Genomic DNA, 57671 nt, shown 5'->3' with positions numbered 1-57671 from the left:
AAAAAATGATGCTAAATTAGAATTAGGTTTAGAGTATAGAAACAACATATCTAAAAACTTTTACAACACTACCAGTACATCTTTATACAATTCCGATTATGTATATGAAAGAAGTATTTACTCCTTTTATGCAACCTTCGGAAAAACACTTAATAAGTGGTCATACCAAGTAGGCGCGAGAATAGAACAATATGATGTAAATGCAGATTTTGAGCAAGACACGCAAGCTGATGCAACCTTTACCGACGAAAAATTCAGCATTTATCCATCCACCTTTTTAAGCTATAAAACCTCCGAAAAAGGCACTATTCAAGCAAGCTTTAGCCGACGCGTAGATCGCCCGGGATTAGAACAAATAAACCCGATTAGAGAATGGAGTACTCCTAGAATTACCTCGGTTGGAAACCCCGAATTAGTACAGCAATTTACCAATTCTTACGAATTAAATTACACCAAACAAATTAAAGGAGGAAGCATCACTGCAGCTGGCTTTTACAGAACTATAGAAGATGAAATTAGTAGAGCGGTATATTACGACCCGCAAGACCCCAACGGAGACAGGTTTATACTCACCTACGACAATTTCGACAACAATGCTGCTTACGGATTTGAAGCATCGAGTAATTACAAACCTCTTAAATGGTGGAGCTTTAACGCCAGTGCCGAATATTTTTTTAAAACCGTAAAAGGCGTTGTTGATAATGAAAACATCGAAGTAGATAATGCTGTTTTTAATCTAAGGATGAGCAATAATTTTACCGTGACTGATAAGTTGAGCCTTTCACTATTTGGCATGTTTAGAGGTCCAGATGAAGGCTTACAATTTAAAAGAAAAACAATGACCATGGTTAACACTGGTTTACGATACACCTTTTTAAACGAACAAGCCACTTTTAGCTTTAGTTACAACGACATATTAAATACCATGAAGTTTGCATTCGATGGAAACAGACCATACCCATCGGTTGGCGAGTTTAATTGGGAAAGCAACCAATGGCGCATTGGATTTAACTATAGATTTGGAGGTAATAAATACCGCGCCTTAAGCAGAAAACAGCGTGATGATAACGAAAAAAGTGGTAGTGGTGGCTTCCTATAAAAACGTATTTTAACAGCCTCATAATATTTGATGGTTAGTATTATTCTAAGTCTGTTAATAAAGAAACCCAAAATTGAATAATTTTGGGTTTTTTATTTTTATCAAGGCTGTTTTTTTATAAAAAATTAAATTTTAAAAAATATATTATGTTTTCCACAATAAAAACTCAATTAATACGTTACCAACATATATACAATCTAGTCATAACGAAAGAATAATTATTTAGAGTTAGTCACCTACGCACATTAAACTTCGTAAAAAAAGATTCGTATAAAAATAAAGTCTCGAACTTTAATAAGTTCGAGACTTTTCTTATAAACTGTTAAAAATGAGTTAAATAACAAAAGTAATGCAATATATTTTAATTAATTACGTCTAATATAAAGATTCTTCACAATAGTAAAGTGTTAGTTGAAGTTGATTAATAGCTAGAAAAACCCGAAACTTAAAGTTACGGGTTTTTCGTTTTATTACATTTCAACAAAAATTTATGCCCATTTAATTATAGCACTTGCCCAAGTAAATCCGCTACCAAATGCTGCAAGTACCACGGTATCGCCTTCTTTAATTTTACCTTCTTCCCAAGCTTCGGTTAAAGCAATAATTACAGAAGCCGCAGTCGTATTACCGTACTTAGTAATGTTATTTAAAACTTTATCATCCGCTAAACCAAATTTCTTTTGAATAAATTGTGCAATACGCAAGTTAGCTTGGTGCGGAATTAACATATCAATAGCTTCCTTTTGCAATCCATTTTTCTGTAAACCTTCAACAATAACTTCACTAAATCTTACAACGGCATGTTTAAACACAAACGTTCCATCCATATACGGGTAATACGATATATCTTCTTCGCCGGCTTCAATTATTTCTGGCACCCAATGTTTAATACTTGGTGAGGCAACAATTAATTTATCGGCATATTTACCTTCACTATGCAAATGGGTTGATAAAATTCCTTTGGTATTATCTTCTTCTCTTGAAAGTACACAAGCTCCTGCCCCATCTCCAAAAATAACAGTGACGCCCCTACCTCGGGTTGATTTATCTAGTCCGTTGCTATGAAACTCAGACCCAATAACTAAAATGTTTTTATACATACCCGTTTTTATAAACTGGTCGGCTACAGAAATGGCATAAACAAAACCCGAACATTGGTTTCTAACATCTAAGGCACCAACAGTTCTCATGTCTAATAAATCTTGAATTTGAACACCACAACCAGGAAAATAATAATCTGGACTTAAGGTAGCGAACACAATAAAATCGATATCGTCTTTTGTTAATCCCGCACGTTCAATCGCAATTTTAGCCGCTTTTGCCCCCATGGTTGCAGAAGTTTCATCTGATCCTTCTTTTATCCAACGGCGTTCTTGAATTCCTGTGCGTTCTTGAATCCATTCATCACTTGTATCCATCATTTTAGATAAATCATCATTAGTTACCACATTTTCTGGCAGATACTTTCCTAATCCTATAATTTTTGAGTTGTACATATAAATGTTTTAAAGAGTATCACAAAGTACAAAATTTAAAAGAGAATATCCAATTATAAAAACATGCAATTATTAGACTTTTCAGTATTTATAAAACCCTTCACTTTTAACGTTCCTTTCACAAAACTTTCAAACGATTTAATTATTTTCACAAAAAACTTAAAATACCTAACAATAATGAAAAAACTCCTGCTTTATTGCTTCTTAATTCTTGGAATGTCTTTAACGGCTCAAGAAAACTTAACCTATCAAAAACCATCAAAAGAAATTTTAGAATTGGCTGAAGCACCATTAGCGCCTTCCATTAGAATGGATACTAAGGGCGAAAATATTGTGTTTTTAAACCGAAGCAATTATAAATCCATTGAAGAACTTTCTGAAGAAGAATTGCGTTTAGGTGGTTTAAGAATAAATCCGGTAACTAATATTGGTAGCCGCACAAGATATTATACGGGCATTGCTATTAAGAATGGGAAAAAAGGCAGTATTAAAAATGTAACTGGTTTGCCTGCTGTGGTGCGTTTAGCAAATTTTACTTGGTCTCCCGATGAAAAACTCATGGCTTTTACAAACACAGTAAGCAAGGGTGTTGAATTATGGATACTGGATATTGCAACAGGTAAAGCTTCAAAAATAAGTGCAGCAAATTTAAACGCGAATGCCGATGACGCATTTACATGGTTTAAAGACAGCAAAGCACTGTTGGTAAAAACAATACCAAGCACAAGGCAAACACTTATTAATACAAAAGAAGCGGTACCAACTGGCCCTACCATATCTACAAGTGAATCAGGTGTTGAAGCTCAAAACAGAACCTATCAAGATTTACTAAAGAACAAAAACGACGAGTTTAATTTTGAGCAATTAGTCTTAGCAGATTTATATAAAATAGACCTTAACGGTACATCTGTGCTCTGGAAAAGTAGCGACATGTATTTAAACACGAGCTTTTCGCCAGACGGCAACTATGTCATGGTTACTACCATAAACAAACCGTTTTCGTATTTAGTGCCATATTCAAGGTTTCCTTCAACCACAACCATTTACAAATCTAATGGTGATTTTGTAAAAACTGTTTTAGAAGTTCCGCTAATAGAAGATTTGCCTAAAGGATTTATGGCCGAACGTAAAGGAAAAAGAGATTTAAACTGGCGAAACGACAAACCTGCAACGCTTTTTTGGGCAGAAGCATTAGATGAAGGCAACCCAGAAAACAATGTGCCATTTAGAGATGAAGTATTTCAACAAGAAGCACCTTTTAACGGTCCGGTTACGTCCCTTATAAAAACAAAAGACCGATTTAGAAGAATCATCTGGGGCAATGATGCCACCGCTATTGCAACCGATTATTGGTGGAATACACGTAACACGAGAACCTATGTTTTTAATCCGTCGGATGCTTCACAAACACCTAGCATTCTTTTCGATAGAAATTATCAAGATGTGTACAGCGACCCAGGAAATTTTGTAACCACTAAAAACAATTTTAACGAATCGGTATTAGATTTAAATAACAAAAAGGCATTTTTACTTGGTGATGGATTTAGTGCCAATGGAAAATTCCCGTTTGTTGATGAAATAAACTTAGAAACAAAAGAGACCAAGCGCTTGTATCATTCTAAATTAACAGACAAACTAGAAAACATTGTTTTTGCCTTAAACATAAAAGCTGGTGAAATTATAGTTCAAATAGAATCTAAAAGCGAATATCCTAATTACTATTTGCGAAACATCAAAAAACGTATCGCTCCAATTCCCCTTACACAATTCGAAAATCCGTTTAAAAGCATTCAAAATGTTAGTAAACAAGTTATCAAATACAATCGTGAAGACGGTCTAGAATTAACAGGCACTTTATACCTCCCAACTAATTTTGAAAAAGGAAAAAAGTACCCAATGATTATGTGGGCATATCCAAGAGAATACAAAGACAAAAGTAGCGCCGGACAAAACACGTCTAGCCCTAACGAGTTTACATTTCCTAGCTACGGCTCGCCAATTTTTTGGGTTACCAAAGGATATGTGGTTTTAGACGATGCATCGTTCCCGATAGTTGGAGAAGGCAATGAAGAACCTAACGATACCTTTATTAAACAATTAGTGGCGAACGCCAAAGCAGCTATTGATGCCGTTGATAAAATGGGCGTTATAGATAGAAATAAAGTAGCTGTTGGCGGACATTCTTATGGGGCGTTTATGACAGCCAATTTACTGTCGCATTCCAACTTATTTGCTGCAGGTATTGCTCGTAGCGGTGCTTATAATAGAACGCTTACCCCTTTTGGATTTCAAAGTGAGGAACGAAATTACTGGGAAGCGCCAGAAATTTATAATACCATGTCGCCATTTATGCACGCCAACACCATGAAAACGCCATTACTTTTAATACATGGTGAGGCGGACAACAACTCAGGCACTTACCCACTGCAAAGCGAGCGTTATTTTAATGCTTTAAAAGGACTTGGCGCGCCTGTTCGCTTAGTAATGCTACCTAAAGAAAGCCATGGTTATGCTGCTAAAGAATCTATTTTACACATGCTTTGGGAACAAGACCAATGGCTCGAAAAACATTTAAAAAATAAATAATTAGACATATTCAACTAAAAATTAAAAACCCATCACTTCTGATGGGTTTTTAATTTTTAAATGTCAGTTTGTCACCTTTTCACTCTTGGTATTTTTTTTGACTATATGCAATCATATCATTTAAAATTAAAAATTAATCAGATTCCACCCGTCCCGATAGGTATCAGGATCAGGAATGACAATTAAAACTATTATATTATGACAAAAGGAAATATTAATGTATCAGTAGAAAACATTTTCCCACTCATTAAAAAATTCTTGTATAGCGACCACGAAATATTTTTACGTGAGCTAATTAGTAATGGTACCGATGCCACGCTAAAACTAAAACATCTTACAAGTATTGGCGAATCGAAATCAGAATACGGCAATCCGCAGATTGAAGTTAAAATAGATAAAGAAGGCAAAAAACTTCATGTGATTGACCAAGGATTAGGTATGACTGCCGAAGAAGTAGAAAAATACATTAACCAAGTAGCATTTTCTGGTGCCGAAGAGTTTTTAGATAAATACAAAGACTCTGCGAAAGATTCTGGTATTATTGGTCATTTTGGGCTAGGTTTTTATTCAGCATTCATGGTTGCTGAAAAAGTGGAAATTATTACCAAATCGCACACCGATGCACCTGCTGCACACTGGACTTGCGATGGCTCTCCAGAATTTACTTTAGAACCTTCAGACAGAACAGAAAGAGGTACTGAAATTATTCTTCATATTGCTGAAGATTCTACCGAATTTCTTGATGAAGGTAGAATTCGCGGGTTACTTTTAAAGTACAACAAGTTTATGCCGGTGCCAATTAAATTTGGAACTAAAGAAATTAACGATCCAGAGCACGAACCTGCAACCATTAAAGATAAAGACGGTAAAGAAACTAAAGAACCGCATCGTAAAATTACCGTTGATAATATCGTTAACAATCCAAATCCTGCATGGACAAAACAGCCAACAGAGTTAGAAGATAAAGACTATAAAGATTTTTATCATGAATTGTACCCAATGCAATTTGAAGAACCATTATTCAACATTCATTTAAATGTAGATTATCCGTTCAACTTAACTGGTATTTTGTATTTCCCAAAACTGTCTAACGACATGCAAATACAAAAAGATAAAATTCAGTTATACCAAAATCAAGTATTTGTAACCGATAATGTTGAAGGTATTGTTCCTGAATTCTTAACCATGCTACGTGGTGTTATCGATTCTCCAGACATTCCACTTAACGTATCGCGTAGTTATTTACAAGCTGATGGTGCCGTTAAAAAGATTTCATCTTATATAACGCGTAAAGTTGCCGATAAATTAAAATCGCTATTCAACAATAACCGTGAAGATTTTGAATCTAAATGGAATGATATTAAAATTGTGATTGAATACGGTATGCTTTCTGAAGAAAAATTCTTTGAAAAAGCTGATGATTTTGCTTTATACCCAACGGTAGACGGTAAATACTATACCTATGAAGAATTATTCAACAAAATAAAAGCGAATCAAACCGATAAAGATAACAAACTAGTTATTTTATATGCTTCAGACACCGATGCACAACATGCCTATATTGAAACTGCCAAAGCAAAAGGTTATGAAGTATTGTTGTTAGATTCTCCTATTGTATCGCATTTAATTCAGAAATTAGAAAGCTCGAAAGAGAACATCACTTTTGCACGTGTAGATGGCGACCATATTGATAATTTAATTAAGAAAGAAGACACCAAAATCTCTAAGCTTACAGACGAGCAAAAAACATCGTTAGAAACACTTTTAAAAGAAGTGATTCCTTCAGAAAAATTCATGGTTCAATTAGAAGCCATGGATAGTGATGCTTCTCCATTTATTATTACGCAACCAGAATTTATGCGCCGTATGAAAGAAATGCAACGCACTGGCGGTGGCGGTATGTTTGGCATGGGTAATATGCCAGAAATGTACAACTTAGTGGTAAATACAAACTCTAATTTAGTTGGTGAGATTTTAGAAACCAAAACGAAAGCTAAACAAGAACGCTTAATTAATCAGAGTTTAGATTTAGCACGTTTATCGCAAGGTTTATTAAAAGGCGAAGAACTTACCAAGTTTATTAAACGCAGTTATGAGATGATTAAGTAACCTTGTCATTCCTGCAAAAGCAGGAATCTCATGTTATTATTTCAAAATAAACCATAAAACCACTTCAAAAACGAAGTGGTTTTTTTATTACTTTTAATCCATGCAAATCGTATCCACAAACATAGCAAAACCAACCGCCATTAATTTTAATGGTCAAGAAGTCATTACAGGCATTTACAAAACTCCAACTAAGCAACCCATTTATTTAGGAAAAGAAAACGTAAAAGACGACGAAGTCACCGACCGAAAACACCATGGTGGCGAATTTAAAGCTTGTTATTTATTTTCAGAAAACCATTACCCATACTGGAAAAACCTATACCCGAATTTAGATTGGAATTATGGCATGTTTGGAGAAAACCTAACCGTAAAAGATTTAGACGAAACCAAAATTCACATTGGTGATCTTTATAAAATAGGCACTTCAATGGTACAAATTACACAACCCAGAGAACCTTGCTTTAAATTCGGAGTGAAATTTGGTACACAGGAGGTTTTAAAACAATTTATTGACCATGGATTCCCAGGAACTTATGTGCGTATTTTAGAAGAAGGATTGGTTAAAACTGGCGACCGTCTAGAACTTGTAGAGCCATCGAAAAGCAGTTTAACTACCTCACAATTTTATAAGCTACTCTTTTCAAAAGATAAAAACCAAGAGCACTTACAATTGGCCATAAAAAATGAGGCACTACCGCAATCAAAAAGAGACAAATTAAGCGCATTTATCAAATATTGATTAAAACCGCATTCGTAATCCATAATTCTCAATTCTACCTATATTTGCACAACTTAATTTTTAAATGGCAGTAACTTTACTTTCTTCCCCGTTGCAGGGTTTCACCGACTTTAGATTTCGCAACGCCTTCCATCATTTTTTTGGTGGCATCGACACGTTTTATGCGCCATACATTCGGTTAGATGGTAAAATGATTATAAAGTCGTCGTACCAACGCGATTTAAACCCCGAAAACAATACCACATTAGAAGTTATTCCGCAAGTCATGACCAACGATGCTGACGAATTCTTGTTCGTGGTTAAATATATTCAGGCATTAGGATATAAAGAACTTAACTGGAATTTGGGCTGTCCCTACCCCATGGTTACCAAACAAGGCATGGGTTCCGGACTTATATGCAACCCCGAAAAAATAAACCACATCTTGGAGCGCGTTCATAATGAAACCGATGTGATTGTGTCCATGAAAATGCGCATGGGTTACGAAACTCCCAAAGAAATTTTAGATGTATTTCCTATTTTAGACAACTATCCGCTTAAAAACATCGCCATACATGCACGCATTGGCAAGCAACTGTACAAAGGCGGTGTAAATTTAGAAGCCTTTCAAAAATGTGTAGACAGCACCAAACACAAACTATATTATAATGGCGACATCACCTCGGTTGCCAAGTTTCAGGAGATGCAAAACCGTTTCCCAAGCATCGACCATTTCATGATTGGTCGCGGACTCATAGCAGACCCGTTTTTACCCAGCATGATTAAAAATAATACTACCGAATATCCTTCAAACAGATGGGACACTTTTAGAGAGTTTCACGATACCATTTACCAACAATATGATGCTGCACTTTCCGGTCCAACGCCCATTAAAATGAAAATGTTGGGCTTCTGGGAATATTTTTCGCAGTCCTTTTCCAATCCTCAAAAAACCTATAAAAAAATCAAAAAAGCAGGCAATCAAAAAGCATACTTGCAAGCAGTTGCTGAGATTTTAAACAACGAGAGAACAATTAACAATTAACAATTAACAATTAACAATTAACAATTAACAATTAACAATTAACAATTAACAATTAACAAAACTAAAAAACCAATCTCAACCTAAACTGTAACTCCAAGAGTATTTACTATAACTTTTCAACTTTGAAACTTTGCACCTTTGCAACTTTGTAACAAGTACAAGTTTTCAATTATATTTGCTATATATTTTAATTGAACATTTTGAAAGACCTTTTACTCATCACGCCACCGTTTACGCAATTAAACACACCGTATCCTGCAACGGCATACCTAAAAGGTTTTTTAAATACCAAAAACATCGGCGCATTTCAATCCGATTTGGGTATTGAAGTCATTTTAGAACTTTTTAAAAAGGACACTTTTCAAGACCTATTTGACATTGCTTTGGAACACCACAGCATCCAATCGGAAAATTGTCAACGCATTTATGCTTTAAAACATGCCTATTTACAACCTTTAGAAGATATTATTACTTTCCTACAAGGCAAAAAACCAACCTTTGCCAGACAAATTTGCACCGATAATTTTTTGCCCCGAGCCTCCCGTTTTAATCAGTTAGACGATTTAGACTGGGCTTTCGGTTCGATGGGAATGCAAGATAAAGCAAAGCATTTGGCAACTTTATATCTTGAAGATTTATCCGATTTCATCATTGAATGCATCGACCCCAATTTTGGCTTCAGTCGCTATGCCGAACGTTTGGGGCAAAGTGCTAATACGTTTGATGAACTCTATACACATTTACAAGACGAGCCCACTTTTATAGATGATATCACCTTAAAAATCCTAGACGAAAAACTAAAAAACATTCAACCCAAACTGGTATGTTTTTCAGTACCATTTCCCGGGAATTTATATAGTGCCTTTCGTTGTGCGCAATACATAAAAACCAACTACCCCAACATAAAAGTGGCCATGGGTGGCGGTTTCCCAAACACCGAATTACGCTCGGTAACCGACGTTCGAGTATTCGAATTTTTCGATTTCATCACGTTGGATGATGGCGAACTACCTATCGAGCTTTTAATATCACACGTTTTTAACTCCCCTCCTTCGGAGGGGTTGGGGGAGGCTAAACGTACTTTTATTTTAGAAAATGGTGCAGTCGTTTACAAAAACAACAGCACCAAAGCAGACTACAAACAAGCAGACATTGGCACACCCGATTATTCAGATTTACTTTTATCTGAGTATATTTCCGTAATTGAAATCGCCAACCCTATGCACAGCCTTTGGAGCGATGGCCGCTGGAATAAACTTACTATGGCACATGGTTGCTACTGGGGAAAATGCACCTTTTGCGATATTTCTTTAGATTACATTAAACTTTACGAACCCATTGCTGCCAAACTTTTGGTAGACAGGATGGAACAAATTATTGAGCAAACGGGCGAAACTGGTTTTCATTTTGTGGACGAAGCGGCGCCTCCTGCCCTAATGAAAGCCCTTGCTTTAGAAATATTAAAACGCCAACTGACTGTAACGTGGTGGACAAACATCCGGTTTGAAAAAAACTTTACCAAAGATTTGTGTTTATTACTAAAAGCATCAGGTTGTATTGCGGTTTCTGGTGGCTTGGAAGTGGCTTCAGATAGGCTATTAGCACTGATCGATAAAGGTGTTACAGTGCAACAAGTAGCCCAAGTTACCCGCAATTTTACCGAAGCCAACATTATGGTGCATTCCTATTTAATGTATGGTTACCCTACGCAAACCGTTCAAGAAACCATCGATAGTTTAGAAATGGTGCGTCAATTATTCGAAATCGGCGTGTTACAATCAGGGTTCTGGCATCAGTTCGCTTTAACGACGCATAGCCCGATTGGATTAAATCCGTCTGAATATCACATTATTCCGAACAAAAAAACAATCACATTTGCGAATAACGATATCGAATTTACCGACTCTACGGGTATTGATCATAATCAATTTAGCTTCGGACTTAAAAAATCGCTTTTTAACTTTATGCACGGCATTGGGTTCGAACTTCCATTACAAGAATGGTTCGATTTTAAAATCCCAAAAACGAGTATAAAACCTAACTTTATATATAATTGCTTAGAAACGGAAACACATTTTAATATAAAAGCAACAGCGAAAATAGTTTGGTTAGGAACAAAACCTTTTATTCAAGAACTTTCTAAAACTAAAAAAGGCGAAACTTACCATTCCTTAAAGCTAACATTTCATAATACCACAGATTCGTTTTCGATTACTTTAGATAAGGATAAAGGCTCCTGGTTTTTAGGCAAATTAGTTGATTTACAGCCAACAAACAACCGCTTACTGTCCTTTTTAGAATTAAAAACCGACTTTGAAACTCATTTTGAAGACTTTGAATTGTTTTGGTATTCAAAACCTATCTCCGTTCTTAGAGATAATGGCCTGTTGGTTTTATAACACATGGAAATAAACTAAAATAAGAGAACGATGCTTACAGCTATTAATCCGAAACTTCCCATGCGGAATAAGGCTATCACAAAAAACTTTTATATAAACCAATTAGGGTTTCAGGAGTTTGGTAGTGCCGACTTCGACGCGTACTTAATGATTGAAAAAGACGCCATTCAAATTCACTTTTTTCAATTTACAGACCTCAACCCTCAGGAAAATTACGGTCAGGTTTATATTAGAACCAATGACATTGATGGTCTTTATAAATCATTTTTAGATAGAAATTTGCCCATTCACCCAAACGGAAGCTTGCAGATAAAACCATGGGGACAAAAAGAATTTTCGATGCTCGATCCCGATAACAATTTGCTGACATTCGGACAAAGTGTTTAGCCAAATCTACTACAACTTATCCAATTGATTACTCTTTTTATCTTCACTAATCGTCCAGAAGAAACCCACGAAAAAGAATTGATCTGCCGCTGGTAGTAATGCTCTACGATTAAAATTACCATTCACATCGGGCGTATTCGCATATTGGTAGCCGTTAATGTTTTTAAAACCTAACACATTATTTACAGAAGCATACAGTATTTTTTGCGGACTGATCAAATAGGCCCAATTTACACTTAAACTGTTATACGCCTTTGTTTTATTGTTTAAAAAACCAGCTTCATTTGGGTTTGTAAACGTTCTTCCTGAGGCTAAGGCGTAACTAAAACCTACCTGACTGCGCCAATCGTTAATCCAGTATTTTCCAACTACCGATACATTATGGGTGTTCGCAAAATTAGGTTGTGCTTCCATGGTGTAATTTTTATAATCGCGTTTGGTATCCAACAACGAATAACTCACCCAATAATCGACATTTTTAATGGTTTTGCTATCGCGGTAAAAGAAGTCAATTCCTTTAGCAAAACCATAACCGTTGTTATTGTAGTTACTATTAAAATCGGCAAACTCTGTATCATATTTCACCAAGTTATTGTACTTTTTATAATAGCCTTCGGCTCTAAAAAGTTTCCGGTCACCATTGTATTGGTAATTCACTATATAATGCGAGGTGTTTTGCGCTTTTAAATCCTGATTGAACTTCAAAATAGCACTCGATGGATTCTGATAAAAGTTTCCATAGGCTAATGACAACTGACTTTTACCAGACACTTTATAAGCCAGCGACATACGAGGCGCCATCGAAAAATCATTAAACAAGCTGCTATATTCGCCACGTAAACCGGTTTTAAATGCTAGGTTTTTCGAAATAAATATGTCGGCTTCACTGAATACTGCAACAATATTATCATCATAACCATATTTGGCATCAATTAACGCATCATCGCTATAGTTTTCCTTAAAATTAGTAGTGAAATATTCAGCACCAAAATAAAGTTTAAAGCGATTGCTTATCCTATTTCTAAATTTAAGCTTCGCATGCATTGAGTTTTCGACATTTTCAATAGCACTATCAATAATATTTAAATCGTTATTGCCGTTAGTAAAACTTAAACCACCAAAAATTGTCCAGGTATCATTTAATTCACCTTCATAAGAACTATTCAAATAAAGATTTTTATTGTTCAATTTAAAATGTACCCCGTTTTCATAATTAATATCTTCTTGCGTTAATTCAAAATTAGTGGCATCAAAAGCACCATACAATTTAAACAAGCCTTTACTCGTTTTTTTACGAAAAACGGTTTCACCCGAAACAGTTTCAAAAGGTTTTATCCAGTTATTCCTATTTGGAAAAACCGCATTATAAGGTGCCAAATTAATATACGACACGTTAAAACTCAACGAACTTTTATCCCATTTTTGGGTATTTCCAATGCCCCCACCAAGACTCATAATAGCAATATCTATTTTTTCCTGATCGGGTTCGTCGATTGTGTTTAATAATAAAACACTGGATAAAGCTTGACCATATTCGGCAGAATATCCACCTGTTGAAAAGGTTATACCATCGAACAAAAATGGCGAATAGCGCCCACGTGTTGGCGTGTTATTGGTGGTAGGTGAATAAGGCGTAAAAACCCGAATGCCATCAATAAAAATCTGAGTTTCTTCGGCATCACCACCACGTACAAACAATCGGCCATCTTCGGCAACTGTTGTAGTTCCGGGCAATGTTTGTAGCGCGCCAACAAAATCGCCCAAGGCACTTGCGGTAGTTACCACATCTAATGGTTTTAATACATTTACCTTAGAATTATCGCCAGCTGAAAAGGTGCCGGCAGATAACACCACGGCGTCTAGAGTGTTTACGTCTTCTCGAAGTTTTACCTTCAAATTTTTCATAAAAGACACATCGCCCAACATGGTAAAAGTTTCAAAAGACATGTAAGATACGATCAGGTTTTGTGATCCAGATTTATTTGTTTTAAAAGAAAATGTACCCATCTCATCGGTAGTACTTCCATCATAAGTACCGGCTAAATACACGTTAGCTCCAGCAATAGGCATTCCTTTTTCGTCGGTAACTTTACCGTTAATGATTGATTGTGCAAGCAATTGGTTTGAAAATATAAAGCTAAAAATTAAGATTAATAATTTCATTGTATGTTGATTAGTTCGTTTTTGATGATGGAACAAAATTGAACATAAACACTCAATATACAAATTACAATTACCCGAACTGTAGAATATAAATGATGAATTGTGTTTTAGGATTTAACAATAAAAAAGATCTTGTAAATAAAAACACCGCAATTAAAACCCTTGAAGTCAGGTATTAATAACGGTGCTTAATAATATTATTTTTAGCTAATCAATTACATCTCAAATCGCTTTCGTTTAAGGAGTATTTTAGCATAATCACGACTTAATTTATCGCCATAGTTTCTATATGCCGTTTGTGCCCATTCTAATGCCAAATTGGTATCGCCCAGAACTTCATAAGACACCGCAATATTTAAAGCAGCCATACCTGCCGATTTACCACCTTTATCAACGACCTCTTTCCACACAGCAATTGCATCATGCCATTTAGCAACTTCCGCAGAGCGCCAACCCGCATTAAAACGATTCTTGTCGCTACCTTTTCCTTTTTTATACATATCGCGTCTTACCTTATAATACCTTGGCAAAAATCGTTCGATATAATCTATGCCGGCTGCATAGGCTGTTTCAGACAACACACCAGGAGCTGGTAAGCCATTAACCAAATTAAAATTCATGTAAAACGTTTGTTGGTACTGATCTGAAATTGTTTTACTATACGGATCATAAAGCCTCCAATAGCTTTTAACATCCACTCTTACATGATTTGGCAAAATCTTACCCGGTTTGCCATTTGTTAGCACCGAAGAAACTTGGTTAGCTACCGCTGATCTTATAATATCGGAATTAGAATCGAAGGTTTCTAAAACCAAAAGCGCATCGGCATCAGATTTTTTACACATCTCAGACACCAGCTTCCAATTAAGCAATTCCGGAGTCTGCCGTGTTCCGGTTCCATAAATTCTTAAAGTGTCTGGCAGTATAATATTAAGATAACTTTTGTTTCGAATGCCATCAAAAACACCCTTAATAGCTTCATCGGACGCCAGTTTATCAGAACCAGCAACTTCTCCAGTTACTATAGATTCTAGTTTTTCAGATTGCTTATCCGCACCCTTTGTTAAAGAACGGTTTACAACCAAAATATTAGTAATTCCTTCCGGCAAAATAACCGCAGGTTCTTGAGGATAATTTAAGTTTACAAAGCCTGTACTGCCGCATGATGCAAGCAGTAACGCAAGTAATGATACATACAAAAAGTAGATTTTTTTCATAATGGTAGATTTATTGGGTTAGGCTATTAAAACAATAAATATGCCACAATATTTTGGAAATCTAGCAAGAAGTGAAAAAATAAATGAATTAAGCTCTAAAAATCGAAAACGTCACCAATCGAATTAAATAGAAAAAACTATTTCTTCAATTTATTAAACGGACGAATAATAAGTCTCGCGGCCTTATCAAAATTAATGTAATTATAGCACCAATTAAAGAACACGACTACTCTATTTCTAAATCCTACTAAAGCCATAAGGTGCACAAACATCCAAACAAACCATGCAAAAAATCCACCAAATTTAAAATGTTTTAGATCGACTACAGCTTTATTTCTACCCACTGTTGCCATCGATCCTTTGTCAACATATTTAAATTCTTTTAATGGTTTTCCAGCAATTAATTTAAGAATGTTTTTACCTAAAAGCTGTCCTTGTTGTATGGCCGGTTGCGCCACCTGTGGGTGTCCGTTAGGGTAATCTTCTGTTGCCATTAAAGCAATATCTCCTAAAGCAAAAATATTAGAATAGCCTTCTACTTGGTTATACGTATTTACTTTATATCTGTTGGCACGCTCCAATAAGGCATCGGCTTTTAAACCTTTCACCGTATCGCCAGTAACTCCAGCTGCCCAAATTAAAGTTTCAGATTCTAATTCTAAACTTAAATTGGTAGTTACCTTTTTGCCATCATAATCTTTTACAAATGTATTACAATGCACCAGTACGCCTAATTTGGTAAGAAATCGCGCTGCTTTTTTAGAGGCTTCTTCACTCATGCTTGGCAGCACGCGTGGACTACCTTCTAGCAAGTAAATCTGCATGTCTGAAGCAATCAAATCGCGATAATCTTTAGGTAAAATATGGTTTTTCAATTCTGCAATAGCACCAGCAAGTTCAACCCCTGTTGGACCGCCTCCTACAATAACAAAATTTAAAAGAGCTTTTCTGGTAGCTATATCTTCGGTAATTGCTGCCTGTTCAAAATTTTGTAAAATCAAACTTCTAATATTTAAAGCCTGAGGCACTTTTTTCATGGGCATACTGTAGGTTTCAATAGCCTTATTACCAAAATAATTTGTTTTAGTACCGGTTGCAATTACTAAGTAATCAAACGAAATAACACCTATATCGGTATGTAATTCATTAGCATCGGCGTCAATACTTCGTACTTTCGTCATACGGAAATACATGTTTTTATAACGCTTTATTATTTTTCTTAGTGGATACGCAATAGAATCTGGCTCTAATCCGGCCGAAGATACTTGATACAATAATGGTTGAAACGTATGGTAATTTCGCTTATCTATTAAAACAACTTGTACAGGTTTGTTACCTAATGCTTTTGCTAAATTAATACCTGCAAAACCACCACCTATTATTACAACTCTTGGAACACTTACTTGGGGAATATTCATAATCTTTAAAAAAAAATAAGCCGCAAAGATATAATGCAATAATTAAAAATGCTCTATTTAAAATATTATTTTTATCAAGTTGTAACATTTTAAAACATTAAGCTACTTACAGAGTAACTAACCTATCGATTTGAATAAAGAACTAGAACATAGTTTTGTTGAATTGCTTGAAAAGCATCAAAATATAATACACAAGGTATGCCGTTTGTATACCAATAATTATGATGCACACAACGATTTATTTCAGGAAATAACCATTCAACTTTGGCGTGCGTATCCAAAATTTCGTGGCGATGCCAAGTTTAGTACCTGGATGTATCGCGTTGGTTTAAATACGGCCATTACGCTATACAGAAAATCGAAACGAACCATAAACACGCAAGAATTTAATACCGTAGAATTTAAAATAACCGCCGAAGCTTATGATGACACCGAAGAACAACAACTTAAAGTGCTCTACAAAGCTGTACACCAATTAAACGACATTGAAAAAGCACTCATTTTCTTGTATTTAGAAGACAAAAATTATAGCGAAATAAGTGAAACCATGGGTATCAGTGAGGTGAATGCCAGAGTGAAGATGAATCGAATTAAAAACAAACTTAAAACCATACTTAATCCGTAACCATATGGATGAATTAGATATACTCAAAAAAGACTGGAACAAAGAAAAGCCAGAGCATAAAAAACTATCTACGCAAGAGATATACCCCATGCTGCATAAAAAATCGTCGTCTATAGTAAAGACACTTTTTTATATAAGCATTGCCGAACTTGTATTTTGGATATTAATTAACACAATCCCGTATTTTACCTCAGATAGTTATAAACAACGCCTTGATGCGATTTACACCAACGACACTATATTTACCATTTTAAACATATTTAGCTACGCCATTATATTGCTTTTTATCTACTTATTATTTAAAGCACACAAAGCCATTTCGGTAACCGACAATGCTAAAAAACTCATGGAAAGCATCTTAAAAACCCGAAAAGTAATTAAATACTACGTCATCTATAATTTAGTAATGGCATTTGTATCCATTGTAATAGGCATTTATTTCGCAACTATCCTAGACCCTAAAGTATCCGATAATTTTACGCATTTCGAAGGTGTAGAAACCATAATAACTTACGGCATATTTATTATAGCCACGGCCATCTTTATTTTTATTATCTGGCTATTTTACAGACTTTTATACGGATTGTTATTAAAACGCCTTAACCGAAATTACAAAGAATTAAAAAAACTGGAAGTTTAAAAAGTATTTGGGCGTTACCGCAAGGGTCGGGCTTTGCACTATATCTTTTTCTCGTGCCTCAAAAAAGGATGCCGTTTCAATCCCTAACGCAGAAAATCCGTTACCTCAACAACAGCACCAACTGGCATCGTGTTCAGTTGTATTGTTCCTACCCGCACTCGCACCAATCGTAAGGTAGGAAACCCAACGGCCGAAGTCATTTTTCGAACTTGCCTAAACTTACCTTCGTTTAAAGTTATCGAAATCCATGACGTTGGTCCGTGCCTGTCATCTCTAATCTTTTGAGACCGTACTGGTAAATTTGGCGGTTCATTTAATTTAAAAACTTTGCATGGTTTGGTTTGGTACTTTCTGCCTTCAAAACCAATTTCTACACCAGCTTTTAATTGCTCAATGGCTTCCAAAGAAATATCACCGTTTACTTGGGCATAATATTCTTTATCAACTTTTTTACTATTAATAAAATCGCTCATTTTACCATCGGTAGTGAGTAATAATAAGCCTTCCGATTTTTCATCTAACCTACCAATAGCCATAATCCCTTCAGGAAAATCAAATAATTCGCCTAAAAACTTTTTAGATTGTTGCTTGCTGGCATTGCTGGCAAACTGACTTAAATACCCGTACGGTTTGAAAATTATAAAATGGCGATGTATGGTGTCTTGTTCGGGCATTTAATTTTTTAAATTCATTTTCTTAAATGTCAGGTCGAGCGCAGTCGAGACCTCTTTTTTAATTGCGGCAGCAATAAAACCTCCTCTCGACTGCGCTCGAGGGGACATCGTTTAATTATACCAAAAAACTACTGTTTTCGTCCTTGTGAGCTTTATCATTAAAAAAAGCGAAGCAATCTTTTAAATTGAATCTGAATCAAAAAAAATGATTGAAGCACAAACAGATTACTTCGTCGTAATTCCTTCGGAATAACAACTAGACGCTTTCATTTAAAATTTTAAACACCAATTCTTTAGTCGCTTTTTCTCCGTTCATTTTTTCTCTTACCGTCTCAAAAGTTACTTTAAAATCACAGCCTTGTTTATAGCTACTACAACCATACGCGGTGTTTCCTTTAATTACCGTTCCTTTTTTACATTTGGGGCAAGTCAATTCATCAGGAATTGCCTTAAGTTTTTCTGCTTTTCTCTTCGGTTCAAATTTCAGCTTGAAATTTTCGTCGAAACGCAACAACCCTTCCACGGTGCCGGTACTTATTTTAAAATCTTTTAAATTCACCGTCGAACCCTTTTTAAGTAATCGTAAATATTGATTCTCAGATATTTTTTTATCGGCATAAGTAAATGGTAATACAAAATCGCAACCCGCTTTATAATTACCGCATCCATAAGCCGATTTCCCTTTTATAATGGTTGCTTTTTTGCATTTCGGACACACTTCTGCCAAAATACCAGCGGCTTTCTTTTGCTCTGCTTTGGCTTCCCGTTTTTTTACGGTTGCTGCATGCGATATATTGGCGCGTGTGGTTTCACTGCGCACTTCGTACACCAAAGCATCTACCATGCGTTTCATGTTATTTATAAATGCACTAGCTGTAAATGTGCCTTTTTCAATATCTTTTAATTGCTTTTCCCAAGAGCCCGTTAGTTCTGCCGATTTTAACAAATCATTCTGAATCGTATCAATTAACTGAATGCCTGTTTGGGTTGGCAACACCTGCTTTTTATTTCTAATTATGTATTTGCGTTTAAAAAGTGTTTCTATAATATTGGCGCGGGTAGATGGTCGTCCAATACCGTTTTCTTTCATTAAATCCCGTAATTCTTCATCGTCTACTTCTTTTCCTGCGGTTTCCATGGCACGTAATAACGAAGCTTCTGTAAACTGATTGGGTGGCTTGGTTTCCTTTTCTAAAAACGAGGGTTCGTGTGGTCCTTTTTCGCCTTTTACAAATGTTGGTAAAACATCGGGTTCTTTTTCTTTGCCATTTGGGTCTTCAAAAACCACGCGCCAGCCTTTTTTTAGTATTTCCTTTCCCGTGGTTTTAAAAGAAACATCGGCTGCTTTCCCAATAACGGTGGTGTTAGATACGTCGCAATCATCATAAAAAACTGCAATAAAACGCTTCACTATAATATCATACACCTGTTGTTGGTTGTAGGGTAAATTACTTTGCATCCCAGTGGGGATAATGGCATGGTGATCGGTGACTTTTTTATCGTTAAAAACCTTGGGCGATTTTTTAATCTTTTTTCCTAAAAGCGGTTGTGTTAAAGCAGCATAATTAGTTAACTTTTGCAAAATGCCCGTTACTTTTGGGTAAATATCGTTTGGTAAAAACGTGGTATCTACTCTGGGGTAGGTAATTACTTTTTGCTCGTAAAGGGTTTGTGCTATTTTAAGCGTATCCTCTGCCGAAAATCCAAATCTGGTGTTACAATACACCTGCAAACCCGTTAAATCGAACAGTTTTGGGGCATATTCGTTACCTTTCTTTTTTTCGATAGACACAATTTCGAAATCGCTTTCCTTTACTCTATTTGCTAACAGTTCGCCGTCTTCTTTATTCAAAAATCGCCCTTCTTCATAGCTGAAAAGCGTTTCCCTGTACATAGTTTGCAACTCCCAATAAGGCTGTGGCTTAAAATTTTCTATTTCTTTAAATCTATTAACAACCATGGCCAAAGTTGGAGTTTGCACACGCCCGATAGACAATACCTGCTTATATCCACCGTGTTTTACAGTATATAATCGGGTGGCATTCATACCCAATAACCAGTCGCCAATGGCTCTGGAAAACCCTGCGTAGTATAAATTATCGTAGTTGGCTGATGGCTTTAGGTTTTCAAATCCTTCTTTAATGGCTTCGGTGGTTAACGAAGAAATCCATAAACGTTTTACTTCTCCCTTGTATTTAGCCTCATTCATTACCCAACGCTGAATAAGCTCTCCTTCTTGACCAGCATCCCCACAGTTAATAACTACTTCAGCTTTATCAAATAAACTTTTTACTATTTTAAATTGCTTCTGGATGCCCGAATTTGCTACCACCTTAGTTTCAAACTTTTCAGGAAGCATCGGCAAATTATTTAAATCCCAGCTTTTCCAGTAGGGTTTATAATCGTTGGGTTCTTTTAAAGTACATAAATGCCCAAAAGTGTAAGTTACCGCATAACCATTGCCCTCGTAATACCCATCGCGCTTGGTATTAGCTCCTAAAACGGATGCAATTTCGCGTGCTACACTTGGTTTTTCGGCTATACAGACCTTCATTTTAATTACATTTTTGCGTGCTGCAAAATAGGAATTTAGAAGTTGGTTTTGAAACAGAATTGTTAGGAGTTATTAACGATTAAAAAACATATTCATAGTGTTTTTATCCCAAAACCGATGCTAATTTAAAAAATGAAACCTGAAATGAAATAAATAAATTTTTACAAAAAAATTCAATTTAAACTTTTAAAAATTAAATTTACTTTATCGAACAAAATCATGTCATGAGAAAGATTTTTGCAGTTATTTTTTGCTTGTGTTCTATAATAATTTACGCGCAAGACAGTAAGCAGGATAAGGCTTATTACCCCGCTGGAACCATCAAAGCAAAGCGAACGCACCATGCAAATCATGAAAAATGCGAATATTGGTATTATTATGAAAACGGTAATCTGAAATCTACCGGATACAACTTTGAATATAAATCTGAAGGCAAAAACAAACGAGATAAAGTCGGGAAATGGAATTATTTTCGTGAAGACGGCAGCCTTATAAATGAAGGTCTTTATGAAAAGAACAAAAAAATCGGGGAATGGAAATACTATAATGAAAAAGGGAATCTATCTCATTATGGAATTTATGAAAATGGTGAAAGAACGGGTATTTGGAGCTACTTGAATGACAACGGGAATGTAAAACGCTATGGTGGTTTTAAAAACAAAAAAGCATTTGGCGAATGGCATTATTTTTCTGAGAATGGAACTTTAATAAAAAAAGGCATTCTTGAAGAAGGAAAGAAATCTGGTGAGTGGCAGTTTTATAATAACAATGGCCAATTAACTTCGATTGGTTCTTATAAAAATGGAGAAGAAATTGGGCTTTGGAACTACTTTTATGACAACGGAGTCTTATCAAAAGCTGGATACTTTGAAAACGGAAATGCTACGAGCCAATGGAAGTTTTATGATAACCTTGGTAATCTTACTCATGAAGGGTTTTACCAAAACGGCAAAAAGTCTGGTCTTTGGAAAAATTACGATAAAGATGGCACTTTAGTTACATCTGGAAGTTTTGAAGACAATGAGGCTGTTGGAATTTGGACTTTTTATCATGACACAATTGAAGGCTATTATACAAAACAATTTGTGAATGGAAATCCAACTCGTAAAATTTCATTTTATAATCAAGAAGGTGTTTTACAACGTATTGGTGAGCATGACGGAGATATGATGGAAGGTAAATGGCAATGGTTTGATGCTAATGGAAACATCACCAAAACAGCGCATTTCTCAAAGAATCTGCAAACTGGCGTATGGGAATCCTTTTATGAAAATGGCATTACAAACCAAAAAGGTTATGCTTTAAATGGCAAAGCAGAAGGATTAGAAAAAAACTATCACGAAAACGGCAATTTATATTCTACCGGAAAATTTAAAAATGGCTTGATGCATGGCGAATGGAAATATTATGACGAAGAAGAAACCTATGTCAAATCGGTGTTTTATGACAATGGGGTAATAATCCCAAACAACAATTAAACACTGCTTCTATAGTATTCGGCATAACAGTTTCAAAAAATTACTGTACAAACTTGATAACTCCCAATTTATTAAGAATGCGCATAATAAAATATGTGGGATCGAATTCATGCCATCTCACCCCAAAATTAGGACGACCACCGTGTTTATGATGGTTATTGTGATACGCTTCTCCCATCATTAAAAAATCGAAAGGCAATAAGTTTTTAGAAGTGTCTTTTACTTTAAAATTCACGTAACCATAAATATGTGCGTACCAGTTAATAATAACCCCATGAATAGGCGCCATTAAAACAATAATTGGTAAAAATAACCATTGCCACCAAGCGGTTGCAAATTGTAAAAAGAATAAAACATAAAGCGCCGTCCATATCACTCTTGAAATTCTTGAACTCGCCATTCTATCAAAAGCTAACCATTGTGGTACATTTTTGGTAAATTTTTCGTCAACTTTAATGCGTTGCTGATTAATATCTTGATACACATTTTTTGTGCGCCACATCATTTTCAACACATTTTCATCAAACTTAGGTGAATGCGGATCCTTTTCTGTATCGGCATACGCATGATGCATTCTATGCATAACCCCATAACCATACGCACTTAGGTAATTAGAACCTTGGAATAACCACGTTAATACATAAGTAACCTTTTCTGCGGTTTTAGACATGGTAAATGTTTGATGCGCCGCATATCTATGAAGAAAAAATGTTTGAAAAAACAATCCTCCATACCATAAAATGATTAATAAGTATATAACTTCCATGTCCTTTTAATTTAAAATGCAAAATTAAAGGGAATGAATTACCGACACAATGAACTCAAGTTAAGAAATACGTTTTCGAATTCTACTTAAAGCCTGTGGTGTAACCCCTATATACGAGGCTATATACTTTAATGGGATTTGTTTAATAATATTCGGTCGTTCTTCAAATAAATTCATGTACCGTTGCTCCGCAGTATCGTTTAATAAAGATTGTTCTCTTTTAGATTTAATTAAAAACAATTTTTCGGCAGTAAAACGCCCAATGGTATTTCCAATTTTAGTAGTACGATACACGTCTTGCAAATCTGCGTAACTAATACTCCAAAGCGTGGTATCCATTAAGGTTTCCAACTGATATAAGGTTGGTGTTTGGGTTAAAAAAGAATCATATGCACTTACAAATTCGCCCTGTAAACAAAAGCCAAAGGTTATTTCTTTTTCTTCATCAGCCTTCGGAATAAACAATCGAACCCCGCCTTTTTCTATAAATGAAATATAGTTTTCAATATCGCCAACATTAAGAAAAATATTTTTTTTCGAAAATTCTCGCTTAATGAGACGCGATGAAAAATAATTCCAATCGGCATCATCTACCTCAACAATCGTTTCTAAATAGCTTCTTAATTTTTTCATTAAAACCTAAAAATTACAACCCGCAAATTAAAAAATTATCATAGTTAGGCCTTAATAATAAGTCTCTTTTTTAAATAAAAATTAAAATGAGCGATAACACAACGCCACCAATGGTAAAATAAATTCCCTTTTTAAAAATTGTTGTTTTTGGCAAATACATCCAGAATGAAGACAACACAAAAAACAGAAGCGATAACCCAAAGAAAATGTTTAGAAAAAATAACGGTTGACTAGAATTGGATTTATGAAGTTGTGCCATTTTATCGAGCACAAAAGGTAATTTTTTAGTAGTGTAGTTTGCGACTCCGGTTTTGGTATTAAAAGTTCCTTCTTTAAAATAAGCGATGTCGTTTTCCACCTTCTCAATTTTTAAATCTCTGATTTTTAACTGATTTCCTAACTTGTTAAAATTGACTTTACCAGGTATCGTTTTTTCTACAACTTGCTCCGATTTTAAAAAATCGGTATCTCTAAAAATTAAAATAATACCACTTACGGCATATATGGCCATAATACCTGCTAAGAAAAACCCTAAATAACGATGAATAACTCGTACAGTAGTGTTTAATTTTTTTTGTTTCATGATGTGTAATCTAAAAAATATTTATAAAATTTAGACTATCAAAACTACTGTAGGTTTAATTAAAAGAGGGGTTATTTTTAAAAAATTTAAAACAATAACTTATCATACTGAACCATTACTTTTTAAACATAAAATACACTGCCAAGATTAAAAATAAAAAGGCGATAATATGATTGGTTCTAAACGTTTCTGTTTTAAACACGATTAAGGTAAAAACAGCAAAAACGACAAGTGTAATAACTTCTTGAATCACTTTTAACTGTAGCAACGAAAAAGGGCCACCATACCCTTTAAAACCAATTCTGTTAGCTGGAACTTGAAACATATACTCAAATAAAGCTACACCCCAACTTATCAACACAATGGCTATTAATCCTAACTTACTAAACCATTTCAATTCCGCGAATTTTAAATGCCCGTACCAAGCTACCGTCATAAACGTGTTGCTTAAAATTAACAATCCAATGGTTAATAAACCTTTCATATCGTTTAAATTTTCGTTTTAAAACATGCTAAATTAAGATAATATTAATTTGTTTGACATGAAATTTTACTAGAGCTTGCAACTAAAAACCCAACTAGTTACAAAAATCGGCCTTCAGATAATTATTCAAAATGTTATCGCGAATAAACATGCTGCAATTGTGATTATTGTTACATAACTCGCTTGTAAAATATCGAGATTATTTATAAAAAAAGCCATACTTTTACACCCTTGTAAATTAAATTTTTACTTAATTTATAATTTCATAATTTTCAATACTTTACAATACAATTTAGCAAGTTTGTAGTATTTATTTTAATTAAATTACCTATGTCTAACAATATTCTTATTGAAGATCAGTACAAAAGAACCAGTTTATTCGAAAAAGAAAATGTAAATTATCTGGTTAGAGTTTTAAAACGTTTTAATACGGTACCCAAGATAAACAACATAAACATTATTACTTCTACCAGTGCCCCAGATGTTTTTAAAATCACTCCAAATAAATCGATTACCATTGGCACGGCATTTTTGAATAAACCTGTTTTAGCATTACTTTATTTAAGATATGGTATAGAATGGCAATTATGGTATAAAGCGTTGGGTGCAGATAAACAGGATACCGTTTTATGCGATATGGCTGCTCTTAAAGTAACTCGAATATTTTATAATTTATTGCCTAAAATTGATAAAGAAAAACTAGAATCACTTGATTATTTCTTGCTTAATTTAGTTAAAAGAGAAGACCGTTTGGATTCCGAAATGCTATCCACCGAAAACGAACTACAAGCGTTTCATGGGTTAAAAAACACTAATACTCAAATTAAAGAGTCGTGGGTGCCTATTCTTGAAAATCTGGCAAAACCTACAGAGTATTTATTAATGGCAGGTGGCGACCTTAGATTGAATATCGATGAAATTGAATTGCTTAATAAATATGGCTGCAGACCTTTTCCTAGACCTGATGCCTTTACTTTCGCCTCATCAACAGCAACAAGTGTATCGAATTTTGCCTTTGATAAAACCGATAAAGTTAGAAGTATTTTAATAAGTAACAGTTTAAAATATGGTTTTAAAAAAGCCACTTTAGAATTAGCCGAATTACTTAAAAATAACCTCAGAAAAATATTCAAATTAGATGACGCCTGCGAAATTATTTTTTCACCATCAGGCACCGATTCATCTCTTCAAATAGCGGCGATAACGCAAATTATTTCTGATAAAGAAATTACACATGTTTTAATAGCTTCAGACGAAACTGGCAGTGGGGTTCCTGCAGCATTAAAAGGCTGTCATTTCGAAAACACAACGGCGCTTAACTATCCTATTAAAAAAGGCGATAAAATAGAAGGTTTTAGAGATATAGAATTAATAAAAATTCCATTTAGAGACGAAAACGGCGCCTTAAAATCGTCTGCACAATTAGACGAAGAAGTATTTAATGCCGTTTCTAAAACGAATGACCTTGGCAGACATGTGGTACTGCATACCATGGATCAATCAAAATTAGGTTATCAATCACCTAGTGAAAAATTAATTAAAAAACTGAATACCATCGACAAATTATCGATGCAAATAATTGTAGATGGCTCACAGCTTAGATTAGACCCTAAAGACATACAGAATTATTTAAACAAAGGCTATATAGTTACCATAACGGGCAGTAAATACTTTACAGGCCCTCCATATTCAGGCGCCTTAATTTTACCGGAATGCGTGAGTAATTTAATCCTTTCTGCAGAAAATACTTTACCAAAAGGTTTAACCCAGTATTACAATCATTCCGATTGGCCAGCAACCTGGTTTTGTTCTCAAGATTTATCAGACGGCTATAATTATGGCTCCTATATGCGTTGGAATGCTGCCATAGTTGAAATGGACAGGTACTACAAAACACCTGTTTTATACAGAAATATGGGCATTGAAATGTTTTGCAATTTTGTGGATGATTCTATAAAAGATGCGACGTTTTTAGAACCGCTTTATGGCGACGAAACCAACACCAACACCTATAAAAGCAAAGAATTTGGTATTCGAAATATCCGTACCATTTTCCCGTTCTTTATCCTTAAAAACAACGAAGTATTATCAATAGACAACGTAAAGAAACTTTACACTTTATTAAATTCTGATTTATCTGATCAATTTGAAGATGCTCCGTTAGAAATTATTCGGCTTGCTGCCCAAAAATGTCATATCGGGCAAGCTGTTAATGTAAAATACGGCAACGATATTGAAAGTGCTATTTTAAGAATTAGTTTGGGTGCCAGAGTTATTTCAGAAAGCTGGGTAAACAGAGATATAAGTCTGTTTTTTAGAAATATAGAAGCACAAATGTCTCAAATTACTATCATTATTAAAAAGATTGAATTGATATTAAGTCATCCAAAATTATTGAAATAATTTACGAGTAAAACCGACTTCAAATATAACGTTAATGCATCTCGTATTTTTTTATAAGATGCATTAACTGTTTTTAGACGCTTCCTTAAAAAACCAATAAACTTAACTACCAATTATACACAGAGTTCTAATTAGAATCGGCGTGCATTTCCATAATTAAATTGGCTATTAAAGCGGTCCATCCTGTTTGGTGGGAAGCTCCTAATCCTTTACCGTTATCGCCATCAAAAAATTCATAAAATAAATGCAGGTTTTTAAAATGTTCGTCTGTTGAAAACTTCATTTCAGGATCGTCTGAATGATATTGAAACCTTCCATCTGAATTCACTTCAAATAGTTTTATTAATCGCTTAGTTATTTCGTTGGCAATTTCTTTTAAGTTAAGTTTTTTACCAGATCCGGTTGGAAATTCATATTGATAGGTTGGTCCGTAAAAGGTATAATACTTGCGCAAAGACTGAACAATCATATAATTTAATGGCATCCAAATTGGCCCACGCCAGTTCGAGTTACCACCAAACATGTTTGAGCGACTTTCACCAGGTTCGTATTGTATTTGATGATGCCCATGATGCTGAAACACGAACGGATGTTTTTCGTGGTACTTAGAAAGCGAACGTATGCCATAGTCTGAAAGAAACTCGTCTTCGTCCAGCAATCTTTTAAGAAGGTGTTCCAGCCTAAAACCGCGCATGATGGCAAAAAGATAGTTGCCATCGGCATTCGTTTCGTCTAAATTTGTAATTAAAGACGCCAGATCGGGTCGGGTTCGTATGATTTCATTCGCGCGAATTCGAAACTCCTTCAACTCTTCAAACAAATCTTTGTGCATAATTTCTACCGCAAACATCGGAATAACGCCCACTAAAGAGCGTACTTTTAAACGATCGGTAACGCCTGTAGACATTTCTACCACATCGTAATAAAAATTATCTTCGTCGTCCCAAAGCGATATATCTTTTTTACCAATATGATGCATTGCCCATGCGATATTTAAAAAATGCCTAAAAAATTTAGCTGCTGCTTCTTCGTAAATTTTATTGGTTTTAGAAAGTTCTAACGACATGCGAAGCATATTCAGTGTAAACATCGCCATCCAACTCGTAGCATCTGCCTGTTGCATGCGTGTAATACCTGGTGGCATATGGTTTCGGTCGAATACACCTATGTTATCCAATCCTAAAAATCCGCCTTCAAACAGGTCGGTTCCGCTTTTATCCTTTTGGTTTACCCACCAAGTAAAATTAATAAGTAGCTTTTGAAAAGCATTTTCTAAAAACATGGTATCTGCTTTACCAGTATAGTTTTTATCTTTTTCGTAAACATTCCATACTGCCCACGAATGCACTGGCGGGTTTACATCGCTAAAATTCCATTCGTATGCAGGAATTTGTCCGTTAGGATGCATGTAACTTTCTTTTAATACCAGCAACAACTGTTCTTTAGCAAAATAGGGATCGATTTCTACAAATGATGCCATATGAAATGCCAAATCCCACGCTGCATACCACGGATACTCCCATTTATCTGGCATGGAAATAATATGCCGGTTGGTTAAATGTTGCCAGTTATAATTTCTAAGGTTAGATCGGTGAGGTTTCGTTTCTCCAGGTTCGCCAAATAACCATTTAAAAACATCGTTATAATAAAATTGTTTGGTCCATAACAATCCAGAAAAAGCACTTTTAGCAATAGCTTGTTCCGATTTTGGAATCTTCGCATTTATCGTTTCATTATAAAATGCTTCACATTCCGATATTCTCAATTTAAAAATAGTATCAAAATCTACCCAAGGCTCGTCAACTTTATTTTTGCTTAAACGCACCTTTACGCTTTTTTCTTCGCCAGCTTTAAGTTTTAATTTATGCCATACTGCAAGTTTCGATCCGTTTTTTTCAGGATTTACCGTAGGTTTATTATCAACCACGTAATCATTAATACCGTCTTTAACATATTCCACTTCATTAGGAATATTATAAATTCGCTTATTATTGGTCTCGTTATCACAAAAAAGTTGTTCGCCCTTTTCATGATAAAAATAATACCTGCCATTTCTTGCACTTCGGGATATCACGCTGTTATCAGATAGTGCTTTTATTGTTGGTCTTGAATGTCTTTTATTATGCTTCCAAAAATTACGAAACCACAGATGTGGTAGCACATGAATATCGGCGGTTTTAGAACCCCTATTCACCACCGTAATTTTCAATAAAATATCATCCGTATTGGCTTTGGCATATTCTATAAAACAATCAAAATAAGCATTTTCATTGAAGCTACCAGTATCTAACAACTCGTATTCAAATTGATCTCTCCCAATTCTATTTCCACTTAACAAATCGCTATAAGGAAATTCCTTTTGTGGATATTTATAAAGATATTTACAGTATGAATGTGTTGGTGAAGACACTTGGTGAAAATATAGCTCTTTTACATCTTCCCCATGATTCCCTTGATTGTTGGTTAAACCAAAAAGACGTTCTTTTAAAATAGCATCTTTTCCATTCCAAAATGCCGGAGCTAAACATAATATTTCTCTAGAATCGCAAAAACCACCTATTCCTTCTTCGCCCCATCTGTAAGCATTACTCCGTGCCTTATCATGATCTACGCAATCCCAGGCATTTCCATGTTGGCTATAATCTTCACGAACCGTTCCCCATTGTCTTTCGGCTAAATACGGTCCCCATTTTTTCCAATATTTGTAATTGTCAGATATCGCTAATCGTTCTGCTTCTGTCCCTTTCTGAATCATGCTTAATATAAATTACTGTTCTGGTGTTTATTTATTTGAATGTATAAAATAACAACTTCACTCAAGATATTTGAATAAATAAACTTGACATATGCCATTTTTTGAATGTGTAAAATAAATATTTTTTTCTGAATGGCTTTAACCCAAGATAACTATTGTCTAATTGCCTTTTTTGTTAGAATTATTTTAATTTTTCGTAATAAATATTCGAAAAATTTAAAATACTACACAAACTAGCATTAGCTTATCTCACTTAAATAAAAAAAACAGATATTGTGATTACCAATTTCGAAGTTTATCCAGTTCTTCCTGAGCTTTTAATTCTTCTTGCGAAACAACTTTTAAGAATGACGGATGTTGCTCGATGGCATATTCTATTCGTTTTACAATCTCTTCGGTGGATTCGTTATCATAATCTATAACTAACGGCTCTTTAATTTCGAACGTTTGAAGAATATTTTTCTTTTTTATACGCAGTCCTTTTTTATCGAAAGAACGACGAAACCCATCTATCACAATAGGCACCACCACCGGTTTATAGCGTTTAATTATATGTGCCGTTCCTTTTCTAATTGGTTTAAAAGGTGTTGTGGTTCCTTGAGGAAAGGTTATAACCCAACCATCGTCTAAGGCTTTTCCAATATTACTAATATCGCTCATTTTTACCTGTCTGTTCACATCTTGCCCTTCTGCTCTCCAGGTACGTTCTATACTTATAGACCCAACATAAGCTAAAATTTTGGGCAATAATCCTGCTCTCATGGTTTCTTTAGCAGCCACATAATATATGTTAAGCTTTGGATTCCATAAATAACCTACATTTTTTATAGAATCGGTTCTGCCACTTAAACTCGCATTAAACACATGAAACATGGCAACCACATCGGCAAAGTATGTTTGGTGATTCGATATAAATAGTACGTTTGTGTCGGGTAAGGTCTTAATAATTTCAGAACCTTCTATTTGCAGTTCATTAAAGCCTCGAAAACGTTGGTGCGTAAGGACTCCTAGTATTCTTATGAGCCATTTTTTTACAATTAGTATATGCCCAAACGGATTTCGCTTAAATAATCCCATAAATCACTCCTCAAAAATTGGTTAGATGCTACAAATGTAATAATTCTATCGTTTACAAGAGTTGTTTTAGCACGTCTTTAATTTCGCTTAACATCATGGCGGTTGCTCCCCAAACTACATAATCATTTAATTTAAAAGCAGGAACCTCAACCTCAACACTATAGGAGGTTCGCACTTTCTTAGTTATTATGTTGGCATCATCAAAAAACTGGATTAAAGGCACCTCGATAATTCTTTCAACCTCCTCGTCTTGCTTAATAAACTGTGGTGTTTGTTTCGATATTCCTAAAAATGGCAACACATAAAAATTACTAGGTGGTATGTAAACTTCAGATAATTCGCAAACTACCTCAATTTGTTCCACAGGCACACCAATTTCTTCAAAAGTTTCTCTTACCGCTGCTGCCTGTAACGACACGTCAAACTTTTCCAGTTTTCCTCCTGGAAAAGCAACCTGCGCCGAATGCACGCCGCTATAGGTGTTTCTTAAAATCAGCACAAAATGTGTTTTAAAATTTTTATCAGGATAAAACAAAGCCATTACACCAGCCTTCTTAGCATATTTTATCGCCTCATTTTGTTGTTTAATTAATTCATGCCGAAACGGTGGCGCCATTTTAAACTGAGAAGCTTGGGCTGGAAGCGGGATATTCTTTATTTTTGAAATTGAAATTAAAAATTCATCAAAATTCATTCTCTATGCGCGTTATTCTACTTTTAAGTGTTTTTGTTTTATTTCTGAATTGTGAAGATAAGAAAACCACTAAGAAAAATAAGATAGATTCTTCACAAACTGTGAATACTGAAGAAGATTTTGTTGAAGACATGGAAGACACTACTTCGACTGCAAAACGACGTTATCCGGTACTTGATAGTAAAAAAGCGATGTATTTCTTTTTAGAATATGATAAGAACAACAAAGAAAACAAAGTCAGAATTACAACAGATTTGGGATCGATTGATATTTTATTATTCGAGGAGACAAAATACCATCGTGCTAACTTTATTTTTTTAACAAAACAGAACTATTTTAATGGCACACAATTTTATCGGGTAATCGATAATTTTATGATACAAGCAGGAAATAGCGATGATAAAAAAACAGCTAGAAAACGCGCTCATATTGGAAAATACTTATTGCCACCAGATACCAACAGAGGTTTTAAACACGACAGAGGTGTAATATCGATGCCTAGTAGCGAGATAGACAATCCGCATAAATTGGCTTCTCCGTTCGAGTTTTTTATAGTTCAACAAAAAGGAGGTGCGCACTTTTTAGATGGCGATTATACCATTTTTGGTAAAGTTATTAACGGAATGGATGTTGTTGATAAAATTGCAGCTGTAGAAACCGATGAATCCGACTGGCCTTTGCGCAATATATTTATACGAAAAGTAGAAATCATTAAATAAATTATAAATACGGCGTGAAAGACTTTTGGAATGCTAGATATAAAGAAAAAGCGTATGCCTATGGTAAAAACCCTAACCTATTCTTCAAGGATTCGCTAGATAAACTAAATGTATCAGGTAAAATCTTATTGCCCGCCGAAGGCGAAGGAAGAAACGCTGTTTACGCAGCAAAAAAAGGGTTGGATGTTTTAGCCTTTGATATTAGTGCTGAAGGTAAAAACAAAGCACTCAAGTTAGCACAATTAGAAAATGTTGAAATTGATTATCGGGTTGGTGAATTAAACCAACTGAATCTAAAAAAGAACAATTTTGATGTCCTTGCCTTAATTTATGCTCATTTTCCTGAAAATCAAAAAAAGGAGTTACACCAAGAACTTGTGAAATTAATAAAACCAAATGGCTATATAATTTTAGAAGGTTTTAGTGTCAATAACCTGGCTTATCGCGAAAAAAACCCCAACGTTGGTGGACCCGCCAATGCAAACATGTTATATTCGGTTGAAGAAATGAGAGATACCTTTAAAGATTTTGAAATCATTGAATTACAAGAGACCGAAGTGGAATTAAACGAAGGCCAGTTTCATAACGGTTTAGCTTGTGTAATACGATTTATTGGCAAAAAAATTGCATCCTAATTAACATACTAACCAATTAAATATCAAAAATAAACACCTAATTTTTCATTTCATGCTTATACAAACTAGGTAAGCTAATTTTAAATTTAACAGCAATTAAGCGAACAGCTATCACCACAGAACCCGCAATAACAAACACAAAATTATAGTCTATTGGAAACTTACGAAGTAAAAAATAGGTTAATCCGCCTAAAATACATGCGGTTGCATACACTTCTTTCCTAAAAATAACGGGTATTTCGTTACAAAGAATATCTCGAATAACACCTCCAAAACAAGCGGTTATTGTCCCTAACGATATGCAAATAATAGGATGCAAACCAATAGCTAGTCCTTTTTCTATCCCTACAACGGTATACAAACCAATTCCAATCGTGTCGAATAAAAACAAAGATGTTCTTAAAAAATCCAGCCGCTTTCTAAATATAATAGCAAAAATGGTAGCTCCTAAAATAGCATAAACATAAATCATGTTCACCATCCAAGTTACTGGTGTAAAACCTATTAACACGTCCCTTAACGTTCCACCACCAACAGAGGTTACAAAGGCTACAATAAGCACCCCAAACACATCCATTCTTTTTTCTAACGCGACCAACACCCCAGAAATGGCAAAGGCAAAGGTTCCAAGTATTTCTACAATCTGAAAAAACATATTTTTTGTAATTGATTTAGCCCATTTTAAACACTCACAAAGCGCGAGTCGTAAAATGATTGTTGTTTTTGCGATGGCAAAAGAAAACAATTCTTTTACATATTTTGGGTATAATAGTTATAATCTTTTAAAATAGTATTTAAAAATTCGATATCGTATAAAGGGGAATCTATATTTAGCACTTCCGATACTTTATTTCGCAATAAGGTAAGTGTTTTATAATCACGATTTTTCTTAGAAATTTGAAAAGTTTCTTTTATAATTCGAACATCTTTATCAGTGAGTTTTGTTACATTATTAAACACAGGTACATAATCCACATCAATATCTTCTAAAATGGTACTTGTAATTTTATGCTTTTGTTTCACACTAATAACCACAGTTCCTGCAGCGGCATCACCAATGCGTTGTTTTTTCTCAGAAAGCAACATACTTAAAACACCAATAGAAGCAAAAAATAACCAAACATCAACAATACGTAACATCCATCTAACCAATAAATTATACCATTCTGTTGGCGCGCCGTCTAAACGCACTACTTTAATTTTCATGATCATTTTACCCACGGTTTGCCCGTTAAAAATGATATGACAAAGCAACGAATAAAAGAAAGCTGGTAGTAAAAACAAGCCTAAAAATCCACGTTTAGTCCAACTATCGGTATCAAAAATTTCAGAGAGCTCTACTAAGTTTTCCATCATAGTAATATAGGTCAACAAAATAAGACCGTCTATTAAAAAAGCAACGAAGCGCTCTCCCACCCCAATTAATTTGTAATCTAAGTTTACATTTTGTGCTGTGTTAATTGCTAATCTGCTCATTGAAATGTATATTCGTTCTTTATTAAAAAAGTTTTATGCGCGAAGCTTCTTTCGTTAAGCAAAATAAGGAAAAATGGATGGTTTTTGAAAGTGCATTACATAATAATGCAAAAATAAATCCTGATGACTTAGCTTCCTATTATATTCATCTTACAAACGACTTATCGTACGCACAAACCTATTACCCTGATAGCAAAACCTTGCTATATCTTAATTCGTTAGCTTCAGAAGCCCATCAAAAAATTTACATTACCAAAAGAGAATCTAAAAACAAAATTGTATCGTTCTGGAAGTATGAATTTCCTTTGTTTTTTAAAACATATCATAAAACGCTGCTCTATGCTTTTTTAATATTTATGTCTGCCGTTTGCATCGGTATCGTATCTACATTAAATGATGATTCGTTTGTACGTTTAATTTTAGGCGACCATTATGTAAATATGACCATTGAAAACATTGAAAATGGCGAACCCATGGCCGTTTATAAAAGCGGAAGTAATATTGGATCGTTTTTAGGCATTACCATAAACAATATTAGAGTAGCCATTATTGCTTTTGCATTCGGTGTGTTTTTTAGTGTTGGCACAATGTACATTCTGTTTAGCAATGGCATTATGCTAGGCGCCTTTATAACATTTTTTTATAACTACGGCATTTTAGAGAAAACATCGACTATTTGGCTACATGGCACCATCGAAATATCGGTAATTGTCATAGCCGGTTGCGCAGGTCTTGTAATGGGAAACAGCTTTTTATTTCCCAAAACTTATTCGAGACGTGTAGCTTTTACAAAAGGAGCCAAAGACGGATTAAAAATAGTGGTTAGCACGATTCCGTTTTTTATAATCGCTGGTTTTATTGAAGGATTTATTACAAGATACGGCGAACAAATGCCCTCGATAATATCGTATGGCATCATAAGTTGTTCTCTTTTTTTAATCGTATTTTATTATATTATTTACCCCATTAAACTTAACAAGATTTACAAATCTGAATTGAATAAAATCAAATAAACGTGAATACACCGTACATAGAATTTCGAAACAGAAATGCCTTCGGAGACATCATAAATAGTTATTTTTTATTTCTTAAATACAATTTTAAAAAATACACCGCCTTATATCTACGCTATAATGCCTTAAGTATTATTCTATTAATTACTGCAAGTTATTTATTGGTAACGGGTTTTATGGGCTTAGCAAGTAGAGATTTTAGATTCGGTATGAATAACGATGGCGAACATACCATCTATTTAATTGTTGGAGCTATTGTTTTAGTGCTTATACTTTTTATTACGGCGCTTATAAACTACAGTTTTTCAAGTGCCTACCTTGCAAATTATGTTAATTACGAGGGCGAGTTCGAATCTAAAACTGTCTGGCAAAAAATTAGAACCAATTTAGGTACCATTTTAATATTTATTGTTTTAGGTGCCGGACTTTACTTTGGCTATTTAATAGTCTCAATAATTTTTGCTTTTATTCCTATTATTGGAATGCTTATACAATACGGACTAAGCTTTTTGCTGACCGCGTTTTTCGGTTTGTCTTTTATGTCTATTTTTTCGACTGATAAAAACATAAGTGAAGCACTTTCTGAAGGTTGGTCATTTACCTTTTCTAGCCTTGGCAAAGTAATTTTATACGGATTGGTAATAGGTATTTTAAATTTAATGATTACCATGCTTATAATTTCTATACCTGGTTTTATTATAGCGATTTACGTTTATTTTTCAATAGAAAGCCATGTCGATTTAATTACAAGCGTATTTGCCAATGTTGTTTTCACATTAGGCTTTGCCATGTTTTTATTGGCGTTTATATATTCGCAAGCGTTGTCGCAAGTAGCCTACGGTGTGCTGTATTACAATATCTATGAAGAAACAAACAATGAATTTTTAAGAAGCAAAATCGATCAAATTGGTGTTAATGAATAAAAACATTCAACATATCTTATTATTCACTTTTGGTGTTTTATTTTCGAATATTGGCGTTTGTTTTTCACAAGAATACGTACAGAAAGACACTTCTAATATTAAAGTCAAGCACTTTAAAGAAGCCATAAAAGAACGCTATAAAGGAGATGATTTTAATTATTCTATAAACGACACAGGCGGCGTTAACCTAATTCAAAGGGTTTTGCAAAAGTTTTTTGGCTGGCTAAATGATATTTTTGGTGTTAATATAGATTTCATTAATTACAAAACCCTCGAGTATATTGTTTACTTGTTTTTAGCTATTACAACGCTATATCTGCTTATTAAATTTTTAATGCAAGCACCTGTCAATTCGGTTTTTAAAAATGAAAGTCAGGATATTAACGACTTCAACTATGTTGAAGAAAACCTTAAAGATGTAAATTTTGAAACCTTAATAGACGATGCCTTAAATGATAACAATTACCGATTAGCGACACGCTATGCGTACCTAAAAAGTTTAAAACTACTGACTAATAAGGAAATAATTGAATGGCATTACGATAAAACCAACAGCGAATATCTTAACGAAATAAAAGACGAAAACACGAAAATTATATTCAAACGCATTTCGTATATATATGATTATGTTTGGTATGGTGAATTCCCCATAGATAAAGCTATTTATGATAAAAATCTTGCTGATTTCGAAAAAATAAACACTCTACAACATGGATAAACGATCTAAAATAGCCCTATACGCCATAGGTGTTGTGATCGTTTTAATAATGATTGCAGAAATAACCAAACCCAAAGCATTAAATTGGCGCGATTCGTATTCGGCATCCGATAAAATCCCATTAGGATGCTATGTTGTTTTTAACGAACTAGAAAGTTTTTCTAATCAACCAGTAACCACCTCAACAACAAATAGTTTCGAAAGTTTAAAGACATTAGCAGACGCATCAAAAACAACAAGTGTTTTTATTAATAATTTCGTGTCATTCGACAAACAATCCTCTGAAGCCTTATTAAAATATGTTGAAAACGGAAATACCGTGTTTATTAGCACCAACTATTTTTATGGAATTTTAAGCGATACTTTAAACATTAAAGTTGGCACAGACGCGAATGGGCTTTATAAAAAACCTTCATTAAATTCCTTTACCAGCCCTTATTTAAAAAAGTACGAAAAGCGCTTTACAGATGTTATAGAAAACAGCTATTTCATAAAAATAGAAACAATTAATGCCGTGGCATTGGGTACTATTAAAATTGACAAAGGTGATAAAACAATTAACGATACTATACCAGATACGAATATTAATTATATAAAAATGCCTTATGGCACCAAAAATGGTGCTTTCTATATCCATACCAACCCTTTTGCATTTAGCAATTATCACATGCTAAACGATAAAGAAGATTATGCGGCTACCGTACTTTCTTATTTACCAAAACAGCCCATAATTTGGGACAACTATTATAAAAGCGGAAGAAAAATAATTACAAGTCCGCTGCGATTTGTGCTGCAAAATCAAGCTTTAAAATGGGCCTTTTACATCGCACTTTTAACATTCGTTCTGTTTGTTATTTTTAAAGGAAAACGAACTCAAAGAATTATACCTGTTGTTGAACCTCTAAAAAATGCCACCTTAGATTTCACTAAGACTATTGGCGATTTATACTATCAACACGGCGATTTTACCAACATCATCAAAAATAAAATTCAATATTTTTTAGAACAAATTCGGTCTAAATACTACCTTAACACCAACGAATTAAGCGAGAGTTTTATTACTAAATTAGCCATTAAATCATCCAACAAAAAAGAGGATACTAAAGCATTAATAAACTTTATTGTTTATTTAAAATCGAAGTCGAATCATACCGAAAATGATTTGATACAACTCAACAATCTTATAGAAAAATTCACAAAACAAACATCATAATGGAAGAACAAACTCCGGAAAATCAGGATATAAATTTTGAAAGTAGAATAAATTTAAAGCCACTTCAAGACCACGTTGAAGCCATTAAAAAAGAAATAGGCAAAATTATTGTTGGTCAAAATGAGATGATAGAACTTCTTATTATTTCAATTTTATCAAATGGCCACACGCTTATTGAAGGAGTGCCAGGTGTTGCAAAAACCATTACGGCAAAACTTCTTGCTAAAACACTGGCGGTAGATTTTAGCAGAATACAGTTTACCCCAGATTTAATGCCCAGCGATATTTTAGGAACCTCCATTTTTAATGTAAAAACCAACGAGTTTGAATACAAAAAAGGCCCTATTTTTTCGAACGTTATTTTAATTGACGAAATTAACCGAGCTCCTGCCAAAACACAAGCCGCTTTGTTTGAAGTTATGGGCGAACGCCAAGTAACTATGGATGGTACTAAATACATTATGGAACCTCCTTTTTTAGTATTTGCCACTCAAAACCCCATTGAACAAGAAGGGACTTACAGATTACCTGAAGCACAATTAGACCGTTTTCTGTTTAAAATTAATGTGGATTACCCATCACTCAATGATGAAATACAAATTTTATTAGAAAACCATCAAAGGCAAGATACACTCGATTTTGATTCTGTAGTCCCGGTTTTAAATGCGAAACAAATAGCTCACTATCAAAATTTAATTAAGCAAATTATAGTTGAAAATCATCTTTTAACTTACATAGCTTCTATTGTTAATAATACGCGCACCAATGCGAATTTGTTTTTAGGTGCTTCACCAAGAGCTTCCATTGCCATACTAAATACCGCAAAATCGAATGCTGCCATTCAGGGAAGAGATTTCGTAACGCCAGATGATATTAAACGTTGTGCGAAAGTGGTACTTAAACACCGTTTATTTTTAACACCCGAACGCGAAATGGAAGGTTATACTGTTGAAAAAGTGATTGATCAAATTTTAGAAACAATAGAGATTCCTAGATAGTGAAACAACTTCTTAAAAACAGCTATTTAAACTCACGCTTTTTTATAAGTGCAGGAACGCTTGTATTCTTATTTATTCTGTCCTATATATTTTCAGGACTTTTTATCATTACCCAAACACTCTTTTTTGTTTTTTTAGCGCTGGTTTGTATCGACTACATTTTGCTTTTTAAGCAAAAAGGCATTGTTGCATCGCGTATTTTACCAGAAAAATTAAGTAATGGCGACGATAACCCGATAGAAATTTCAATAAAAAACCATTATAATTTTAATTGCACCTTAAAGCTTATTGACGAATTACCTTTTCAATACCAAAAAAGAGATTTTGAAATTAATATTACTTTAAACAAATTAAACCATAAAAAAATCGCTTACAGTTTACGGCCGTTAGAACGTGGCGAATATTATTTTGGACATTTAAATATTTATGCATCAAGTCCGTTAGATTTTATTTCCAGAAGATTTCAATTTGGAAAAGATGCCATGGTGCCCAATTACCCATCGTTTTTACAACTTAAAAAGTATATGCTTTTGGCCTTTTCAAATAAGATATTTGAATATGGTCTGAAAAAAATTCGGCGTATTGGTCATACCATGGAATTTGAGCAAATAAAGGATTATGTGCAGGGTGACGACTTACGGAATATTAACTGGAAAGCGACTGCCAAAAGCAATAAATTAATGGTAAATCAATATCAAGATGAACGGTCGCAACCCGTTTATAGTGTTATTGATAAATGCAGAGTAATGAAAATGCCATTTGACGGCTTAAGTCTGCTAGATTACGCCATTAATGCTGCCTTGGTAATAAGTAATGTAGCTTTAAAAAAACAGGATAAGGCTGGTATATTTTCATTCTCAAGAAAGGTTGAAAACAAAGTTGTTGCAGAACGCAGACCATCGCAAATGAACAGTATACTGGAAACACTTTACAATGTATCTACCGATTTTGCTGAATCTGATTTTTCAAGATTATATATTGATATCAAACGGAATTTGAATCAGCGCAGTTTATTGTTGTTATATACAAACTTTGAAACCTTAGATGCCTTACACAGGCAACTGCCCTATTTAAAAGCCATTGCTAAAAATCATTTGTTGGTGGTTATATTTTTTGAAAACACCGAATTACAAAAGCTCACCCAAAAAAGTGCCGTTAACACCTTTGAAATTTTCGAAAAAACAATTGCCGAAAAATTTATCTACGAGAAAAAATTAATTGTGAACGAGCTTCAAAAACATGGCATTCAAAGCATTTTAACTGCGCCAGAACAGTTAACTATAAATACCATAAATAAATATCTCGAAATTAAAGCGCGGGGTATGTTATAATAAAAAAAGACTTTCAGTTTCCTGAAAGTCTTTTTTATTTATTTGCTTATAAGATTATATATCTTCAGCATCTCTTAAACCTTGAATGTATTGTGCTTTTTGTATTTGCGCTCTACGTTCAACAGATGGCTTTGTAAATTGTTTACGAGTCTGTAACTGACGCTTAACGCCTGTTTTATCAAACTTTCTTTTAAAACGCTTTAGCGCTCTATCTATATTTTCTCCTTCTTTAATCGGTATAATTAACATAGTGTCTTAACCTCCTCTCTTTTAGATTTTCAGTGTGCAAATATAAAATTAATTCTGAATTCTGAATTCAAAATTTTAATTTTTTTACGTTGCCGGTTTATATTCTTTATTGTCTATAATAATTTTAGCTAAAATCTCTCTTAAAATCTCCGATGTTCCGCCGCCAATAGGTCCTAACCTGCTATCGCGCAACAATCTAGCCATCGGATAATCTTCCATATAACCATAGCCACCTAAAAATTGCAGACACTGGTAAATAACCTCATCGGCCACTTTTGTCGATTTAAGCTTCGACATGGTCGCTTCTTTTACAACATATTGCCCTTTGTTAAGTCTATAAGTTACCGAGTAATTAAACGCTTTACAAAATTCTACTTCGGTAGCTAAATCGGCAATAGAATGTCTTAACGCCTGAAATTTATTAATAGATTTACCAAAAGCATGGCGTTCAGACATATATTTTAAAGCATAATCTAGAGCAAATTCTGCACGGGCATGCGCATTAACTCCCATAATTAAACGCTCTAATGAAAAGTGCTGCATAATATATTGAAAGCCTTTGTTTTCTTCACCCATTAAATGAGATGCAGGAATCTTAACATTATCAAAAGCAATCTCCCCAGTATCTGATGCGCGCCAGCCCAATTTATTTAATTTAGTTGCCGAAATACCTGCAATATCTCTATCAACTAAAAAAATACTGATGCCTTTGTTACCTAATTCCGGACTTGTTTTAGCCGCAACAATAAGGTAATCGCTGTATACACCATTGGTTATAAATGTCTTGGAACCATTAATTATATAGTGATCGTCTTGTTTAACGGCTGTTGTACGCATACCTGCTACATCGCTTCCACCAAAAGGTTCCGTGATGCATAAGCATCCAATTTTATCACCTTTAATACTTGGTTTTAAATAATTTTGTTTGATAGCTTCATCACCTTCGGCATTTAAATGCGTCATGGCAAGATAAACATGCGCCCAAATGGCAGCTGCAAATCCACCTGAATTTACTTTTTGAAGCTCTTCTAAAAGAATAATTGTATAAAATAAATCTAAATTTAAACCTCCATAAGCTATGGGGTAATTAATACCGAAATAGCCCATATCGCCAAATTTTTTCCATATAAATCTGTCGATAGTGCCTGTTTGTTCCCATTTTTCAATATGAGGAACAACTTCTTTTTTTAAAAACGCTTGTAAACTTTTTCTAAAAAGAATATGTTCTTCGGTGAAGTACATACTATTCATTTGTTTTCCATTTTCAATCAAGCGACAAATATAATTTAATTATATCGATTTTATTTACTGGAAAGTCCTTAACTTTTTTTAATTCGTCTATCGATTTATAACCATCTCTTAACTTGCGTTGTTCTACAATATTGAAGGCTAAATTATAATCGATGTGCTGAATGGTAACCAACTCATCTACAGACGCTTTGTTTAAAATTATTTTATTAATTGCGCGTGGTGATTTTACTGCAAACGCCTCACTAATTTTTTCTATAACCTCTGGTTTTAATCCGTAAACATCTTGCAGTTGAACCATATCAATAAAACCGCCAGGAAAAGAGTTTCTAAGTTTTATAATACGTTCTGCATAATACGCACCAATACCATGCACTTGCTGTAATTGTTCTGCAGTGGCCTTATTTAAATCTAGCTTTTCTGCAAAAGTTTTTGGTTTGTTGTTGAAGGCATAATTAGTTTTTTCGACCGTTTTTGACGCATTATTAACCCAATCTGGAAATTTAAAATATGGTGAAATGGCATCTAACAGCGAATCTGATATTTGAGTAACTTCCTGAAATTGTTTGGTAGAATTAATCCATTTATCTTGCTTTCTAAAGGCTAATAATCTATCAATCTCTTCATTAGTCATGCCTAAAGAAGCACCTTTAAAATCGGTAATATAATTAGGATTAAACGGGTATATTTTCGGTTTTCTGGATTCCATCTCCAGTAATTTAAGCGAATCTATTTCTCTTTGAAATTTTGCTAATTCAGTTTTATTGACGTTAACTTCAGGAGAAGAAAAATCGATAAAAAAATAAATACATTGAAAGATAACAATGAGTACTATTAATAAAATAATCCCATTTCTCTGTTCTTTAGAATAGGTGAAATGGGATATTTTAAGGTTAAATTTCAATGTAATATTATCTTACCACATCATCGTTATCTAAGTATGAATCTGGTTCAGGCTTAGGTGGTGTTGTTAAAACTTTATAGAAAAAATAAGACATAAAAGCGATTACTACGCCTTGTGCTCCTATTAACATAATTAATGCTTCGGTTTTCATAATGTGGCTCTCCCTTCTTTTCTTCGCTTATTAAATGCTAAATATACTAATAATGAAATAAATATAAATAATGACATTAACATTATTCTAGCAATGTTTATATAAAACATTTTATCGTTTAAACTTTCTATTACCAGCGGATCGGTAGCCATGGCTAATTGTTCTTTTAAGCCTGCATGGGTAATTGTTTTTATAATGGAGGTGTTAGACAAACTCCATCCGTTACCAGAAAATAAGCTATTTAAATTTCCAGACCAATCATTATTCAATGGCGAAAATAAAGCCCCTAAAAACACCACAATTAGCATTAATGGTGTTACGTATTTAATAATATACTTATAAAAGTTCGGCACTTTAATATCGGCACCATCTGTAATTTCTCGCCAGCCTTTTTTCAAACCAAAAATCCATGAAAACAAGATTGTTTCCATCATTGCAAAGACCACTAAACTTACGGTTCCCGCCCAATAATCATATTCATCAAATACCCCTTGCTTGAAAAAAAATACAGTTGGCAAACCCATTACAAGCGCTAAAGCGCCAAATGTCCATGCTCCTTTATTACTACCCCATCCAAATTCATCGCGCATAAAGCCCATCCATGGTGTACCCATGGCCAGCGAACTGGTTATGCCTGCAAAGAATAACAAACCAAACCACATAAAACCGCCTATGGCAGCTAAAATCGGCCCCCATTGTTGGAATAAATAAGGCATGGTTTGAAACGCCATTCCGAAGCCTGCATTATTTAGAACCCAATCAAGACCTAAATAACCTGCAGCGATAGGAATTACAATAGCGCTACCTAAAACAACCTCAACAAATTCGTTCATAAATCCTGCAGAAACAGCATTTAAAGCGATATCGTCCTTACTTTTTAAATAGGCTGCATAGCAGTGAATGGTTCCCATACCGACAGAAAGCGTAAAGAATATTTGACCTGCAGCGGCCATCCAAACTTTTAAATCGAGGAGCGAGCTATATTGCGGTGTCCATAAAAAGTTTAATCCGTCCCAGGCATTGGCATCCGGAAACATTTCTGAAGCTCCACTTGTACCTAAAGTATAACCTCGAACAGCTAATATTACACCAAATAAGATTAATAGCGGCATTCCTATTTTTGCAACCTTTTCAATGCCTTTTAACCCTTTAGAAAGTATGTATACATTAATTGATAAACATAATATGTAAAATAAAACGGCTTCATAAGGAATTCCTGTTGTGCTATGCGCTATATCAATATACGAATCAAAAAAACCAGCTACTTCGCTTTGCGACATGCCCACAAACGTCCCTTTTAAAGAGTGAAATACATAAGACATGGTCCACGATTCTATATAGGCATAATACGAAACAACTGCTATATTGGTAAAAATTCCAAAAACACCAATGTATTTAAGAACGCGACCTTTAACCATAGAGTCTAAAATATACGGCGTACTGTGGTTACCAAATTTACCACCATATCTTCCAGAAGACCACTCAATAAATAACAATGGAATTCCCATTAATACAAAACATACTAAATAGGGAATTATAAAGGCGCCGCCACCATTTTGAACGGCTTGTACTGGAAATCTTAGAAAGTTACCTAAACCAACAGCATTTCCCGCCATTGCTAAAATTAGACCAATACGCGAGCCCCATGCTTCGTTTGATTTTGACATAAATACTAATTATGGATTGTAAAATAATAAAAGCGAATATCGTAAAAAATTTGACATATTAAATAATAATAGCTATTATCATTAAAAAAATCAATTTGCAATTATAAAGGGCCTTAAAAAATAGATTTTTATAATATTTTAACTTAAAAAGTTAAGAATTTCTCGCTTTAATCGCTTTCATATAGATATTCAGTTCTTCTTTAACTTTAGGAGCAAGAATCACCAATCCAACCATATTTGGTACCATCATTGCAAAAATCATGGCATCAGAGAAACCAATTACAGATCCTAAACTTGCTGCCGAACCAATTATTACAAAAACACAAAACAATAATTTATAGGTGTATTCTGCCTTTTTACTTCTTCCGAATAAATATGCCCAACCTTGAAAACCATAGTAAGACCAGGAAATCATGGTACTAAATGCAAATAAAACAACAGCCACGGTAAGCACATATGGAAACCAAGATATTACCGAACCAAAAGCACCAGAGGTTAATAAGATTGCCTGAGCATCGTTTAATGCAGCATTTTCTGCCGTTACATTTCCGGTGATAATTAAGACTAATGCTGTCATAGTACATACTACAACGGTATCTATAAATGGTTCTAATAAAGCTACCATTCCCTCACTTGCCGGATATTGTGTTATAACTGCTGAATGCGCTATCGATGCAGAACCTACACCAGCTTCGTTTGAAAAAGCAGCACGTCTGAAACCTTGCACCAATACGCCAATAGCACCACCTGCGATACCTTTGGGACTAAATGCGCCATCGAATATTTGCATAAAAGCACCTCCAATCATGTCGTAATTAGCAAAAATTACAAACAATGATGCCGCTACATAAATAACAACCATGAAGGGCACTATTTTATCAGTCACTTTTGCAATTTTCTTTATACCACCTATAATTACAATTCCAACCAATACCGACATAATTAACCCAAACAGCCAGCCTTTTCCGTGTAAAACTGAATTAGCACCACCTGTAATATTCTCAACTAGTTGAAACGCTTGATTAGCCTGAAACATATTACCACCTCCAAACGATCCACCAATAACAAAAATGGCAAACAATACAGCTAATAATTTCCCTAATTTATCTAACCCTTTTGATTTTAAACCTTTGGTTAAATAATACATGGGTCCACCGTAAACCGTTCCATCCTCATCAATATCTCTGTATTTTACCCCAAGCGTACACTCTACAAACTTAGACGCCATACCTAGTAAACCAGCAACAATCATCCAGAAAGTTGCGCCTGCGCCACCAATAGAAACCGCAATGGCAACACCGGCTATATTTCCTAAGCCCACCGTTGCCGATAGTGCCGCTGTTAATGCCTGAAAATGGGATACTTCACCCACATGCCCTTCAACACGTATGGTATCGGGGTTATCGTCTTCATCTGTAAATTTAGATTTTGAAATTTCTACTTTATGATCTATTCGTCCTTCTAAATCATCATAATTACCTCTTACAATATTAATTGATGTCCAAAACCCAGTAAAATTGACAAGTTTAAAATAAAACGTGAAATAAGTGGCACCCAATATTAAAGGGAATAATACCCAAAACACCTTGATATTTTCGCCGAATGGAATCTGATAAAAAATGAGATCAACGAACCAACCCGTTGCGTCTCCGAATGCTTGATCTATTTTTTGGTCGATGCCTATTTTTGTTGTGTTTTGTGCAAATGTTATAAATGGAATTACGAATGTAAAAATAGAAAGCAGATTTTTCTTCATAGAATTATAGTAATTTTTTGAAAGATATTTAATAAAGGAGTTCAAGATGCTAAAAAAATATGGTTTATTGAAACATTTGCTGTTAAAAAAGCAAAAAAATTAATCAATATTGTAAATAGTATTTAGCGCTTCAATCTGTTCTGGTCGTCCTAAAACGATGATTCTAGAGTTGATAGCCAACTCTAACTCAGCTTCTGGGTTTACAAAATATTCCCCATTTTCGTCTTTATACCCAATAACCGAACAACCCGTTTTTCTTCGTAAGTCTAACTCTTTTATAGTTCCGGTTTTTTGTCTGCCAAATAATTTTTCGACCGCAACTTCTTCAATATTAATGTTTGATTTTCCAACAATCGACAAGTTATCTATAAACTCCATAAGCCCTGGAATAACCACCAAAGACGCCATATGATCGCCTCCAATTTTATCTGGCAAAATCACATTGTTAGCTCCGGCGAATTTTAATTTATCATAAGAAGATTCGTTAGATGCGCGACTAATGATATTTATATTTCTATTAATTTGTCTTGCTGAAAGCACTACAAAAAGGTTATCGGCATCATTAGGTAAGGCCGAAATAAAATTTGATGCACGCTCTACACCTGCTTGTAATAAAATTTCATCTTCGTTGGCATTTCCTATTACATAAGGCACATTGTCTTGCTGTAATCGTTCTTCTAATTCCTTATTTTTTTCAATAACAACAAACGATTTATTATAAGCCAACAATTTTCTAACAGCTTGTTTTCCATTTCTGCCATAACCACATACAACCACATGGTTTTTAAGACGATCTATATTCTTTTGCATTCTTTTATATTTTAATTCTTCAAAATGGTTTTTGCTTAAAATATATTCTGTTATAATAGAAAGTGCGTAACCCATGATTAACACACTTGCTAATATTAAAAATATGGTGAAAATTTTAGATTGATTGTCTAACGGCATTACTTCACCAAAACCAACGGTGGTCATTGTAATAACTGTCATGTAAGCAGCATCAACCCACGAGTAATTAGAAATTGTTTTATATCCAATAACACCGACTAATAATATAAAAACCATTAAAAAAATGGCTGTATAAATTCTGGTTCTAAAAAAATTTGCTACTGGGTTCATAAATTATAAATCGAAAACCGACGAACGTTTTGTATAAACCAAATCTTTAATTCGCATCCAAAAAGCCAAAAACAAATACAACGCGAAACCAAAACCCAGTGTTACAAAGGTTAAATACATAAATGTGGTACGCACCACTTTGGTTCTTATGCCCAAACGTTCCGCGATACGCTGGCAAACATAATATCCGTGCTTTTGAAAAAACAATAATGGTTTATAAATACTGTTCATGCTGCAATTTAACACTTAGTTTACAAGTTTTAAAGTATAAAGTTTAAAAGTTTTTCTAAAAACCTAGTTACTTATTAGTTTGCTTCCCACCGCACATTGCAAACATTTATTCTTCGAGCAATATTCGGTTTTTAATTGAATAAGTGCCTGAGAGTGTAAAGACGATGTAGCGACCTTTTTTAAACGATTAAAGGCATCTATAACACTGTTCTTTTCGGAAGCCATTTGATTGGCAATTTCTAGAAATACAGCATCATTATCTTGACCCTTTTCTTTAGAATAGCAAAATTTTATAGGTAAAATGGTATTTATTAAAAGTAAGTCGATAAACGATTTTGTTAGGACTTTTGTTGATGAAGCAGATTCTTTTTGAAATGTATAATGCGTTTTCCAGAACTCGGAGGTGGACACATTAAACAGCTTGTAAAAATCGGATAATGCATTTGTTTCTATAATTTTTGAAAACAGATTTTTATGATTCACATACAAACTTGCCAATTGTGATAGTCGTATTGTTGGGAAATTTGGTGGTCGTAATCTAAAAAACTGCAAAGGCAGTACTTGATGGTTTTCGAGATTAAACTTATGTTTTAGAAACTGATAGTCTTTTACTAACTCTAGATAATACGCCGATTGAATATCGTCTTCCAACAATCCTGCTTGTCCAAAAAACAAGGCTTCTAAGGATTTAATGTTAGATTGTGTTTTTCTAACTATCGAAAAATCAATTGATTTAGCTACACTAAAAAACGCTTCTCCATTTACCTTCAATCCAAAATTCTTTGCTAACATGATAAAAAAAACAGCTTCCCAATCGTTTTTGGTGGTATTTAAAAGTTGCTGAATAACTTCCGATTTTCGTTCCAAACGTTCTAAATACAAACGCTCGAGCCAATTGTTTAAAACAAAATCGTCTACCGTGGCAAAATCATTTTCACAATTAATCCATTTACCGTTTTTAGAAAATAGCTTTTCATAATTATTTATAACTGCTTTATTAGTAAAATCTTTTAATTGCAAAGTAGGAATTGCTGTATTGTCTTTTCTAAATACCTCGGTGTCGTGTTCCCAAACTACATGTAATATAACATTATCATACGCCTTGTCTTGTTCGTGATTATGCAAAAACCAATCGGACGACTTGATATGAATTTCTACATTACCAGCCCAAAGCTGCTGCCCTATTGTAAGTTGCGCGTTAAAAAAATCGGGGCCAGCATTCAAGTTATGTTGTCCCACCGTTGCAACAAGAATCGGCTCGTTTGTAGTCGATTTTAAATTTGAAAAGTCGAACTTTTTATATTTCCAGATGTAATGTAAAAAATCTTCTTGCATATTACTAAACTAATAAAAATCGAGGCTATTTAGGTAAATAAATTTTTGTAATTTAAAACAAACTATTTGATAAAAGAAGGGTCTAAGTTATAAAATCTTCGAATTGTGAATCAAGAAGTTGAACTTATTAAAAAACTTAAAAATCCTAAGTTTAAAAATGAAGCTTTTAAGGATTTACTTGATCTGTATCAAGAGCGGTTGTATTGGCATATTCGAAAAATAGTTATAACCCACGATAACGCCAACGATGTACTACAAGAAACCTTTATTCGCATATTTAACGGCATACATAACTTTAAAGAAAAAAGTACGCTACACACCTGGATGTATCGCATTGCTTACAATGAATCTATTCGTTTTTTAGAAAAGAATAAGGTAAAAACTTTAGTGCCATTAGAACAAGACGCTAACCAATACCTTAAAAATTTAACACAGGATAGTTTTTTTAACGGTAACGAATTACAATTAAAACTTAACGAAGCCATTGCTACATTAACAGACAAGCAAAAACGGGTGTTTCAAATGAAATATTTTGATGATTTAAGTTTCCATGACATATCAGAAATTTTAAATATCAGTGAGAACACCTTAAAGTCATCTTATTATTCTGCCGTAAAAATTATTGAAGAAAAAATATTAGCACAATGTTAAACAAACTATTTAAAGCAGTTCGGGTCTAACAGAAATCAACAACTATAAACATTATGAAAAATTCAAACCAAAATAAAAAAGACATTTCAAAGTATCACAAGGATAAGTTAGGAATGGACATTCCTGAAGATTACTTTGCCAAATCAAAAGCAGCTATTCTTAACAAAGTCATTAAAGCTGAAGAACCTAAACAAAGCGTTTTTTGGCTTAAACCAATGTTTGCATATCCTATGGCTGCCAGCATCATACTAGCGCTAGCACTTACGATTTGGATGCATAATGAGAGCAAACCCAACGAGGTTCAAATAACCAATACCAAAGACATGCAACTCTTTGATTCAGATTTTTTAGAAGACGATTTTTTAGTTTCGTCGCTAATGGTACCAGATGCTGAAATGAACCACTTTTTAGACAGTTATATAATAAACAATGTTTTAATTGAAGCCGAAAAATCTGAACAAGATTTAGAAAACATTTTCATGAACTCCATTTTAATAGAAGATTCGTTAATAGACAGCTATATAGATAAAAGTTTAATCGAAAATATTGTTTTATAAAACCAAACTATTTTAAAAATTTAAGTTCTAAGTAGTAGAACAGATTTAAAAATATAAACTCATAAATCATGAAAACAACATCATTAAAAACAGTAATCGCATTATTTAGTTTAATAATGTTTTTAGGTACAGGTAGTACTCTTTTTGCTCAAGAAGATGATTACACACCTATTATGAACCAGTTAACACTTCAACAAAAAGAAATGTTACAAACCCAACGCCAGTTAATGTTGAAAAACAGAGAACAACTTAAAGCGTCTTTAACTGCGGAACAAAAAGCCATTTTACAAGACAAAACTCAGACTAAAGAACAAATAAGATTGCGTTTAAAAGAATCTTTCACCGATGCGCAAAATCAAATGATTCAAAGTCAAGAACGTCAATTACGTCAGTTAAGAGACCAGTTCAGAGAATCTTGCACACAAGAACAAAGACAAATGCTACAAGAACAAATGCAACAAACCAGACAACAATCTGGCCAAGGCGAAATGAGAAATGGCGAAGGCTTTGGAGGTAATGGCAACAATGGAACAAAAACCAGAAATAACGACGGAACACGTACTGGTAACGGAAGCGGAAGCGGAAACGGGAATGGAAATGGAGGCAGTTAAAATCTTGTAAAGATGAAAACGCAATCCTTTTTTAAAAAACAACTATTAGTACTTTGGTTGCTGCTTTTTATGGCGGCAACCGCTGTTAATATAAATGCCCAAGAACCAAAAGAAGACGAAATTGACATGCTTCTCGACGAACTCTTTTTTAACGAGCAACAGTTTATGAATGATATTTTAGATTCATTCAATACCAATAATTTTATTTACACAAATGTATCTTTTAACAGTAATACTTTTTTTTCGGGTCGCGATTCTGGAATCAATCAATTTAATATGGTGCCACAAATATCGTATTACAGCAATTCAGGATTTAACATTAGCGTTTCTGGTATTTATTACGAAACCTTTAGCCCGCATTGGGATTTTACCAATATTGCCCTCGGTTATTACAACACCCTTGGTAAAAACAAGCTTATTAATTATAATGTTGGATATACCAGATATTTTTATGCCAACGGTTGGGACGCTTTTACAAACTCAATAGATTTAAGTTTAGGCATACGAAACAAAAAACGAACACTAGGCACAAAACTAGCAACGTCTTATTTATTTGGAACCGATCAATCCTTTCAAATTGTGTCGCGCACTTACGCCAATGTTGCTATAGTTAGAGAAAATGATTTTACCTTAAAATTTAGACCTCAACTAAGTTTTTTGATGGCGCAACAAACCACAGCTTTAGAACAACTTAACACAATAGATGATGTGACCACTGTGGAATATATTTACAACGACATCTTCGATTTATTAAACACACAAATTAATATTCCGTTTATTTTAGTAACCAAATCTTGGGATTTTGAATTAGGTTACAATATTAACTTGCCTTCTCGTGTTGAAACAGAACCCGAGCTTAAAACAACCAGCTTTATAAATCTATCAATTGGGTATTTAATAGATCTTTAATTAAAACAAAAAGATATAATTTAACAGAAGAGAAATCCAATAGGGTTTCTTTTTTGTTTTGTGTCGCTAAAAACTTTAGAGATTATTTAAAATATATCTTTTAAAAGTTCTATAACTTTGAAGAAAATTTAAACACATGGAAGAATTAACCCTTACCACACCAGCAGTACTATTTTCGGCCATTTCACTGATTATGCTCGCCTACACCAACCGATTTTTAGCCTATGCTGCAACCATACGAGATTTACACAGTAAATACCAAAAAAACAAAAACAAGGTATTAATTGCTCAAATACAAAATATTAAAAAACGCCTGTATCTAACCCGGTCTATGCAAATATTTGGTATTTCTAGTTTACTACTTTGTGTATTAACAATGTTTTTAATTTACATACAACAACACACCTTGGCTATTTGGGTTTTTGGTACTGCACTTATTTTACTAATTATATCTTTAGGATTATTGATTATGGAAATACAAATTTCTGTAAAAGCGCTAGAACACCATATTAGCGATATAGAGAATAGTTAGAAAATGTGTTTGCTATTAACTCATTGCTCCTATCAATAAAAGAAAAACGACTTCAATTGAAGTCGTTTCTTTTTTTATTTATCGAAGGTTTCAAAGTTTACTATTATAAATAGAGAACGCCTATTTTCCTCATGTTCTGCATCAGAACATTTATTCCTAAATCCGTTAATGCAACGATTTACTAATTGAGATTCACCGTAACCTATAGCACTTTCAATTTGTTTCTCTGAAATTCCTTTTGAAAAAATATAGTCTCGAGTAGATTTTGCACGTCGATCTGATAAGGCTAAATTATAGGCATCATCACCACGACTATCTGTATGGGATTCAATTTTAATTATCATTTTAGGATAGTTTTTCAAAACAGCTACTACTTTATCTAATTCTAATGCAGCATCAGGTCTTATATTCCATTTATCATAATCAAAATAAATAGGATTTATATTAATATCATTAGGTTTTAAGTATAAATCGGCATTAATTTTATCATTCGGTATATTCGTGGTAAATAAGTTTTTCACGCTCGATTCATGTCTTAATTTGCTCGCAGTAACTATAAAATTAGTTTCACAATCCTGATCTTCAAACATGTACATACCGTCTTGGTTAGTAAGAGTATTTTCTAAATCGATTCCGTCTTTATCCTTTAATAATACTTTTACGCCTTTTACTGGTTCATTTGTTAGCACATCATAAACAATACCTACAATACTTTGCTGACACTTTTCTATTAAAAAAGCATAAATGTCATCGCTTCCTTGTCCGTTTTCTCTATTAGAAGAAAGATATCCGGTTTTTTCGCCATCATTCGTAAAAAAAGCAAAATCGTCGTAGCCACTGTTAAAAACAGGTCCCATATTTTCAATAGTCACCAGATTAGACAATCCTTTTTTAATGGCATCTGTTTTATAAATATCTAATAAACCATAGCTGTTTTCTATATACCCATCAGAAGAAAAATATAAAGTAGAATCTTTAGCTACAAACGGAAACATTTCGCGTCCTGAGGTGTTTATTTTTGGACCTAAATTTTTTGCTTCACCAAGTGTGCCGTCTTCATTTATGGCTACGACATACAAATCTGATTGACCATATCCTCCTGCTTTATCTGAAACAAAATAAAGACTTTTTTCGTCTGGACTTAAAGTTGGGTGCCCTGTAGAATAATTTTTATCATTAATTGAAAGATCTTTTATATTACCCCATTGCCCATCAATGAAGCTCGCGCGATATATCTTTAAATTATTGGTACCCTTTTTATCGTAAACAGCTTTGTCATTTTTCTTAACATTATTACCCGTAAAATATAATGTTTTGCCATCTTTAGTAATAGTTAATGTGCCTTGATGGTTCGAAACCGAGTTAATAGAATCTGCAGCAATCGGTTCAAAATTTTCAATTTCAACAGAATCATCCGTTTTCTTTACTTTGGCCTGATAAATTTTTAAATACGGTTCTTCATTCCATTTATAAATTTTATCCTTTTTATTTTTCGACATTTCTTCTTTTGAAGCCGATGACGAAAAGTAGAAATTCCCAGATTCATCTTCAAATCCACCAAAATCGGCAAAACTCGTATTGGTATTTAAGTTTATTAGCTTTAACTGAGGCTTAGCTTCAAGGTTTGTTGTAACGTTACTAAACTTAGAATTTAGAATAAGACTATCTGTTGGTGTATAATTTTTAAATCGGACAAGCCATTCGTCTGCAAGTTTGTTATTGCCGACACTTCGAAGCGTTTGAATGTATTTAAACATAAATTTTGGGGTAATATCTTGCCCCTTTTTAGCCACTAGCGAATACCACTTTAGTGCTTGTTTAGAATCGGAATTTTTATAATAGCAATCGCCAATTCTAGTTAGCAAATAGGCAGAACTATCCTGCTTTTCCAGTGCTTCGATGTACATTTTTGCAGCCTCCAGATAAGCAAAATTTCTATATAATTTATCGGCAACTCTGTTTCTTTGAGCATGTAACATAAAGCTGCATAGTGTAACAAAAATTAATAAAGTAAAATTTTTCATAGGACTCGGATTAAAAATATCTTGGAGATTTTTTACGTTTTTCATTAAAAGGTTCAAATATAATTAACACCTCATGAGTACCTCCAAAATATGGTCTGATTTCTGATACATAATGTTCATAAGCATACCCAATTCTAAACTCTTTCGATATTTGGAAATCTGCTATAGCGCCAAGAGAAGCGGTGTTCTCATTAAATCTGTACGAACCACCTAACCATAATTTTTCTTGAAATAAAAAGTTAGCATTTAAATCTACCGAAAGTGGTGCTCCGTTGGTAGCCTTAATTAAATAGGATGGTTTTAACTTAACATTACTATTTAAGTCGAATACATACCCTCCGGTAAAATAGTAACTTACACGCTCTAGCGCGATATATTCTACATTAGAGGTTTCTTCTGTTAAGCTATAATCTGTATTTATAATTCGTGGTGCCGATAACCCAACATACCATTTGTTGGCATGCCATAGAAACCCTGCACCTACATTTGGATTCCATTTATCGGCATAATTACCAAAGAAAGGATCGGAAGTTACTATAGGGTTATTTAAAAATACTTCATCTAAATTATAGTGTGTAAAACCACCTTTTAATCCGAACGACAATTTAGTATTTTCACCTGTGAAAATGGTATATGAAAAATCTGCATAGGCATATACTAAATTTTCATAACCAGGTTGATCGTTTATAACAGAGAACCCTAATCCTATTCTATCATTTCGCAATGGAGAATGGACGGATAAGGTCTGAGTGGTAGGCCCGCCGTTTATACCAACCCACTGGCTACGATGCAAACCTACAACAGACAAGGTTTCCCTACTCCCTGCATAAGCTGGATTGATTGATATTGTATTAAACATATACTGCGAAAATTGAGGCATTTGCTGAGCAAAAGTTACTGACCATGTCAATAATATCAATATGACTAAATTATTTTTTAAAATCTTCATAGCTTAAGTTTATTTAGTTCCAATATACATTAGACCTGTTATTGGGGCTTTTCCGCTACCTATTAACGTTACTACATAATAGTAGGTGCCACTTGGCACTTGACCTGCCGGACCTACCGACGATTTATGTATGAAAGCATTCCAGTCGTTTTGATAATTATTAGACTGATAAATTATTGCTCCCCATCGGTTTACAATCTTAACATCAATTTTAAAATCGCAATCTTCAACACCCGAAACATTGAAATACTCGTTATGACTATCTCCGTTAGGCGTTAGTAAGACTGAAACAACAATATTATCAAGATCACATCCTTTAACCGCACATGCGTTGTTTACTTCAATAGAAGCCTCTATATAAGTTGGGCAACTAGAGTCTTTTTCTGTATAACTAAACGTGATGGTTTCAGAATCGTTTTCGCCACTAAGACTAATAGACTTAGGATTGAAATAGTGCCCATCTAGTATCGATGCATCACCAGAAACAACTGCCCAAGTTCCGCCGGTATTATAATTACCCGATAATAAATTAAATAAATTAAACACTTGAGATTCAACTTCACTGTCCACACAAAGACTAATATTGGTAGACGTTACCGCATCGTTTTGTAAAGTTAATGCTGCACTTGTAGTTGAGGAATTTCCACAATCATCAGTCACCGTATAAATAACCTCTAATTTTCCTGCATTCAAGTTATCGAAATTATAATTTGAGGTAATTGTTACTGCTTGATCTACACTACAATCGTCTTTAGCACATGCCTCCAAAGTGGCTATGTTACTTGAATTCCATTGGTCTGCCATTTCTTTCGCCGAATTTAAACTACATGATAGCACTTTGTCTTCTAGCGTACAATCTGATATATCTGGTGGTGTTGTATCTATTATTGTTAATGTTACAGATAAAGTTGTTGCGTTTCCGCTATCATCAGTAACGGTATAAGTAACATCGATACTTCCACTTAATCCACATGAACTGTTGAAATTACTAAAATCAAAATCGGATGTAACCTGTCCAGTTAAACTGGTGTCACAAATATCTTCGGCACAAATTTCTAAAGCCGCAATATTTTCAGCATTCCAAGTTTCGGCTACCGATTGATTATCCAAACCACTACATTCTATCGTTTTATCATCAATGTTACAACTTACAATATAAGGCGGTTCAGCATCAACGATCGTGATATAAACCGTAGCCTGATCGCAAGCTTGTGGTGTTCCGTTATCACAAACGCTATACACAAAACTATCTGTTCCTGTAAAATCTGCATTTGGTGTGTAGGTGAATGTTCCATTGGTATTCAAAACTAACAGTCCGTTTTCAACGCCTTTTACTGGTGTGGTATTCACTGTTTGAGTATCGCCTTCTGGATCGGAATCGTTTTCTAACACATTGCCTAAAATACTATCACAAGTATTATTATAAAATGCATCGTCGTTGGCTAAGGTTATATTAGCTTGGTTATCTACCACGGTGATTACGACTATTGCGGTATCACATAATGATGGTGTGCCACTGTCGCAAATAGTATATACAAAACTATCGTCTCCTATAAATCCTGTTGGTNACAAAACTATCATCGCCTATAAATCCTGTTGGGGGTGTATAGGTATACTCACCTGTGTTTGGATCGATTGTTACGACAACACCTTCCGCAGTGGTAACTGTGGTGGTAGTAACGATTAATGTATCGCCATCTGGATCAAAATCATTTGATAACACATTGCCCGTTACCGGAGTATTTATTT

General features: G+C 34.2%; 52 protein-coding genes (1 of these 52 running past the window's edge). 24 read left to right on the top strand and 28 right to left on the bottom strand.

The genetic code is table 11. From position 1 onward, the window contains the following. Window positions 1-1099 carry the end of a TonB-dependent receptor domain-containing protein gene (locus ACFQ0I_RS14255; protein ID WP_379943381.1) on the top strand. The gene continues 1289 nt to the left of window position 1, outside the view, so only the last 1099 of its 2388 coding nucleotides appear in the window; its start codon lies beyond the left edge, outside the window; its stop codon occupies window positions 1097-1099. A gap of 488 nt (window positions 1100-1587) precedes the next feature. On the opposite strand, the gene ACFQ0I_RS14250 is transcribed toward ACFQ0I_RS14255, so the two are convergent. Beyond that, complete coding sequence (locus tag ACFQ0I_RS14250; protein WP_379943379.1) at window positions 1588-2595, bottom strand: 3-oxoacyl-ACP synthase III family protein; 1008 nt, start codon at window positions 2593-2595, stop codon at window positions 1588-1590. Between the two features lie 177 nt (window positions 2596-2772). On the opposite strand from ACFQ0I_RS14250, the gene ACFQ0I_RS14245 reads away from it, so the two are divergent. From ACFQ0I_RS14245 to ACFQ0I_RS14220, 6 genes are all read left to right on the top strand, one after another. Beyond that, the gene (locus ACFQ0I_RS14245) at window positions 2773-5181 is read left to right on the top strand and encodes an alpha/beta hydrolase family protein (RefSeq protein WP_379943377.1); all 2409 of its coding nucleotides are present in this window, start codon (window positions 2773-2775) and stop codon (window positions 5179-5181) included. Between the two features lie 198 nt (window positions 5182-5379). After that, the gene (htpG, locus tag ACFQ0I_RS14240) at window positions 5380-7290 is read left to right on the top strand and encodes a molecular chaperone HtpG (protein ID WP_379943375.1); all 1911 of its coding nucleotides are present in this window, start codon (window positions 5380-5382) and stop codon (window positions 7288-7290) included. A gap of 100 nt (window positions 7291-7390) precedes the next feature. Then, the gene (locus ACFQ0I_RS14235; protein WP_379943373.1) at window positions 7391-8029 is read left to right on the top strand and encodes an MOSC domain-containing protein; all 639 of its coding nucleotides are present in this window, start codon (window positions 7391-7393) and stop codon (window positions 8027-8029) included. A 64-nt stretch (window positions 8030-8093) separates the two neighbouring features. After that, window positions 8094-9053 carry a tRNA dihydrouridine synthase gene (locus tag ACFQ0I_RS14230; RefSeq protein WP_379943371.1) on the top strand — a complete coding sequence of 320 codons (960 nt, stop codon included), beginning with the start codon at window positions 8094-8096 and terminating at the stop codon, window positions 9051-9053. A gap of 200 nt (window positions 9054-9253) precedes the next feature. Continuing rightward, entirely contained in the window at window positions 9254-11452 is a 2199-nt protein-coding gene (locus ACFQ0I_RS14225; RefSeq protein ID WP_379943369.1) for a B12-binding domain-containing radical SAM protein, read from the top strand. Between the two features lie 30 nt (window positions 11453-11482). Continuing rightward, a complete protein-coding gene (locus ACFQ0I_RS14220; RefSeq protein WP_379943367.1) occupies window positions 11483-11839 on the top strand; it encodes a bleomycin resistance protein in 357 nt (118 codons plus the stop codon). A 9-nt stretch (window positions 11840-11848) separates the two neighbouring features. Here the strand turns inward: ACFQ0I_RS14220 and ACFQ0I_RS14215 are convergent, their stop codons facing one another. From ACFQ0I_RS14215 to ACFQ0I_RS14205, 3 genes are all read right to left on the bottom strand, one after another. After that, window positions 11849-14002, bottom strand: a complete 2154-nt coding sequence (locus ACFQ0I_RS14215; RefSeq protein ID WP_379943365.1) for a TonB-dependent receptor — start codon at window positions 14000-14002, stop codon at window positions 11849-11851. 215 nt (window positions 14003-14217) lie between these two features. Next, the gene (locus ACFQ0I_RS14210; protein WP_379943363.1) at window positions 14218-15219 is read right to left on the bottom strand and encodes a DUF6340 family protein; all 1002 of its coding nucleotides are present in this window, start codon (window positions 15217-15219) and stop codon (window positions 14218-14220) included. 137 nt (window positions 15220-15356) lie between these two features. Beyond that, window positions 15357-16637 carry an NAD(P)/FAD-dependent oxidoreductase gene (locus ACFQ0I_RS14205; RefSeq protein WP_379943362.1) on the bottom strand — a complete coding sequence of 427 codons (1281 nt, stop codon included), beginning with the start codon at window positions 16635-16637 and terminating at the stop codon, window positions 15357-15359. Window positions 16638-16767: 130 nt separating this feature from the next. Between ACFQ0I_RS14205 and ACFQ0I_RS14200 the strand changes: the two genes are divergently transcribed. Together ACFQ0I_RS14200 and ACFQ0I_RS14195 are read left to right on the top strand one after the other, a co-directional pair. Then, entirely contained in the window at window positions 16768-17262 is a 495-nt protein-coding gene (locus ACFQ0I_RS14200; RefSeq protein WP_379943360.1) for an RNA polymerase sigma factor, read from the top strand. A 4-nt stretch (window positions 17263-17266) separates the two neighbouring features. Continuing rightward, complete coding sequence (locus tag ACFQ0I_RS14195; protein ID WP_379943358.1) at window positions 17267-17902, top strand: hypothetical protein; 636 nt, start codon at window positions 17267-17269, stop codon at window positions 17900-17902. A gap of 83 nt (window positions 17903-17985) precedes the next feature. Here the strand turns inward: ACFQ0I_RS14195 and ACFQ0I_RS14190 are convergent, their stop codons facing one another. Then, window positions 17986-18576 carry a pseudouridine synthase gene (locus ACFQ0I_RS14190; RefSeq protein WP_379943356.1) on the bottom strand — a complete coding sequence of 197 codons (591 nt, stop codon included), beginning with the start codon at window positions 18574-18576 and terminating at the stop codon, window positions 17986-17988. A 256-nt stretch (window positions 18577-18832) separates the two neighbouring features. Beyond that, the gene (locus ACFQ0I_RS14185) at window positions 18833-21130 is read right to left on the bottom strand and encodes a type IA DNA topoisomerase (protein ID WP_379943354.1); all 2298 of its coding nucleotides are present in this window, start codon (window positions 21128-21130) and stop codon (window positions 18833-18835) included. Window positions 21131-21354: 224 nt separating this feature from the next. Here ACFQ0I_RS14185 and ACFQ0I_RS14180 point away from each other — a divergent pair, with 224 nt between their 5' ends. Further along, window positions 21355-22608 (top strand): toxin-antitoxin system YwqK family antitoxin, encoded by a 1254-nt coding sequence (locus ACFQ0I_RS14180; RefSeq protein ID WP_379943352.1) that lies wholly within the window; start codon window positions 21355-21357, stop codon window positions 22606-22608. Window positions 22609-22648: 40 nt separating this feature from the next. On the opposite strand, the gene ACFQ0I_RS14175 is transcribed toward ACFQ0I_RS14180, so the two are convergent. The 4 genes from ACFQ0I_RS14175 to ACFQ0I_RS14160 all read right to left on the bottom strand — a co-directional run bounded on the left by ACFQ0I_RS14175 (window position 22649) and on the right by ACFQ0I_RS14160 (window position 25074). Beyond that, window positions 22649-23374: an acyl-CoA desaturase gene (locus tag ACFQ0I_RS14175; protein ID WP_379943351.1), complete on the bottom strand. Its 726-nt coding sequence runs from the start codon at window positions 23372-23374 to the stop codon at window positions 22649-22651. 60 nt (window positions 23375-23434) lie between these two features. Next, on the bottom strand, window positions 23435-24007 hold the full coding sequence (locus ACFQ0I_RS14170) for a Crp/Fnr family transcriptional regulator (protein ID WP_379943349.1): 573 nt from the start codon (window positions 24005-24007) through the stop codon (window positions 23435-23437). 70 nt (window positions 24008-24077) lie between these two features. Further along, entirely contained in the window at window positions 24078-24590 is a 513-nt protein-coding gene (locus ACFQ0I_RS14165) for a hypothetical protein (protein WP_379943348.1), read from the bottom strand. Window positions 24591-24705: 115 nt separating this feature from the next. Continuing rightward, window positions 24706-25074, bottom strand: coding sequence for a DMT family protein (locus ACFQ0I_RS14160; RefSeq protein WP_379943346.1), 369 nt, complete (start codon window positions 25072-25074; stop codon window positions 24706-24708). Between the two features lie 330 nt (window positions 25075-25404). Between ACFQ0I_RS14160 and ACFQ0I_RS14155 the strand changes: the two genes are divergently transcribed. Further along, the gene (locus ACFQ0I_RS14155) at window positions 25405-27477 is read left to right on the top strand and encodes a hypothetical protein (protein WP_379943345.1); all 2073 of its coding nucleotides are present in this window, start codon (window positions 25405-25407) and stop codon (window positions 27475-27477) included. A gap of 127 nt (window positions 27478-27604) precedes the next feature. Here ACFQ0I_RS14155 and ACFQ0I_RS14150 read toward each other — a convergent pair whose 3' ends face one another. From ACFQ0I_RS14150 to ACFQ0I_RS14140, 3 genes are all read right to left on the bottom strand, one after another. Continuing rightward, a complete protein-coding gene (locus tag ACFQ0I_RS14150; RefSeq protein ID WP_379943343.1) occupies window positions 27605-30232 on the bottom strand; it encodes an MGH1-like glycoside hydrolase domain-containing protein in 2628 nt (875 codons plus the stop codon). A 279-nt stretch (window positions 30233-30511) separates the two neighbouring features. Continuing rightward, window positions 30512-31309: a lysophospholipid acyltransferase family protein gene (locus ACFQ0I_RS14145; protein ID WP_379943341.1), complete on the bottom strand. Its 798-nt coding sequence runs from the start codon at window positions 31307-31309 to the stop codon at window positions 30512-30514. Between the two features lie 52 nt (window positions 31310-31361). Continuing rightward, window positions 31362-32003, bottom strand: a complete 642-nt coding sequence (locus ACFQ0I_RS14140; RefSeq protein WP_379943340.1) for an NUDIX hydrolase — start codon at window positions 32001-32003, stop codon at window positions 31362-31364. Between the two features lie 5 nt (window positions 32004-32008). Between ACFQ0I_RS14140 and ACFQ0I_RS14135 the strand changes: the two genes are divergently transcribed. Both ACFQ0I_RS14135 and ACFQ0I_RS14130 read left to right on the top strand, forming a co-directional pair. Beyond that, window positions 32009-32722: a peptidylprolyl isomerase gene (locus ACFQ0I_RS14135; RefSeq protein ID WP_379943338.1), complete on the top strand. Its 714-nt coding sequence runs from the start codon at window positions 32009-32011 to the stop codon at window positions 32720-32722. A 14-nt stretch (window positions 32723-32736) separates the two neighbouring features. Beyond that, window positions 32737-33357 (top strand): class I SAM-dependent methyltransferase, encoded by a 621-nt coding sequence (locus tag ACFQ0I_RS14130; RefSeq protein ID WP_379943336.1) that lies wholly within the window; start codon window positions 32737-32739, stop codon window positions 33355-33357. A gap of 37 nt (window positions 33358-33394) precedes the next feature. On the opposite strand, the gene ACFQ0I_RS14125 is transcribed toward ACFQ0I_RS14130, so the two are convergent. After that, entirely contained in the window at window positions 33395-34012 is a 618-nt protein-coding gene (locus ACFQ0I_RS14125; RefSeq protein ID WP_379943334.1) for a trimeric intracellular cation channel family protein, read from the bottom strand. 95 nt (window positions 34013-34107) lie between these two features. Further along, window positions 34108-34833 (bottom strand): RDD family protein, encoded by a 726-nt coding sequence (locus tag ACFQ0I_RS14120; RefSeq protein WP_379943332.1) that lies wholly within the window; start codon window positions 34831-34833, stop codon window positions 34108-34110. Window positions 34834-34868: 35 nt separating this feature from the next. Between ACFQ0I_RS14120 and ACFQ0I_RS14115 the strand changes: the two genes are divergently transcribed. Genes ACFQ0I_RS14115 through ACFQ0I_RS14090 form a run of 6 tightly spaced genes read left to right on the top strand, consistent with a single transcriptional unit; the run spans window position 34869 to window position 41029 of the window. Further along, window positions 34869-35846 carry a stage II sporulation protein M gene (locus ACFQ0I_RS14115; protein ID WP_379943330.1) on the top strand — a complete coding sequence of 326 codons (978 nt, stop codon included), beginning with the start codon at window positions 34869-34871 and terminating at the stop codon, window positions 35844-35846. A 2-nt stretch (window positions 35847-35848) separates the two neighbouring features. Continuing rightward, the gene (locus ACFQ0I_RS14110) at window positions 35849-36769 is read left to right on the top strand and encodes a hypothetical protein (protein WP_379943328.1); all 921 of its coding nucleotides are present in this window, start codon (window positions 35849-35851) and stop codon (window positions 36767-36769) included. Beyond that, window positions 36762-37487 (top strand): hypothetical protein, encoded by a 726-nt coding sequence (locus ACFQ0I_RS14105; RefSeq protein ID WP_379943326.1) that lies wholly within the window; start codon window positions 36762-36764, stop codon window positions 37485-37487. The genes ACFQ0I_RS14110 and ACFQ0I_RS14105 overlap by 8 nt, the downstream gene beginning before the upstream one ends. Continuing rightward, window positions 37480-38700 carry a DUF4350 domain-containing protein gene (locus ACFQ0I_RS14100; RefSeq protein ID WP_379943324.1) on the top strand — a complete coding sequence of 407 codons (1221 nt, stop codon included), beginning with the start codon at window positions 37480-37482 and terminating at the stop codon, window positions 38698-38700. Before ACFQ0I_RS14105 ends, ACFQ0I_RS14100 begins: the two co-directional genes overlap by 8 nt. Continuing rightward, complete coding sequence (locus ACFQ0I_RS14095) at window positions 38700-39698, top strand: AAA family ATPase (RefSeq protein ID WP_379943323.1); 999 nt, start codon at window positions 38700-38702, stop codon at window positions 39696-39698. Before ACFQ0I_RS14100 ends, ACFQ0I_RS14095 begins: the two co-directional genes overlap by 1 nt. Continuing rightward, window positions 39698-41029 carry a DUF58 domain-containing protein gene (locus ACFQ0I_RS14090; RefSeq protein ID WP_379943322.1) on the top strand — a complete coding sequence of 444 codons (1332 nt, stop codon included), beginning with the start codon at window positions 39698-39700 and terminating at the stop codon, window positions 41027-41029. The genes ACFQ0I_RS14095 and ACFQ0I_RS14090 overlap by 1 nt, the downstream gene beginning before the upstream one ends. A gap of 54 nt (window positions 41030-41083) precedes the next feature. Here ACFQ0I_RS14090 and rpsU read toward each other — a convergent pair whose 3' ends face one another. From rpsU to ACFQ0I_RS14045, 9 genes are all read right to left on the bottom strand, one after another. Further along, window positions 41084-41278 carry a 30S ribosomal protein S21 gene (rpsU, locus tag ACFQ0I_RS14085; protein WP_372756713.1) on the bottom strand — a complete coding sequence of 65 codons (195 nt, stop codon included), beginning with the start codon at window positions 41276-41278 and terminating at the stop codon, window positions 41084-41086. Window positions 41279-41362: 84 nt separating this feature from the next. After that, window positions 41363-42529: an acyl-CoA dehydrogenase family protein gene (locus ACFQ0I_RS14080; protein ID WP_379943320.1), complete on the bottom strand. Its 1167-nt coding sequence runs from the start codon at window positions 42527-42529 to the stop codon at window positions 41363-41365. Between the two features lie 13 nt (window positions 42530-42542). Further along, the gene (locus tag ACFQ0I_RS14075; RefSeq protein WP_379943318.1) at window positions 42543-43235 is read right to left on the bottom strand and encodes a ComEA family DNA-binding protein; all 693 of its coding nucleotides are present in this window, start codon (window positions 43233-43235) and stop codon (window positions 42543-42545) included. A gap of 202 nt (window positions 43236-43437) precedes the next feature. Further along, window positions 43438-43581: a hypothetical protein gene (locus tag ACFQ0I_RS14070; protein ID WP_379943316.1), complete on the bottom strand. Its 144-nt coding sequence runs from the start codon at window positions 43579-43581 to the stop codon at window positions 43438-43440. Next, window positions 43578-45248 carry a sodium:calcium symporter gene (locus ACFQ0I_RS14065; RefSeq protein WP_379943315.1) on the bottom strand — a complete coding sequence of 557 codons (1671 nt, stop codon included), beginning with the start codon at window positions 45246-45248 and terminating at the stop codon, window positions 43578-43580. The genes ACFQ0I_RS14070 and ACFQ0I_RS14065 overlap by 4 nt, the downstream gene beginning before the upstream one ends. A gap of 151 nt (window positions 45249-45399) precedes the next feature. Further along, window positions 45400-47004 (bottom strand): alanine/glycine:cation symporter family protein, encoded by a 1605-nt coding sequence (locus ACFQ0I_RS14060; protein WP_379943314.1) that lies wholly within the window; start codon window positions 47002-47004, stop codon window positions 45400-45402. Between the two features lie 99 nt (window positions 47005-47103). After that, window positions 47104-48123 carry a potassium channel family protein gene (locus ACFQ0I_RS14055; protein ID WP_379943312.1) on the bottom strand — a complete coding sequence of 340 codons (1020 nt, stop codon included), beginning with the start codon at window positions 48121-48123 and terminating at the stop codon, window positions 47104-47106. 3 nt (window positions 48124-48126) lie between these two features. After that, window positions 48127-48354, bottom strand: coding sequence for a PspC domain-containing protein (locus tag ACFQ0I_RS14050; RefSeq protein ID WP_379943310.1), 228 nt, complete (start codon window positions 48352-48354; stop codon window positions 48127-48129). Window positions 48355-48417: 63 nt separating this feature from the next. After that, a complete protein-coding gene (locus tag ACFQ0I_RS14045; protein WP_379943308.1) occupies window positions 48418-49689 on the bottom strand; it encodes a DUF2851 family protein in 1272 nt (423 codons plus the stop codon). Window positions 49690-49794: 105 nt separating this feature from the next. On the opposite strand from ACFQ0I_RS14045, the gene ACFQ0I_RS14040 reads away from it, so the two are divergent. The 5 genes from ACFQ0I_RS14040 to ACFQ0I_RS14020 all read left to right on the top strand — a co-directional run bounded on the left by ACFQ0I_RS14040 (window position 49795) and on the right by ACFQ0I_RS14020 (window position 52949). Beyond that, entirely contained in the window at window positions 49795-50340 is a 546-nt protein-coding gene (locus tag ACFQ0I_RS14040) for an RNA polymerase sigma factor (protein WP_379943306.1), read from the top strand. A gap of 53 nt (window positions 50341-50393) precedes the next feature. Continuing rightward, the gene (locus ACFQ0I_RS14035; RefSeq protein ID WP_379943304.1) at window positions 50394-50897 is read left to right on the top strand and encodes a hypothetical protein; all 504 of its coding nucleotides are present in this window, start codon (window positions 50394-50396) and stop codon (window positions 50895-50897) included. Window positions 50898-50965: 68 nt separating this feature from the next. Then, a complete protein-coding gene (locus ACFQ0I_RS14030) occupies window positions 50966-51508 on the top strand; it encodes a hypothetical protein (RefSeq protein WP_379943303.1) in 543 nt (180 codons plus the stop codon). 12 nt (window positions 51509-51520) lie between these two features. Further along, window positions 51521-52417 carry a hypothetical protein gene (locus ACFQ0I_RS14025; protein WP_379943301.1) on the top strand — a complete coding sequence of 299 codons (897 nt, stop codon included), beginning with the start codon at window positions 51521-51523 and terminating at the stop codon, window positions 52415-52417. A 136-nt stretch (window positions 52418-52553) separates the two neighbouring features. Then, window positions 52554-52949 carry a DUF2721 domain-containing protein gene (locus ACFQ0I_RS14020; protein WP_379943299.1) on the top strand — a complete coding sequence of 132 codons (396 nt, stop codon included), beginning with the start codon at window positions 52554-52556 and terminating at the stop codon, window positions 52947-52949. Window positions 52950-53023: 74 nt separating this feature from the next. Here the strand turns inward: ACFQ0I_RS14020 and ACFQ0I_RS14015 are convergent, their stop codons facing one another. The 4 genes from ACFQ0I_RS14015 to ACFQ0I_RS14000 are packed head-to-tail and all read right to left on the bottom strand — an operon-like array spanning window position 53024 to window position 57645. Further along, a complete protein-coding gene (locus ACFQ0I_RS14015; RefSeq protein WP_379943298.1) occupies window positions 53024-54973 on the bottom strand; it encodes an OmpA family protein in 1950 nt (649 codons plus the stop codon). Window positions 54974-54983: 10 nt separating this feature from the next. Next, window positions 54984-55922 (bottom strand): PorP/SprF family type IX secretion system membrane protein, encoded by a 939-nt coding sequence (locus ACFQ0I_RS14010; RefSeq protein ID WP_379943297.1) that lies wholly within the window; start codon window positions 55920-55922, stop codon window positions 54984-54986. A gap of 9 nt (window positions 55923-55931) precedes the next feature. Further along, entirely contained in the window at window positions 55932-57503 is a 1572-nt protein-coding gene (locus ACFQ0I_RS14005; RefSeq protein ID WP_379943295.1) for an Ig-like domain-containing protein, read from the bottom strand. Continuing rightward, window positions 57463-57645: an Ig-like domain-containing protein gene (locus ACFQ0I_RS14000; RefSeq protein WP_449288680.1), complete on the bottom strand. Its 183-nt coding sequence runs from the start codon at window positions 57643-57645 to the stop codon at window positions 57463-57465. Before ACFQ0I_RS14000 ends, ACFQ0I_RS14005 begins: the two co-directional genes overlap by 41 nt. Between the last annotated feature and the right edge of the window lie 26 nt (window positions 57646-57671).

This window comes from Mariniflexile aquimaris (genome assembly GCF_042676825.1).
GTDB classification, from domain to species: Bacteria; Bacteroidota; Bacteroidia; order Flavobacteriales; family Flavobacteriaceae; genus Mariniflexile; species Mariniflexile aquimaris.
This window is presented reverse-complemented; position numbering and strand designations above follow the sequence as displayed.

Coding starts and splice junctions, on each gene's coding strand:
- ACFQ0I_RS14250 (WP_379943379.1), bottom strand. CDS start 2,595: ATGTACAACTCAAAAATTATAGGATTAGGAAAGTATCTGCCAGAAAAT.
- ACFQ0I_RS14245 (WP_379943377.1), top strand. CDS start 2,773: ATGAAAAAACTCCTGCTTTATTGCTTCTTAATTCTTGGAATGTCTTTA.
- htpG (WP_379943375.1), top strand. CDS start 5,380: ATGACAAAAGGAAATATTAATGTATCAGTAGAAAACATTTTCCCACTC.
- ACFQ0I_RS14235 (WP_379943373.1), top strand. CDS start 7,391: ATGCAAATCGTATCCACAAACATAGCAAAACCAACCGCCATTAATTTT.
- ACFQ0I_RS14230 (WP_379943371.1), top strand. CDS start 8,094: ATGGCAGTAACTTTACTTTCTTCCCCGTTGCAGGGTTTCACCGACTTT.
- ACFQ0I_RS14220 (WP_379943367.1), top strand. CDS start 11,483: ATGCTTACAGCTATTAATCCGAAACTTCCCATGCGGAATAAGGCTATC.
- ACFQ0I_RS14215 (WP_379943365.1), bottom strand. CDS start 14,002: ATGAAATTATTAATCTTAATTTTTAGCTTTATATTTTCAAACCAATTG.
- ACFQ0I_RS14210 (WP_379943363.1), bottom strand. CDS start 15,219: ATGAAAAAAATCTACTTTTTGTATGTATCATTACTTGCGTTACTGCTT.
- ACFQ0I_RS14205 (WP_379943362.1), bottom strand. CDS start 16,637: ATGAATATTCCCCAAGTAAGTGTTCCAAGAGTTGTAATAATAGGTGGT.
- ACFQ0I_RS14195 (WP_379943358.1), top strand. CDS start 17,267: ATGGATGAATTAGATATACTCAAAAAAGACTGGAACAAAGAAAAGCCA.
- ACFQ0I_RS14190 (WP_379943356.1), bottom strand. CDS start 18,576: ATGCCCGAACAAGACACCATACATCGCCATTTTATAATTTTCAAACCG.
- ACFQ0I_RS14185 (WP_379943354.1), bottom strand. CDS start 21,130: ATGAAGGTCTGTATAGCCGAAAAACCAAGTGTAGCACGCGAAATTGCA.
- ACFQ0I_RS14180 (WP_379943352.1), top strand. CDS start 21,355: ATGAGAAAGATTTTTGCAGTTATTTTTTGCTTGTGTTCTATAATAATT.
- ACFQ0I_RS14175 (WP_379943351.1), bottom strand. CDS start 23,374: ATGGAAGTTATATACTTATTAATCATTTTATGGTATGGAGGATTGTTT.
- ACFQ0I_RS14170 (WP_379943349.1), bottom strand. CDS start 24,007: ATGAAAAAATTAAGAAGCTATTTAGAAACGATTGTTGAGGTAGATGAT.
- ACFQ0I_RS14165 (WP_379943348.1), bottom strand. CDS start 24,590: ATGAAACAAAAAAAATTAAACACTACTGTACGAGTTATTCATCGTTAT.
- ACFQ0I_RS14160 (WP_379943346.1), bottom strand. CDS start 25,074: ATGAAAGGTTTATTAACCATTGGATTGTTAATTTTAAGCAACACGTTT.
- ACFQ0I_RS14155 (WP_379943345.1), top strand. CDS start 25,405: ATGTCTAACAATATTCTTATTGAAGATCAGTACAAAAGAACCAGTTTA.
- ACFQ0I_RS14150 (WP_379943343.1), bottom strand. CDS start 30,232: ATGATTCAGAAAGGGACAGAAGCAGAACGATTAGCGATATCTGACAAT.
- ACFQ0I_RS14145 (WP_379943341.1), bottom strand. CDS start 31,309: ATGGGATTATTTAAGCGAAATCCGTTTGGGCATATACTAATTGTAAAA.
- ACFQ0I_RS14140 (WP_379943340.1), bottom strand. CDS start 32,003: ATGAATTTTGATGAATTTTTAATTTCAATTTCAAAAATAAAGAATATC.
- ACFQ0I_RS14135 (WP_379943338.1), top strand. CDS start 32,009: ATGCGCGTTATTCTACTTTTAAGTGTTTTTGTTTTATTTCTGAATTGT.
- ACFQ0I_RS14125 (WP_379943334.1), bottom strand. CDS start 34,012: ATGTTTTTTCAGATTGTAGAAATACTTGGAACCTTTGCCTTTGCCATT.
- ACFQ0I_RS14120 (WP_379943332.1), bottom strand. CDS start 34,833: ATGAGCAGATTAGCAATTAACACAGCACAAAATGTAAACTTAGATTAC.
- ACFQ0I_RS14115 (WP_379943330.1), top strand. CDS start 34,869: ATGCGCGAAGCTTCTTTCGTTAAGCAAAATAAGGAAAAATGGATGGTT.
- ACFQ0I_RS14105 (WP_379943326.1), top strand. CDS start 36,762: ATGAATAAAAACATTCAACATATCTTATTATTCACTTTTGGTGTTTTA.
- ACFQ0I_RS14100 (WP_379943324.1), top strand. CDS start 37,480: ATGGATAAACGATCTAAAATAGCCCTATACGCCATAGGTGTTGTGATC.
- ACFQ0I_RS14095 (WP_379943323.1), top strand. CDS start 38,700: ATGGAAGAACAAACTCCGGAAAATCAGGATATAAATTTTGAAAGTAGA.
- rpsU (WP_372756713.1), bottom strand. CDS start 41,278: ATGTTAATTATACCGATTAAAGAAGGAGAAAATATAGATAGAGCGCTA.
- ACFQ0I_RS14080 (WP_379943320.1), bottom strand. CDS start 42,529: ATGAATAGTATGTACTTCACCGAAGAACATATTCTTTTTAGAAAAAGT.
- ACFQ0I_RS14075 (WP_379943318.1), bottom strand. CDS start 43,235: ATGGAATCCAGAAAACCGAAAATATACCCGTTTAATCCTAATTATATT.
- ACFQ0I_RS14070 (WP_379943316.1), bottom strand. CDS start 43,581: ATGAAAACCGAAGCATTAATTATGTTAATAGGAGCACAAGGCGTAGTA.
- ACFQ0I_RS14065 (WP_379943315.1), bottom strand. CDS start 45,248: ATGTCAAAATCAAACGAAGCATGGGGCTCGCGTATTGGTCTAATTTTA.
- ACFQ0I_RS14060 (WP_379943314.1), bottom strand. CDS start 47,004: ATGAAGAAAAATCTGCTTTCTATTTTTACATTCGTAATTCCATTTATA.
- ACFQ0I_RS14055 (WP_379943312.1), bottom strand. CDS start 48,123: ATGAACCCAGTAGCAAATTTTTTTAGAACCAGAATTTATACAGCCATT.
- ACFQ0I_RS14050 (WP_379943310.1), bottom strand. CDS start 48,354: ATGAACAGTATTTATAAACCATTATTGTTTTTTCAAAAGCACGGATAT.
- ACFQ0I_RS14045 (WP_379943308.1), bottom strand. CDS start 49,689: ATGCAAGAAGATTTTTTACATTACATCTGGAAATATAAAAAGTTCGAC.
- ACFQ0I_RS14035 (WP_379943304.1), top strand. CDS start 50,394: ATGAAAAATTCAAACCAAAATAAAAAAGACATTTCAAAGTATCACAAG.
- ACFQ0I_RS14030 (WP_379943303.1), top strand. CDS start 50,966: ATGAAAACAACATCATTAAAAACAGTAATCGCATTATTTAGTTTAATA.
- ACFQ0I_RS14025 (WP_379943301.1), top strand. CDS start 51,521: ATGAAAACGCAATCCTTTTTTAAAAAACAACTATTAGTACTTTGGTTG.
- ACFQ0I_RS14020 (WP_379943299.1), top strand. CDS start 52,554: ATGGAAGAATTAACCCTTACCACACCAGCAGTACTATTTTCGGCCATT.
- ACFQ0I_RS14015 (WP_379943298.1), bottom strand. CDS start 54,973: ATGAAAAATTTTACTTTATTAATTTTTGTTACACTATGCAGCTTTATG.
- ACFQ0I_RS14010 (WP_379943297.1), bottom strand. CDS start 55,922: ATGAAGATTTTAAAAAATAATTTAGTCATATTGATATTATTGACATGG.